General features: G+C 62.0%; 40 protein-coding genes and 8 pseudogenes (2 of these 48 only partly in view). 19 read left to right on the top strand and 29 right to left on the bottom strand.

The window, feature by feature from the left end; genetic code table 11:
* The 4 genes from ACEN42_RS41585 to ACEN42_RS41570 form a co-directional block, all read right to left on the bottom strand.
* Positions 1 to 837, bottom strand: the 5' portion of a protein-coding gene (locus ACEN42_RS41585; RefSeq protein ID WP_371884156.1) for an ABC transporter substrate-binding protein. Its footprint begins 192 nt before the window's first position; 837 of the gene's 1,029 nt are visible here — the first part of the coding sequence; it begins with the start codon at positions 835 to 837; the stop codon falls past the left edge of the window.
* 25 nt (positions 838 to 862) lie between these two features.
* Positions 863 to 1,654 (bottom strand): hypothetical protein, encoded by a 792-nt coding sequence (locus ACEN42_RS41580; protein ID WP_371884155.1) that lies wholly within the window; start codon positions 1,652 to 1,654, stop codon positions 863 to 865.
* Between the two features lie 46 nt (positions 1,655 to 1,700).
* Complete coding sequence (locus ACEN42_RS41575) at positions 1,701 to 4,607, bottom strand: TonB-dependent siderophore receptor (protein ID WP_371884154.1); 2,907 nt, start codon at positions 4,605 to 4,607, stop codon at positions 1,701 to 1,703.
* Positions 4,608 to 4,682: 75 nt separating this feature from the next.
* The gene (locus ACEN42_RS41570; RefSeq protein WP_371884153.1) at positions 4,683 to 6,743 is read right to left on the bottom strand and encodes a PepSY domain-containing protein; all 2,061 of its coding nucleotides are present in this window, start codon (positions 6,741 to 6,743) and stop codon (positions 4,683 to 4,685) included.
* Positions 6,744 to 7,014: 271 nt separating this feature from the next.
* On the opposite strand from ACEN42_RS41570, the gene ACEN42_RS41565 reads away from it, so the two are divergent.
* Positions 7,015 to 7,680 (top strand): response regulator, encoded by a 666-nt coding sequence (locus ACEN42_RS41565; RefSeq protein ID WP_371884690.1) that lies wholly within the window; start codon positions 7,015 to 7,017, stop codon positions 7,678 to 7,680.
* 32 nt (positions 7,681 to 7,712) lie between these two features.
* Complete coding sequence (locus ACEN42_RS41560; protein WP_371884152.1) at positions 7,713 to 9,101, top strand: ATP-binding protein; 1,389 nt, start codon at positions 7,713 to 7,715, stop codon at positions 9,099 to 9,101.
* A gap of 9 nt (positions 9,102 to 9,110) precedes the next feature.
* On the opposite strand, the gene ACEN42_RS41555 is transcribed toward ACEN42_RS41560, so the two are convergent.
* From ACEN42_RS41555 to ACEN42_RS41545, 3 genes and pseudogenes are all read right to left on the bottom strand, one after another.
* Positions 9,111 to 9,920, bottom strand: coding sequence for a transporter (locus ACEN42_RS41555; protein ID WP_371884151.1), 810 nt, complete (start codon positions 9,918 to 9,920; stop codon positions 9,111 to 9,113).
* A 130-nt stretch (positions 9,921 to 10,050) separates the two neighbouring features.
* Positions 10,051 to 10,924 (bottom strand): annotated as a pseudogene (locus tag ACEN42_RS41550) (ABC transporter permease).
* Positions 10,925 to 10,945: 21 nt separating this feature from the next.
* A pseudogene (locus tag ACEN42_RS41545) lies at positions 10,946 to 11,744 on the bottom strand (ABC transporter ATP-binding protein).
* A gap of 493 nt (positions 11,745 to 12,237) precedes the next feature.
* On the opposite strand from ACEN42_RS41545, the gene ACEN42_RS41540 reads away from it, so the two are divergent.
* The 4 genes from ACEN42_RS41540 to ACEN42_RS41525 all read left to right on the top strand — a co-directional run bounded on the left by ACEN42_RS41540 (position 12,238) and on the right by ACEN42_RS41525 (position 16,556).
* Positions 12,238 to 13,431, top strand: a complete 1,194-nt coding sequence (locus tag ACEN42_RS41540) for a PstS family phosphate ABC transporter substrate-binding protein (protein WP_371884150.1) — start codon at positions 12,238 to 12,240, stop codon at positions 13,429 to 13,431.
* 253 nt (positions 13,432 to 13,684) lie between these two features.
* The gene (locus tag ACEN42_RS41535; protein WP_371884149.1) at positions 13,685 to 14,230 is read left to right on the top strand and encodes a hypothetical protein; all 546 of its coding nucleotides are present in this window, start codon (positions 13,685 to 13,687) and stop codon (positions 14,228 to 14,230) included.
* Between the two features lie 861 nt (positions 14,231 to 15,091).
* Positions 15,092 to 15,376, top strand: a complete 285-nt coding sequence (locus ACEN42_RS41530) for a hypothetical protein (protein ID WP_371884148.1) — start codon at positions 15,092 to 15,094, stop codon at positions 15,374 to 15,376.
* A gap of 85 nt (positions 15,377 to 15,461) precedes the next feature.
* Positions 15,462 to 16,556 (top strand): YncE family protein, encoded by a 1,095-nt coding sequence (locus tag ACEN42_RS41525; RefSeq protein ID WP_371884147.1) that lies wholly within the window; start codon positions 15,462 to 15,464, stop codon positions 16,554 to 16,556.
* A gap of 412 nt (positions 16,557 to 16,968) precedes the next feature.
* Here the strand turns inward: ACEN42_RS41525 and ACEN42_RS41520 are convergent, their stop codons facing one another.
* A complete protein-coding gene (locus ACEN42_RS41520; RefSeq protein ID WP_371884146.1) occupies positions 16,969 to 17,100 on the bottom strand; it encodes a hypothetical protein in 132 nt (43 codons plus the stop codon).
* Between the two features lie 752 nt (positions 17,101 to 17,852).
* Between ACEN42_RS41520 and ACEN42_RS41515 the strand changes: the two genes are divergently transcribed.
* The 6 genes from ACEN42_RS41515 (at position 17,853) to ACEN42_RS41490 (ending at position 27,728) form a co-directional block, all read left to right on the top strand.
* Complete coding sequence (locus ACEN42_RS41515) at positions 17,853 to 19,145, top strand: ATP citrate lyase citrate-binding domain-containing protein (protein WP_371884145.1); 1,293 nt, start codon at positions 17,853 to 17,855, stop codon at positions 19,143 to 19,145.
* Between the two features lie 44 nt (positions 19,146 to 19,189).
* The gene (locus tag ACEN42_RS41510; RefSeq protein WP_371884689.1) at positions 19,190 to 21,892 is read left to right on the top strand and encodes a CoA-binding protein; all 2,703 of its coding nucleotides are present in this window, start codon (positions 19,190 to 19,192) and stop codon (positions 21,890 to 21,892) included.
* A 124-nt stretch (positions 21,893 to 22,016) separates the two neighbouring features.
* A complete protein-coding gene (locus tag ACEN42_RS41505; RefSeq protein WP_371884688.1) occupies positions 22,017 to 23,348 on the top strand; it encodes a 2-hydroxycarboxylate transporter family protein in 1,332 nt (443 codons plus the stop codon).
* Positions 23,349 to 24,134: 786 nt separating this feature from the next.
* Positions 24,135 to 24,485, top strand: a complete 351-nt coding sequence (locus ACEN42_RS41500) for a 2-hydroxycarboxylate transporter family protein (RefSeq protein WP_371884687.1) — start codon at positions 24,135 to 24,137, stop codon at positions 24,483 to 24,485.
* A 95-nt stretch (positions 24,486 to 24,580) separates the two neighbouring features.
* Positions 24,581 to 26,395: an ATP-binding protein gene (locus tag ACEN42_RS41495; RefSeq protein WP_371884686.1), complete on the top strand. Its 1,815-nt coding sequence runs from the start codon at positions 24,581 to 24,583 to the stop codon at positions 26,393 to 26,395.
* Entirely contained in the window at positions 26,373 to 27,728 is a 1,356-nt protein-coding gene (locus ACEN42_RS41490; RefSeq protein ID WP_371884144.1) for a sigma-54-dependent transcriptional regulator, read from the top strand. The genes ACEN42_RS41495 and ACEN42_RS41490 overlap by 23 nt, the downstream gene beginning before the upstream one ends.
* A 159-nt stretch (positions 27,729 to 27,887) precedes the next feature.
* On the opposite strand, the gene ACEN42_RS41485 is transcribed toward ACEN42_RS41490, so the two are convergent.
* Complete coding sequence (locus ACEN42_RS41485) at positions 27,888 to 28,748, bottom strand: SDR family NAD(P)-dependent oxidoreductase (RefSeq protein ID WP_371884143.1); 861 nt, start codon at positions 28,746 to 28,748, stop codon at positions 27,888 to 27,890.
* A 78-nt stretch (positions 28,749 to 28,826) separates the two neighbouring features.
* Between ACEN42_RS41485 and ACEN42_RS41480 the strand changes: the two genes are divergently transcribed.
* Positions 28,827 to 29,036, top strand: a complete 210-nt coding sequence (locus tag ACEN42_RS41480; RefSeq protein WP_371884142.1) for a hypothetical protein — start codon at positions 28,827 to 28,829, stop codon at positions 29,034 to 29,036.
* Positions 29,037 to 29,248: 212 nt separating this feature from the next.
* Here the strand turns inward: ACEN42_RS41480 and catA are convergent, their stop codons facing one another.
* From catA to andAc, 9 genes and pseudogenes are all read right to left on the bottom strand, one after another.
* On the bottom strand, positions 29,249 to 30,184 hold the full coding sequence (gene catA, locus ACEN42_RS41475; protein WP_371884141.1) for a catechol 1,2-dioxygenase: 936 nt from the start codon (positions 30,182 to 30,184) through the stop codon (positions 29,249 to 29,251).
* Between the two features lie 39 nt (positions 30,185 to 30,223).
* Positions 30,224 to 30,515 (bottom strand): annotated as a pseudogene (catC, locus tag ACEN42_RS41470) (muconolactone Delta-isomerase).
* Positions 30,516 to 30,532: 17 nt separating this feature from the next.
* Positions 30,533 to 31,114: pseudogene (locus ACEN42_RS41465) on the bottom strand (enolase C-terminal domain-like protein); the annotation flags it as partial.
* A gap of 25 nt (positions 31,115 to 31,139) precedes the next feature.
* Positions 31,140 to 32,134 (bottom strand): IS630 family transposase gene (locus tag ACEN42_RS41460; RefSeq protein WP_371880194.1). Its coding sequence is split into 2 segments (ribosomal slippage): positions 31,140 to 31,669 and positions 31,669 to 32,134, totalling 996 coding nucleotides; the frame shifts between segments, so codons are not numbered across the junction.
* An 80-nt stretch (positions 32,135 to 32,214) separates the two neighbouring features.
* Positions 32,215 to 32,769: pseudogene (locus ACEN42_RS41455) on the bottom strand (muconate cycloisomerase); the annotation flags it as partial.
* Positions 32,770 to 32,783: 14 nt separating this feature from the next.
* Positions 32,784 to 34,007: an anthranilate 1,2-dioxygenase system ferredoxin--NAD(+) reductase gene (gene andAa / locus ACEN42_RS41450; RefSeq protein ID WP_371884140.1), complete on the bottom strand. Its 1,224-nt coding sequence runs from the start codon at positions 34,005 to 34,007 to the stop codon at positions 32,784 to 32,786.
* Entirely contained in the window at positions 33,997 to 34,320 is a 324-nt protein-coding gene (gene andAb / locus ACEN42_RS41445; RefSeq protein WP_371884139.1) for an anthranilate 1,2-dioxygenase ferredoxin subunit AndAb, read from the bottom strand. The genes andAa and andAb overlap by 11 nt, the downstream gene beginning before the upstream one ends.
* Positions 34,321 to 34,329: 9 nt before the next feature.
* A pseudogene (gene andAd / locus ACEN42_RS41440) lies at positions 34,330 to 34,803 on the bottom strand (anthranilate 1,2-dioxygenase small subunit AndAd).
* 15 nt (positions 34,804 to 34,818) lie between these two features.
* A pseudogene (gene andAc / locus ACEN42_RS41435) lies at positions 34,819 to 36,089 on the bottom strand (anthranilate 1,2-dioxygenase large subunit AndAc).
* 172 nt (positions 36,090 to 36,261) lie between these two features.
* On the opposite strand from andAc, the gene andR reads away from it, so the two are divergent.
* Positions 36,262 to 37,218 (top strand): anthranilate 1,2-dioxygenase regulatory protein AndR, encoded by a 957-nt coding sequence (gene andR, locus ACEN42_RS41430; RefSeq protein WP_371884138.1) that lies wholly within the window; start codon positions 36,262 to 36,264, stop codon positions 37,216 to 37,218.
* A gap of 446 nt (positions 37,219 to 37,664) precedes the next feature.
* Here the strand turns inward: andR and kynA are convergent.
* The 5 genes and pseudogenes from kynA to ACEN42_RS41405 all read right to left on the bottom strand — a co-directional run bounded on the left by kynA (position 37,665) and on the right by ACEN42_RS41405 (position 45,223).
* Positions 37,665 to 38,535: pseudogene (gene kynA / locus ACEN42_RS41425) on the bottom strand (tryptophan 2,3-dioxygenase).
* Between the two features lie 11 nt (positions 38,536 to 38,546).
* Complete coding sequence (gene kynU / locus ACEN42_RS41420) at positions 38,547 to 39,797, bottom strand: kynureninase (protein WP_371884137.1); 1,251 nt, start codon at positions 39,795 to 39,797, stop codon at positions 38,547 to 38,549.
* 381 nt (positions 39,798 to 40,178) lie between these two features.
* Positions 40,179 to 41,777 (bottom strand): MFS transporter, encoded by a 1,599-nt coding sequence (locus ACEN42_RS41415; protein ID WP_371884136.1) that lies wholly within the window; start codon positions 41,775 to 41,777, stop codon positions 40,179 to 40,181.
* Between the two features lie 719 nt (positions 41,778 to 42,496).
* Positions 42,497 to 43,921, bottom strand: coding sequence for an aldehyde dehydrogenase family protein (locus ACEN42_RS41410; RefSeq protein ID WP_371884135.1), 1,425 nt, complete (start codon positions 43,919 to 43,921; stop codon positions 42,497 to 42,499).
* 150 nt (positions 43,922 to 44,071) lie between these two features.
* Positions 44,072 to 45,223 carry a helix-turn-helix transcriptional regulator gene (locus ACEN42_RS41405; protein WP_371884134.1) on the bottom strand — a complete coding sequence of 384 codons (1,152 nt, stop codon included), beginning with the start codon at positions 45,221 to 45,223 and terminating at the stop codon, positions 44,072 to 44,074.
* Positions 45,224 to 45,499: 276 nt separating this feature from the next.
* Here ACEN42_RS41405 and ACEN42_RS41400 point away from each other — a divergent pair, with 276 nt between their 5' ends.
* Positions 45,500 to 46,843, top strand: a complete 1,344-nt coding sequence (locus ACEN42_RS41400) for a UbiD family decarboxylase (RefSeq protein WP_371884133.1) — start codon at positions 45,500 to 45,502, stop codon at positions 46,841 to 46,843.
* On the top strand, positions 46,840 to 47,427 hold the full coding sequence (locus ACEN42_RS41395; protein WP_371884132.1) for a UbiX family flavin prenyltransferase: 588 nt from the start codon (positions 46,840 to 46,842) through the stop codon (positions 47,425 to 47,427). The genes ACEN42_RS41400 and ACEN42_RS41395 overlap by 4 nt, the downstream gene beginning before the upstream one ends.
* Positions 47,428 to 47,603: 176 nt before the next feature.
* Here the strand turns inward: ACEN42_RS41395 and ACEN42_RS41390 are convergent, their stop codons facing one another.
* From ACEN42_RS41390 to ACEN42_RS41365, 6 genes are all read right to left on the bottom strand, one after another.
* The gene (locus ACEN42_RS41390; RefSeq protein WP_371884131.1) at positions 47,604 to 48,524 is read right to left on the bottom strand and encodes an ABC transporter permease; all 921 of its coding nucleotides are present in this window, start codon (positions 48,522 to 48,524) and stop codon (positions 47,604 to 47,606) included.
* Positions 48,521 to 49,303, bottom strand: coding sequence for an ABC transporter ATP-binding protein (locus ACEN42_RS41385; RefSeq protein ID WP_371884685.1), 783 nt, complete (start codon positions 49,301 to 49,303; stop codon positions 48,521 to 48,523). Before ACEN42_RS41385 ends, ACEN42_RS41390 begins: the two co-directional genes overlap by 4 nt.
* Before the next feature lie 50 nt (positions 49,304 to 49,353).
* Positions 49,354 to 50,370 (bottom strand): ABC transporter substrate-binding protein, encoded by a 1,017-nt coding sequence (locus ACEN42_RS41380; protein WP_371884130.1) that lies wholly within the window; start codon positions 50,368 to 50,370, stop codon positions 49,354 to 49,356.
* A gap of 155 nt (positions 50,371 to 50,525) precedes the next feature.
* Positions 50,526 to 51,905 (bottom strand): NAD(P)/FAD-dependent oxidoreductase, encoded by a 1,380-nt coding sequence (locus ACEN42_RS41375; protein ID WP_371884129.1) that lies wholly within the window; start codon positions 51,903 to 51,905, stop codon positions 50,526 to 50,528.
* 24 nt (positions 51,906 to 51,929) lie between these two features.
* Entirely contained in the window at positions 51,930 to 53,624 is a 1,695-nt protein-coding gene (locus tag ACEN42_RS41370) for a thiamine pyrophosphate-dependent enzyme (RefSeq protein ID WP_371884128.1), read from the bottom strand.
* Between the two features lie 48 nt (positions 53,625 to 53,672).
* A complete protein-coding gene (locus ACEN42_RS41365) occupies positions 53,673 to 54,818 on the bottom strand; it encodes a porin (RefSeq protein WP_371884127.1) in 1,146 nt (381 codons plus the stop codon).
* A gap of 398 nt (positions 54,819 to 55,216) precedes the next feature.
* On the opposite strand from ACEN42_RS41365, the gene ACEN42_RS41360 reads away from it, so the two are divergent.
* The 3 genes in view from ACEN42_RS41360 to ACEN42_RS41350 are tightly spaced (at most 47 nt apart) and all read left to right on the top strand, a layout consistent with a single transcriptional unit that may run on beyond the window.
* Positions 55,217 to 56,239 (top strand): ABC transporter substrate-binding protein, encoded by a 1,023-nt coding sequence (locus tag ACEN42_RS41360; protein WP_371884126.1) that lies wholly within the window; start codon positions 55,217 to 55,219, stop codon positions 56,237 to 56,239.
* Between the two features lie 47 nt (positions 56,240 to 56,286).
* On the top strand, positions 56,287 to 57,006 hold the full coding sequence (locus ACEN42_RS41355; protein WP_371884125.1) for an aspartate/glutamate racemase family protein: 720 nt from the start codon (positions 56,287 to 56,289) through the stop codon (positions 57,004 to 57,006).
* Positions 57,003 to 57,671: the beginning of a hydantoinase/oxoprolinase family protein gene (locus ACEN42_RS41350; RefSeq protein ID WP_371884124.1), read on the top strand. It continues 1,479 nt past the right edge of the window; only the first 669 of its 2,148 coding nucleotides appear in the window; the start codon lies at positions 57,003 to 57,005; its stop codon lies beyond the right edge, outside the window. The genes ACEN42_RS41355 and ACEN42_RS41350 overlap by 4 nt, the downstream gene beginning before the upstream one ends.

Raw genomic sequence — 57,671 nt, 5'->3', positions numbered from 1 at the left:
CTTGCCAACTATTTCCGGCGGAATCACGGCCATGATTTCCTCCGGCGTATGGGTGTTGATGTACTTCAGCGTCCGCACAAACGCGCCCGCGAGATGCCCCGCAATCTCGGGATGGGCGTGTACGCGTGCGCTCGACATATAGACCGTGCTCGACGGAAACAGCGTGCCCAGGCTCTGGCGCGTGCCGTCGACCGTCGTCAGATCCGCGAACACGGTCGCGACGCCCTTTGCCTCGTAGACGTCGCCTTCCGGCGTTGGCGCGACGACGAAATCGGCTGCGCCGCCGCGTAATGCTTCGACATTCTTTTCCTTGCCTTCGGTGCCGAGGCGCGTGTAGTCACCGATCCCGAGTCCGCCCGCAAGCACCAGCGCGTTCGCCACCGTGCTCTTCGACGAACCTGCGCCGCCTGCGATGAAGCGCGCCCCTTTCAGGTCGGCGGGGCGGCGGTACTTGTTCTTCGCCTGGTTCGCTATGAGCACCTTCGCGCCCGGCGTCACACCGAGCGTGACGATCGCTTCAGTGTCGATCCCGTGAGCCTGGTTGACGATGTTGTGATGGTAGTAGGCGACAACGGCGTCGACCCGGCCGTCCTTCAGCATGTCGGCCGTCGATACGTCGTCGCGAATGTTCATCAGCGTAACTGTCGTCTTGCCGTCGTCGAGGTAGCCGAGGTGCTCGGCGAGCACGACCGGAAAATTGCGGATCGCCTTGATCTCGTCTACGAGGACGACGATGCGTTGCGGCGCTGCAGCCGCGTCGGGTGTGGGCGGTTGCGCGGCCGCCGCGTGGCCTGTGGAGATGCACGCCGCGAGCACGGCAAGGGTGAGTCTCTTCATGGATGGGCTCCTTAGGGCAGTTGCATCATTCATTCTCGGCAATGGAATCGGCAATCACGACCTGTTCCTCATTCCGCACGTTTTTCTTGCTGTCGCTGATCGCCTTCCAGTCCGGGTTGTTCTTCAGGCGCTCTCGGACCTTTGCGACCACCGCCTCGCGCGCACTCAGCGCAGCCTCGTCCTTGTACTGAAGCAGCACCATCGCATTCCAAGGCCGTCCCGCCGGGAACTGGCTCGTGTACAGCGAATATCCGGCGAGCACGCCCTCATCCATCCAACCCTTGAACTGCGGAATCACGTACCCGTCCGCGTATTTCTCGTACTCGTTAGCCGACACGAGCGTCTTGTACGGAATGACGACATACACGGCGTTCGGTAACTTCGCTTGGAGCGCGGCGGCACGCTTCGCGTCGACTGGCGCCGTGTGGATCGACGTCGCTACCGCGAGCCCCTTGCCGGACAGCGCGGCCGGCCGCTCACGCTCGACTGCGCGCCAGCGGTAGAGATCTTCCGGCGTCGAGAACGTCAGGACGGTCATCGCGTCCCAGTTGTCAGAGTCGACGTAGCGATTGAACAGGACGTTGTATTGCTGGAGGTGCCCGTCCCGCTTCCAGCGGGCGAGCTCCTGCGCGGTCGACTGCTCGAGCTCGTGGCGCAGCGCCGGCCGATTCCCGGGTGCGGTCTGGTAAGTGATGATCAGCGATAGTGCGTCGCCATCAGTGGGGCCCGCGCTCGCGGTACCAGCCTGCAGCGCGCCGGTCAGCGCGGCGGCCGTCGCGAAGACGCGGCCGAAGGTGCGAATCGAGATAGGTTTCATGAGAACGTTTGTCGAAGACGATTTGAAAAAGGCCCAATGCCGCGCGTCAGAAGTCAATCTTTGCAACCGCTTTTACGCTGCGGTCCATTCCGGTCCCGAGCGTGCCGGTCTGCACGGAATTCCAGTAGCGCTTGTTGAACAGGTTGTCGATCGCGAGCCTGAAATCGACGTGCTTGCCGCTGATGCGCGTCCCGTAGCTCGCGCCGAGCGAGTAGATCGTATAGCCGGGGATGTACCCCTGGTTCTGCGGATTGACCGGGCGCTTCGAGATGAACGACGCGCGCGTCGTCAGCGACAGGCCCGGCAGCCACAACGGGCGGTACGTAACCGCGATGTTGCCGATCCACTTCGGCGTGTTCTCCGGCGTAAGGCCATTAATCGACATATCGGTGACCGGGTTCTGCACCGCATGCATGTACTGAATCGCCTCGGTCACCGACCACTGCCGCGACAGGATCTGGGTGAGCACCGCTTCCGCACCCCGATATTCGATCGTGCCGTCGTTCGCGAAAATCTGCGTCGTCGAATTGGTCACTGCGTTCGCACGCTTGATATCGAACACGGACGCGCTCGCCTGCAGCCATTTGAAAAAGTGATCGCGCACGCCGAATTCATATTGTGTCGACACCGCCGGTGCGAGGATCTGATACGCGTTCCTCGCGGTCACGGGGGCGACGCCGCCGTCCTCGAGGCCCTTCATGTAACTCGCGAACAACGTCGTCGTCGGCAGCACGTCGTAGAGGATGCCGAAGGCGGGCGATCCGACCCAGGTCGACGACGACAGCGCGCCGTCGTTCGCTGACGAGCGGCTCTCGCGGAAGCCAAGCAGCACCTTCCATTTCGGCCCCAACCCGACGACGTCGTATGTATAGAGGCCCGTGTCCGAGTTGATCTGATTCGGCAGCGACGTATCGGGTCGGGTCGGAACCGGCGCGGGCAACGGAATCGGATCGAAGATGTTCACGCGCACGGGCAGCACGATCGAGTTTTGAGCGGGCGTCTCGGCGATCCGCTGGCTATACGACACGCCGAACGTCATGTCGTGCGAAAGCGGCCCCGTCGTGAACTTGCCCAGCAGTTCCGCGCGCTTGTACTTGTTGAAATAGACCTGTGTCACCGTGTTCACGGTCGGGATGCCTCCTGCGCCCGTGACCACGTCGTAGCCGCTGATGCGTGTGGTCAGACGCGAGCGGTCGGAGTCGGACTGGCCGATCTCGGCCAGCGCTTTCCAACCCGGCGCAATATCGTAATCGACGCGCCCCTGGACGTTCATCGTCCTCGCGGAAAAGGTCGCCCACGGGCCCGAGAGCAGGTTCCGCGGATCGGGCACGCGCGGCACCGTCACCTGTCCGTTTACGGCCTTTGGCAAGCTGATGCTGCCCTGCTCGACGACTTCCTTGCCATATGTCTCGAGATCGAATTCGAAGTGCAGCCGGTTCGTTGCCTGCCAGTCGGCGCCGATACTGCCGAACCAGCCGCGCCCCGATGCGCCATGCACGCCGTTCTCAAGATGCGTGTCCGATCCGTTCACGCGAATACCGAACTGCTTCTCGCTGCCGAACCGATGACTGACGTCGGCCGCGATCCCGATCTGCCCGAACGAATTGCCGGCGAGCGCGATCGACGCGACGTCCCTGTCCATGGGCGCGCGCTTCGTCACCATGTTGAGGATGCCGGCTGGGCTCGCAACGCCGAACATGAGCGCGTTCGCACCCTTCAGCGTTTCGACGCGTTCCTTATCCTCCGCCGGCACCGACATCACGTTCGCGGTCGGAAGTCCGCCGTTCAGTCGATAGTTCGCGAACAGATTGACCTTGATCCCGCGAATGCTGGCTGCGTCGGCCGGACTTCCGGACGAGTTCGTCGGCGCGACGCCTGCCTGATTCTTGACCGCGTCGGTCACGCCCTCCTGAGCGGACTGCAGCGACGCCGCGCCCATCACCTCCTTCGTCATCGGCAGCGATTCCTTGTTGCCCAGCGCATCCTCATTGAGCCGTGCTGCGATGACCGATGACGCGGGCTCGAGCCGCATCGGCTCGTACAGCGCGGCCACGTCACGAATTTTTAAACGAAGGCCGTTGCGGATTTTCTCGGCATTCTTTACGAACGCTGCCTGATCGTCGCCTGTCCGGAATGGCATGACGACAGCGAGCGCGCCGATCGTGTGCCCTGCGGCATCCTGCAACGGCATCTCCACTTCGAGACGATCGCCATCGCGGCCGATCTCGATCTGCGGTTCTCCGGTCTCGATCACGCGCCGGTCGCCCGCGTCAGCCGGCTTGCCGATGCGCCCAATATTCGACGCGATGATCGGATAGTCACCGTCGCCGCCAAGCCGCGCCACATGCATCGCCACCACCATCACGTCGCGCCGCGTACGGATAACGTCGTCGACGAGCGTCTGCGCGTAAGGATTCGCGGGGACGCCGGTGTTCTCCAGCACCGGATCGAAGAGTTCGACCCCGTAGCGGATTTGCCGGCTCAGCTCGTCACGGATCAGCGCTCCCGCGTGAATCAACGCTTCCTTGTCAAGTCCGGATCCGGCCGGATAAGGGAACGTCACCTCGATTTCGCCGATCACCTTGCGGGTCACGTCGAGAAGCGGCAAATGCACTTCGACGTTCTGGTCACCGTGCTTGTTGACTTCGACGAACGGCGTGCCAGTCTTCACGACATCGAGATCGTCGCGATCTGTTTTCTTGCCGATTCGGCTCGCTGACTTCGCGGCAACGATGGCGCTGTCCCCGCCGCCCCGCGGACGCATGTGAATGTCGAGCTCGACGAGCTCCAGATGCCGAGCGACTGTTCGATCGACGAGTTGCTGTGCATAGGTCTTCGTTTGCCCGCTCTGCTGCGCACGCGCGGCCGCGTTCGGCCCGTTCTCGGCCTGCGCGTGCAGCGCAGGCGAAAACATGGCCATCATGGCCATTGCCATCATCGTCTTTCTGAACACTGTCTCCTCCGAGTGAATTGCTATTTTGATATCGAATGCCGGTCCGTCCTGTGCACGATGCACCGCCGGTTTAGTTCAGATGTCGAGCACGAGCAATTCGCCCTTGGCACGGGAGCAGCACGGCGTGAAATGTCCATCGCGTTCGCGCTCTGCATCCGTCAACACGCAATCGAGATGCTCCACTTCGCCGGCGATTACGCGCGTGACGCAGGTACCGCAGACGCCCCGTTCGCACGAGGTCGGAATTCTCACCCCCTGCTCGGCCAGCGACGCGGTAACGGTCATGTGCTCTGGGATTCGGTACACCTTGCCCGTGCTTGCAAGCTGCACGTCGAACGCGTGCATGACGGAAGGCGTACGCGCGTTCGACATGAAACGCTCGCAATGCAGTTGATGATCCGGCCAGCCTCGCTGGCGTGCGGTGAACATGACTGCGTCGATAAAGCCGGCGGGGCCGCACACGTACAAATGGGTCTCTGGCGACTGGGTGTCCAGCGTGCGCTCGATGTCGAACCGCTGCATCGCGTGCTCCTCGCTGAAGTGGTAGCGCACGCTGTTCGCAAATGATGCCCGTGTGAGACGCGGCAGGAACGCCGCACGCGAGCGCGACCGCGCACAGTAATGGAGTTCGAAGTCGGCACCGCATCGCGAGAATTGCTCGGCCATCGCGACGATCGGCGTGATGCCAATACCGCCCGCAAGCAGCAGCGACCTTGGCGCAGATTCGTTGAGCGCGAAATGATTGCTCGGCAGACCGATCTCGAGCAGATCGCCTTCGCGCAGCCGATCATGCATCGCCGCTGAGCCGCCGCGCGACCCCTCGACGCGCAGCACGGCGATAAGGTAGCGATGGCGTTCGTATGGAGCGTTGCAAAGCGAGTACTGACGCACGAGACCAGCGCCGATATAGACGTCGATGTGCGCGCCGGCCGTGAACGGCGGAAGCTTGCGGCCCGATGGATCGACCAGCTCGAACGCGCAGACGCCGTCCGCCTCGACCATCTTTCGCGCCACGCGCACCGTGAGCCGCGCGTCGTTCAGCACCGGCCGCTGCTTGCGACGCAGGAAGTTGCGCAGCCCCGTGTAGGCGAGCACAGGCACCGAGAGCGCAGCAAACAGGAGCAACAGTTTTCCGAATACGCCGCCGACTTCACCCGTATGCCATGACAGCGCCCAGAAATAGACCTTGTGCCCGAAGCTGCCCTTCGCGTATGGCACGAAGCGCAGCACCTTGCCCGTATACGCGTCCATGAACAGCATCGTGCGCGCATTCGAATGCGGCGCATCGCGGTCGATCAGGTACATCTCGACGGGGTCACGGCGCTTTTCGGGGATATGCATCAGCGCATCCCGCGGCTCGGGCGACAGCGACAGCGCGGTGCGCCAGAACGTCTCGAGCGGCAGGCGCATCGCGCCGGGCTGCGGCGGCTCCGATTGGGGTGCCTTCGCGGGTTGCGGCGAACCGACGACCGTGTAGATGCCGTGCGCGTACCAGTCATATGCCTGGGGCAGACCGGTCAGCACCATCGACAGCAGAATCATGCTGGCGCAGGGCCCAACCAGCCGATGCAGTCGATACGCGGACACGGTGCCGCGTGGGCCGGAACGCAGCGTGAAAGCATGACGCCAGCCGCGGCGCGTGCGCGGCCACCAAAGCACGATGCCGCCGACGAGGAGCGCCAGGCCAAACGCGATCGCGCTCGAGCCTGTGATCAGGCTACCGTTTTTCATGAAGCGGAATCGATGGATCCGCTCTATCGTGCCCAACAAGCCGCCGTAGCGCGGCCGCTCGCCCAATACCTGGCCCGTGCATGGGTTCACGTAGACAAACACTTGATCGGTAAAGCGGACCATCGCCGACGGGATCCGCAGCGCTCCCGCCTTGCCCGAGACGATTCGCACGTAGTCGAGTTTGGCGGCAGGGCGCAATGCTGCCGCGTTCGCGGTCAACGTATCGAGCGGTACACGTGCGGTGCAGGTCGGCACCGTCAGCAAGGCTGGATTAATCACGGGCTCGAGGTCCGGACGGAAGACGATCGACGCGCCGGTGACTGCCATCAACAGAATCACCCAGCCGACCGTCAAGCCGCACCAGCGATGCATCTGCAGAAACAGCGGACGGGATGCGAGGTTCATGAGTTTCCCAAGCGGTGACTGTTCATGTCTGTCATCATTGCTAGGGAACCTGAATGAAATCTGAATTTGATCTTGAGCAAGGGTAAGTCCGGATTCGCAACGCCAAGCTCAACACGCATTCGAGGTGTGCTTCGTCGGGAACGCGCTCCAGGAGGGGATGGATCCTGTGTCGGCGCCAAGGAAAACCGGAGAAACCCTTGCCTGCCGCTGGCTCCAATTGCCAAGGCAATCGACGTACGCTAGCCTGAGCCACCTCCAATGGCCGTTCATCATGAAGATCCTGATCCTAGAAGACGAGCGGAAGCTTGGTCTCTTCCTCAAGCAAGCGCTGAGCGAGCGCGCGTACACCGTCACGTGGGTCGAGACATGCGCGCGGGCGCGCGAAGCCCTATGCGAATCGAGCTACGATGTGATCGTGCTCGATCTCGGCCTGCCCGACGGCGACGGCCTCGACCTGCTGCGCGAGTGGCGCCGCGCCGGATTCAACGAACCGGTACTGATTCTTAGCGCGCGCGACGCGGTAGAAGATCGCGTGAAAGGTCTGGATGTCGGCGCCGACGACTACCTGCCGAAGCCGTTCAGCCTCGAGGAGCTGCTCGCACGCACGCGCTCCCTGCTGCGGCGCCAATCGTCGGTCAAGGAAACGGTGCTTGAGCACGAAGGGATCAAGCTCGACCTGTTGAGCCGTACAGCCCATCTGCTCGGGAAACCGGTCGATCTGACGGGACGCGAATTCGCGCTACTTGAAATCTTTCTGCAAAACCCCGGACGCATCCTGACGCGCACGCTAATCGCGGAAAAGATCTGGGAATCGCATTTCGACGTCGACACGAATCTGCTCGACGTCTACATGAGCCGGCTGCGCAACAAGTTCGAGGTCCCGCTCGGCAAGCCGCTGTTCAAGACCGTGCGTGGCGTTGGTTATCAGCTGCTATGAAATCGATCGGTGCACGCCTTGCGCTCTGCTATGTGCTGGCGTCAACGGCCACGTTCGCGGCGTTGTTCCTCGCCGGGCGCTATTACATCGAATACCACGCGATCCACGCGCTCGACCTGCTCAACCAGTCGGAGTTCGAGCATATTCGCGGAGGTCTCGCGTCGCTCGGCGCGAATTCGTCCAGTGCCGCAATGAGCCAACGCGTCGATTCGATGATGAGCAACAATCTCGAGATGTTTTTCACCGAGATTTACGGCCCCGACGGTGCAGTCGTATATCGCTCGCCGGAGCTGCAAGGGCAGGACATGACACCGGCGCCCAAGCGGCAGGAGTTCAACGTCAAAATCAGCGGCCTCAGCGAGTTGCGTGCGGGAAAGTTTGCGCTCGGAACTTATACCGCCGTGGTCGCGACATCGAAGCGCCACGTGCGCACCGTCATGATCGGCTACGAGCACACGTTCTACCTGCTGCTGCTCGTCATGGTGGCAGTCAGCAGCGTAATCGGCTATGGGTTCGGCCGGATGGCGCTGCGACCGCTGCGGCTGATTCAGAACACGGCCAATCGCATCCGATCCGACAATCTGAGCGAACGCATCGCGGTATCAACCGCGCGCGACGAGATCTCCGACCTCGCGCGCCTGCTCAATCAAATGTTCGACCGCCTTGAGATCTCTTTCAACCAGATTCGCCGGTTTACCGCCGAGGCGTCGCACGAACTCAAGACGCCGCTGACACTTGTGCGGCTGCAAGCCGAGAAACTTGTCGTCGATGGTCAGCTGACGCCCGCGCAGGAAAATGCGGTGCAGGTCCAGCTCAAGGAGCTCGAGCATTTGAACCGTATCATCGAGGACCTGCTGTTCCTGTCGCGCGCCGATGCGCACGCGGTCACGCTCGATCTGCGCCGCCTGGATCCCGAGCCGTTCCTGCAAAACTTCGCGCAGGACGCGCACGTGCTCGCCGAGTATCGCGAGCAGCGCTTCTTCCTGACCCATCACGGCGACGGGCAGGTCGCAATCGAGCCGAAGTGGCTGCGCCAGGTGCTGTTGAACCTGCTGACCAATGCGCTCGCCGCATCGCCCCCCGGGAGCCGCATCATGCTGCGCTCGTCCCTGCTGAAGGATTGCTGGCAGGTGCGCGTCGAGGACGAGGGAACCGGCGTCGCGGCCGACCAGCGCGAACAGATTTTCGAGCGCTTCGTGCGTGTTGCGCGTCCCGCCGCGGACGACAAGGGCAGCGGCCTCGGGCTCGCGATCTGCCGCAGCATCGTGGAACTGCATGGCGGCCGCATCTTCGCCGAAGCAGGCCCGGGCGGCAAAGGGCTTTCGATGGTGTTCGAAATTCCCGCGACGACAGTCGACCCGGCCGCGTCTGCAGCGCTGCGCGCGTCCGGCCCGTCCACCCGTTCCGCAGATGCCGCCTGAATGCACGCGTCACAGGTCGCGCTGATAGCCGATGTAGTAAGAGAACCGGTTCGTGTCATTCACGTGCGTGATGCCCCGCCCGACTGAAAACAGGATCCGGTCGCTCTCCGTGAGTCCGTAACTGCCGCCGACATTGAAACCGAATGCGGACGGATCGTCCGTGCTCGCGGCGCCCGTGTAGAACACCTCGCCGCCAAGCTCGAGCTTCTCGCCGAACTTGCGCGTCACGGCCCAGCCGGCAGTCCAGTAGCCCTTCTGCCCCGCGTGACGGTTGAGCACGTATCCGCCGCCGCCGAACGTCGTCCACTCGCCGATCGACTTCTGCATCCATATCGGCAGCAGCAGCGTCGCATGCCCGTCGCCGAGACCGAGACGATCGTTACCAGTCGGCAGCGCAATGCCCGGCGAGAAAGCGACCTGCGGACGCCAGCTCTTTTCGTCCTCGGTGATAAAGCGGTACTTCGCGCCGAGCTCGCTATCACCGAAGCCATAGTGCCCGGGCTGACCGACCTCGTGCGCATACGCCATGCCGAGCTTTACGCCGATCTCGACGTTGTCGAAAAGCCCGTAATTGACTTCGACGCCTGGAAGTGTCGCGCCATCACTTCCCTGGCGCACGGTACCCAAGGCGGCGACGTCGATCTGGACATGTCCTTTCTCGACCGGTTCGGGATCGTCGGTCACGAACGGCGGCCCAGCGAAACAGATGTGCGAGAAGAGGCACGCGCCAACGGCAAGCAGCGCGCTAGCGAGTCGGATGTGACGCGGCGCGCGGCACACGACCGGCTCCGATAACGCCGGACGACGGATGAACGGCATGAGGCAGAATCTCCTGATCGACAGTCGGATGGCGCCGCGAACGAGCGCCGAACGAAATGCATGGACCGATCGGCCCATGCGTACACCAAGGGTGGAAATGGAAGTTGCGGCGACGGTCAGCGCGCGCCGCTCAATGGCCCGAATCCGAGCATTGCGACGGAAGCCATTTCAGCAGCTTGTTCTCGAGTTGCGTGAGCACGAATTCCGCGCCGAGCGCAACGACGGCGAGCACGATCATCGCTGCGAACACGCCGGCCTGATTGAATGCGCCCTGAGCGGTCGAAATCAGGAACCCAATACCCTGCTTCGACCCGAGAAACTCGCCAACCACCGCGCCGACGAGCGCGAAGCCGAAACTCACGTGCAGGCTTGCGAGAATCCAACTCATAGCCGCGGGCAGTACGACGGTCATCGTCACGTCGCGCTTGGTCGCGCCAAGGATGTGCGCGTTCGCGATCAGGTTGCGGTCGGCTTCGCGCACACCCTGGAAACCGTTCGCGGATACGACGAAGAACACCATCACGACCGCGAGCGCGACCTTCGATGCCACGCCAAGACCAAGTGCGATAATGAATACCGAGCCGAGCACGACGCGCGGGATCGAGTTCGCGATCTTGATGTCGATGCTGAACACGTCCGCGAGCAGCCTGTTGCGGCCGAGCGCGATTCCCGCCCCGACGCCGCCCGCGCTGCCGACGAGGAAGCCCAGCGCCGTTTCCTCGAGCGTCACCAGCACCTGCACCCAGAGCGGGCCTTGCGATGTGCCCTCGGTGAGCAAGTGCCAGATCTGTTTCAGCGATTAGCGACGGCGTCGAAAAGAAGAACGGATCGATCCAGCCGACGCGTCCGGCAAGCTCCCATCCTCCAAGCGTGACGACCAGCACCGCGACACGCAGCACATGCACGAGTGCCCGGCGGCGATGCATGCTCGCCTGCGCACGCGCCTCGAGCTGCCGCAACTCGGTCTCGGTCGTGGCAACTTTCGTTATGGTATCCATGCTCATCCTCAATACGTCGCTCGGCACTCAGATATAGACTGCGTCCCGCAGATCGTTCCAGATCTGGCGCGACAACTCGATGAAGCGGGGGGAATTGCGCGCCTGGGCGACGTCGCGTGGACGCGGCAGGTCGATGTCGTACGAGGACTTCACGGTCGCCGGACCTGAAGTCAGCACGAACACCTTGTCCGCAAGCGCAATCGCCTCCTCGATATCGTGCGTAACGAACACGACCGACGCGCCGTTCTCGCTCCACAGGTGCAGCAACTCACCCTGCAGCAGCGTGCGCGTCTGCACGTCGAGCGCGGAAAATGGCTCATCCATCAGCAGCATTTCGGGCTCGTTGACGAAGGTCTGCGCGAGCGCGATGCGCTTGCGCATGCCGCCCGAAAGCTGGTGTGGATAGTGACGCTCGAATCGCGCGAGCCCCACGCGCCGGATCCATTCCATTGCCCGCTCGTACGCCCGTGCCTTGACCTCGCCACGATAGAGCGGGCCAGCTGCGACATTGTCGAGTACGTTCTTCCACGGGAAGACTGCGTCGGACTGCAACAAGGCCGATCCGCCGATTGATGTCGTCGACAGGCTTACCCCAGATCCGAAAGGTGCCGGAACTTGGCTTCGCAAGGCCGGTGACGAGACTCAGCGTCGTGGATTTGCCACAACCGGTCGGGCCAACGACGGCGCAGAACTCGCCCTTCGCGACGGTCATGTTGAAGTTCTGCAGCGCCAATATTGCCTTGCCGTCCGGGCTGATGAAGCGCCGGCTGACGCGGTCGAGTTCGATCGCCGGCACGTCATGCGACGCGATGTGGGAATGCTGCATGGTTGCGAGTCGGGCTTCCATGAGATGAATACCTATAGAACCGGATTGATATCGGTGGCCCGCCCGTGACAGCCCGCTGCCGGATATCGCTCGCGACGCGGTTACTGGGTCACGGAACGGTTCCAGTTATACGGAGCAACCTTAAAAGGAGGCTGAACGGAGTATGAATCTCCGTTCAGGGAATCCTCGCCGCTGCCGTTCTTTCTTGCGCTCATCTGCGAGAGGTTGATTGCGCCGAACAACCGTCGCAGATAGCCCAGCAGCCGGCCGGACTAAGCACCGGCCAAGCCTCCCCGGAACGCTTGAACTGATTTTATAGATCGCTCAGATTGCATTTAACCGGCGCTTCTAACGTTGCGATGCATCTGCGTAAGTGCGCTCTGCCGGGCGCGTCTCTGCAATACCGACGAGGCAACCGCGTCTGGTCTTTTGCACCGTCGACGCTCACAATGACGTGCCGTCTCTCGCTCGAAAAAAAAGGAGGAGAAACCCCGTGAGCCCAAACGAATCCCGTTCAGTAGAAGCTCAGCGCCCGACCCGCTTCCCGCATCCACTGACCATCGCGGCAGCCATAGGTGTTGCGGCGTGTGCAATGAGCGGCCCCGTCAACGCCGGTCCGCCGCCGATGATGGAGTGGCTCGTACCCGTCCCCAAGAGCGCGATGCCGCCAACCAAAGAACAGGTTAACGATGCAATGAAGGTCGGTCGCGCACTGCCCGAACCGGAAATCCTGCAACCGCGGCTTGACGATGCATTGCCCGACTACAGCCCACGCACCGATATTGCGCTCAGCGGCTCGTTCGCTGGGGCGACGTCGGACGTGCTGCCCGCGCTCGTCAATCGCTGGATCGACGGCTTCAGGAGGTACTACCCAAACATCGACATTCACATCTCCCCGCCGTACGCAGGCAGCATCGGCGTGAAGGAACTCGTCGACCAGAAGCTCGATTTCGTGTTTGTGTCGCGCGAGCTCAAGCCCGACGATGTCTCTGGCTTCAGGGCTAAGTTCGGCTACGACCCGTTCAGCGTCCCGATCTCCGGCGGGTCGTACCGGCATGCCGGCTTCGTAGACGCAATCGCCTTTTTCGTCAATAAGGAGAACCCGATCGAAAAGCTCAGCTATGCTCAAATCGACATGCTCTACTCACGTACGCATCTGCGCGGCGGCGAGCCGGTCAGGACCTGGGGCGATTTGGGTTTGATGGGCGATTGGGCAGATAAACCCGTGCACGTCTACGCGATCAGGCCGTGGAACGGCTTCGAGGAGTTCGTCCGGCAGCGAGTGCTCAGCGCCGGTGGCCAGCGAGGCGAGTGGCGCAACGACATCCGCTACGATAAGCTCGTATTCCCGCTCGCGACGAACGTTGCGAACGATCGCTACGGCATCGGATACTCGGGCATCGCGTACATCGATGCGCCGATCAAGATGCTGCCGCTCGGCGAGTCGGACAGCGGCCCATACATCGCACCGACCTACGAAAACATTGCGCTCGCTACCTATCCGCTAAGTCGCCTAATCTACTTCAACACCAACAAGGCGCCGGGCAAGTCGCTCGATCCGGTCCTTGTCGAATTTCTGCGCTACGTGTTGAGCAAGCAGGGCCAGCAGGTCGTGCTAGATCACGCGACATATATGCCGCTGCGTGCGAGTCAGTGTGAACGATCGCGCGCGATGCTTGCTCCGTGACCCAGACGGGGCGCGATCCTTCCTGAACCCAGCACCGGTGCCGCGCGCGCGGTCCGATGCACGTTGCAGGGTCGACCAACCGTCCGATTTTGTATTCGTCCAATGCCGCCGCAGCGCGAGCCCTGTAGCGCCGGTCTGGCCGACACAACCTGAATTTTCTTTCAGGCCGCGTTAATGCTCGCTCAAGGTAGCGCCGTCAGACTTTACTCGCAGCCTGCTTCCACGACGTTCGCACCACCCAGAGAGGAGACACATGACGACCCCTATCAAGACGCTGCTTGCCGCTATGCTCTGTGCGATGTCGATGTCCGCGGCGTATGCTGTCAAGGCCACCACGACCGCACCCTTGCCCCATCCGAAGAACTGGACGCCACCGGCCACGAAGATCTATGCGCAGCAAATGGCTGAGCAGATCATGCACCGGCATCCGGATTTGATCAGCGTGACGTTTCACGGCGTTCCGCCGGGCATGACAGATACGTACACGATGTTCGCGGGCTCTTACGTCGATCGGATCGGCAACGCCGACGATCCAGACGACATCGATATTTCCAAGAAAGGCATCACGATTGTCGATCCGCGTTGGCATCGCCCGAACGACTTGGTCAAGAAATTCGCGATGATGCTGCCCCTACGCGACGCGCATGGCAACAACGTCGGCGAAATCGTGCTCGCGTACAAGAACGACGGCGCGAACGCGAAAAGCGAGACCGCGTTCTTCCTTGAGTCGACGAAGCTGCGCGACGCGCTTCAAAAGCAGATTCCCAGCTACGGCGCGTTGTTCGAGCCCGCGAAGTAGGCGCTATCCAATTCTTGCTCGTCAGTTACACAGATCGACAGGAGCGGCGAGCCAGCATACTTAATAATGAAGAGCGTGACCACTCAGTTGCCTCTTACGAGGTACTGCACTACCTGTTGATCGCCGCTCGTTCTCGCGATCGCCGTGCAACGCTCGGTGAGCGCACGGCAATTCGCGACGTTCGACGGATGGACGTTTTGGCTTTTGGCGACAGTTGTCCGGTAAGAGACACCCGCCCGGGTATTTATTTATCCGCGCACCATTTTCCCCGCGAATCTTGCAATCACACACTGCAAGCGGCGCCGCAGCGCGTTAAACGCGTGGCTAAGAAATCAGTCATCGACGCGACCCGATTCTGAAATTCCAGAATCGAAGGCTATACCCTGCCCTGTCTTGTGAAGAAGCATTAATCAAATCAATAGGTTGAACCTTTGCGTTCGCCGTCCCTTGTTGGCGCGGGACTCAATCAGGCTCGCGACGCACTCGCGTGTCCAGAGGTAGAACGGCATCGCCAGTTGGTCCGGCATCCGAAGGGCGGCGGCCCCGTTTGCCAGGCTTCAACGCCCGTGCGCCGCCTTCTCTGGACAGCTTCATTCATTTGGACCGCTCGCAGGCTTACACCGTACGTTGCGACCGCCCCGGTTTGTGTCATCCCGCCACGCACCGCGCTTACTACCAGCTTTTCAGGTGGGCCTGCGTTGGCTCCATCCAACCTTCGGGCATCAGTTTTTGCTTTCATGCCCATATAACGCATTGCGCACTGTTTGGTGCACACGTCAGTATCTGGGCCATCGGACAACTGCTCATTCCGATGCGCGACGTAATCCAAGTCCGAGAATCAGGACATGGCCACGCGGCTTCGTGGTCACGAACGGCTTGAACAAATGCGCGAGCCTCGCGGTTCGATGCCGCGAGCGTCGTCACGACGAAGAGAAGGACGCGAGACTGGTCGTCTATCCGGCAATCTCCGATGCAGATGCGGCGTCCGTCGCACGTGGCGAGCGCATTGAGCCCGTCACCGAACAAATTGGCGATCACCTGCCCCGGTGCGTCCGGGCTTGCTTTTATCACCCCGTCCGGCCCGGCATCGATATCAACATGAGCCGTTTGGTAGCCGGTCAAATCTCAGACTGGACGGCATCCTGAAAAAATGTTCAGGATGCTTTCAGAATCTATTCATTCGAGCATCGTATCGTGGCCACAATATACCGATATCACTGGACGACTCAACATGAAAACCAGACCGGCCAAGCATAGCTTAATGGCTTCAGCTATAGCCCTCACTCTCGCCGCTTCTCCGTCTGCCTTTGCCTTCGACGGCTGGCATCTGCTGAACGCCGCCGTCATCCCCGGCGAGGCATCGGGATGGGACTATGTCTCGGTCGATTCAGCAAGGCACCACGTTTTCCTCGGCCACCGCGAAGAAGGTTTGCAGGTCTTCGACCCTACGCTCCGGAAGGTAATCAAGGTGATCGGCAATACGGCGAACGACAGGTCGGACGGTGCTGTACTCATTCCCGACTTTGACCTTGGTATCTCGAATAACGAAAATGGCACCATTACGCCCTTCAGTCTCTCGACTCTCAAGGCGAGGCCCTCGATCAAGGTCGGCGACGATCTCGATACTAGCCATTACGATCCCGTCAGCAAGCGCCTTGTGCTCAACATGGGTGCCGAGGCAAACGGCACAGAGTTGATCATGCTCGACGTGCCGTCCCTGAAGGAAGCAGGCCGCTTTAAGGTGCCGAGCAAGAAAGCTGAGGGCGGCGACAGCGACGGCAAAGCTTTTTTCTTCTTGGCGGCGCAGGACATCGATAAGGTTTATAAATTAGACACCAGGGCAGGCAAGCTCGTAGACACCTTCGACGTCGCGCCGACGTGCGGTCGTCCCACCGCGGTTACTGTGAACGGTGCCGACGAGCGCGTCTACATCAGTTGCCGAGGGCGCGATACCGTGAAGCCCTCGTTTGTTGTGCTCAACGGCGACAACGGCAAGGTCGTTTACACCGCCCCAATCGGTGAGGGCACCGACAGCATCATCTATGACGCAAGCCTCAAGCGCATCTTGACGGCCAATGGCGTGAGTGCCAACCTTAACGTCTTCGAGGTCGATGGCCCAGACAACTACAAGCCGCTCGATACGCTGGGCACGCGTGCCGGCATGCGCACGATGGCCATGGATACGAAAACCCATGTGATCTACGCTGTCACCGCGGAAAGCAGCGCTGATCCGTCCAAGAAAATCCGGACGGAGGTTTCGCCCTTTTACGGAAACACGTTCTTCCCCAACACTTATACCGTGATGACGTATGGCAAGCACCGTTGACCAACCGAAAAATGCAGTCTATTCGTAGTCCGATGTATATAACGTAGCTTTTTGGGTGATTTGGCGTGAAGACGACTGGTCGCCAGGACCGCTGCCTCAGTTATTACCGCCCACGTCGATCGTGCCGGCCCCGCCGGTCGTCGGCAGTCCGGAGTCGGGATTAATCACCGGTGGCCCGGGAAAATGATTGCTTGCCGAGGCCAGAATAAACCAGTTGCCGACCCGCCCGTGATCCGGTTGGCAACGTCGGAGATGCCAACGACTCCAATATCAGGTCGGTGTCGGGCCGGTTCACGTAAATCTTCCGAGTCAAAGCCGAGTCGGCGGCAACACTATGCTGCTGGATTGCGCAACCCGAACGGACTTTCGTGGCAACCGAACAGCGGGGCCTTGTGGAGGCATTGCGATTCGTTCACGAGCGCCCCGCACGAAGCCGTTTGTCGAGCAGCAAGATCAGCCGCCCTCGCCTCACTTGGCCAACGGCCAGCGTTCGGCTGCGCTTCATCAGCACCACTTCCTCGCGCTCCGATTCACTCAGATTCATTTTCCCCATCCGGGTCCGGAGCGCTACACGTAATATTAATAGATACGGTAACGACTCAACACATTGCGTCACTGCGCGACGGACGACAGGCCTACTCGACATAAAGCGGTCGTCAACAGACATCGCCCCGCTCCCGCGTGCCGCAACTCGACTCGCCGCTACGTGAGCCTCGACGGCTATCCGACCGCATCCCGAAGGCGTCGAGAAGAACTGCGGCACCGCCCTTAGTCGTCGTCATGGGCAGCACTATCGCGGGCTAAGGGGACACAGTCGTGCGGCAAAAAAGTATCAAAGCACGAACCGCACATGAAACGCGTGGCCGACCGATCAGCCGTCAAACGTGGGCCGATTCTGAAGTTAAAGAATAGAACGGCCGTGATCCTCGTTAATTTTTAAAAAAATCACGTTAAATCAATAGGTTAGTTATTTTTGTTCTGCACGTTTTTTTGGCATACGACTTGCCTTATTACCAGCCATAGGCCTGCCGTCGCGACTCCGCAGCGTAAAGGCCAACTAGGCGACCGGGTCCCGGGCGTCAATCCGGAGACAACATCATGACCCTGTCATTGCCCAAGTGCCGCATCGGCAAATCATTAGCAGACCGCTCCCGCTTTCCCTGCCACGCGTCACGAACCATCCGCTAACCCGCGACGCGGGGAGACGCGCTTCGTTCGAACGACACGGTTAGCGCCGCCTCGCAAGCGGGATGTTAGACCACCGCCCATACAGAAACCAAATCCGAAGGAGACGATATGCAAGTCACAGGTATGTTATACGGCTCGCAACTGCTGCAGTTCGGCGGCTTCCCAACTGCCGAGGTGCTCGGCCCGGACGCCAGCGAGGAACAAATCAAGGCGCTGATCGACCGCCACGGCTCGGTGTTCGTGAAGCCGATGTTCAAAGGCGGCGTAGGTAAGAAAGGCAAAGCTGGGCTCATCGGACGTGCGAGCGATCTGCGCACGGCGCTGAAGGAGAAGGAGCGCCTCTACTTCGCGGAGCATCGGCACGGCAACCAGTACTCGAAAGCTAACGGTGTAACGTTCGAAGGCGCTGTGCCCGCCACGCACGAGGTGTATTTCTCGATCACTGATTCCACGCGCTTTCGCGCCCCGACGATGACCCTCACGCATCACGGTGGCATGGACATCGAGGAACTCGACCCGAGTATGATCGCGCAAGTACCATTCGATCCGCTCACGGGCCTGAAGGCGTTCGTTGTCGCCAATGCACTCTCACGGCTGAATGCGCCGAAGGAGATCATCTCCCCGCTCGTGCAGCATCTGCCAAAGCTCTGGGAGCTGTATCACAACTTCGGCATGACCACGCTTGAGCTTAATCCGATTCGCATGCAGCCGGGCCGCGATGGCCGTCTGACGCCGGTGGCCTGTGACTTCAAATGCGGGTTCGACCGGGACGACGCGCGCTGGCAACGCCTGGACCTTCCCGCACATCTCTTCTCGGTGGACTACTCCGACTTCGAATCGGAGATCAACCAACTCCGCACCTACCAGGGCCAGAGCGACGTGTACGTCATCAACGAGCGCGGCACGATTCTCGCGCCCACTTTCGGCGGCGGCGCGAACTCGCTTGTCTCGGAGATGCTCGGCGACGACGCCATTATCTCCTCCGACTTCGGCGGCAACCCGCCCTACGAGAAAATGAAAGAGGTTGCGCGCATCTGTTTCAAGCACTGGTTGAAGCAGACCAATGTGCTCTTCATCATCGGCGGCAAGTCGAACAACACCGACATCTTCGAGACCCTTCGCGCCATGGCCGACGCCCTGCGCGAGCACTTCAGCCAGCACGGCCCGACGCCGCTCTACCTCGTGATCGGCCGCGGCGGTCCAAATCTCGTGCGCGGGCTCGGCGCGATTCGCGACACGTGCGATGCGTTGGGTCTGCCTTATAGCATCTTCGGCTTCGATTCGGACATCAGTGAGGTCATCCGCTATGCGAAGGCGACTGACGCATGGATGAAGGCGGGGGGCCGCGAGCAGATCGCGGCAAAGCTCAACATCCCCACATCCAAGGCAGCGCACGCTTAAGCGAGACCTCGCGATCGCATCGAATAATATCCTGGAGGAAGACTATGTTTCAGAAGGGTGTAGGTGAATTCAAGTACCACGTCGGCATCAGTTCGCTCGCACAGGCGGCGAGCCGTGAGGACCGCGTGTGTGTGCTCAACATTCTCGGCGGCGAGTCGCGACAGGTCACGCCCGTTGGCCATGTCTATTCGGGCGGCAACGTCGTGTTCGGCACGTCGCCGGGACGGCGCGGGCAGTTTCTGGAAACCCAACTCGGCAACATTCCCGTCTACAACAATGTGCTCGAAGGCCTACAGGACGGACATCGCTTCAATTGCGGTGTAGTGTACCTGCCGCCTTCGGCCGCGCGCGACGGCGTCGCCGAGCTAATCCGCGTCAACCCCGAACTGAAGAAGATCTTCATCGTGACGGAGAAGCTCTCCGTGCACGACTCGCGCGAAATCCGCGCGATGGGTCAGCAAAACGGCATCGACATCTTCGGAGGTAACTCGCTTGGCGTGGCCGATGCGTGGAACCGCGTGCGTATCGGCGGTGCGCTCGGCGGCGATAACCCCGACGAGGCCCTGCGCAAGGGGTCGATTGCGCTCTTTTCCAACTCGGGAAACTTCACAACCACGATCGCTACGTACCTGCGCATGGCGGGCTGGGGAACAACCACACTTCTGTCAAGTGGCAAGGACGTGTACATCCACTTTGCGGCGCCCGAATTCGCCTTCGCACTCGCCAATGACGCGCGCAGTAAGGCCGCCGTGCTTTATTCCGAACCGGGCGGATATTACGAGCTCGACGCCGAGTTCACGAAGCCGGTGGTCGCGTGCGTGGTTGGCCGCTGGAAACAGAAGCTTACGCGTGCGGTGGGACATGCCGGCGCGCTCGCGGGCGGCAACGACGACGCCGCCTCGAAGGAGCGCTGGTTCATGGAGAAGTTCGGCGTCGATCGCGAGTTCACGCCAGACGATCCTGTTTGTAGTGCTAAAGGTGCGCTTGTCACCAATATCGCCTATATTCCTGCGGCGCTTACTGCTGTGATGCGCGAGAACGGATCGCGGCCGGATTTTGAGCCAGAAGGCAGCCTCGCGTTGAAGCCCTGGTTCCGCTCGTCGCAGGGGCTTACGTTGCCTACGGAGCTCGATCTGCCGGCCGTTACTGCGCTCGCCCCTTACGATGCGCAGATCGCCACGCTGAACCAACAAGTCGGTGTCGTGCTGCCACGCGAGAACATGAAGGATGCATCGGGCGCCTCGCAGATGGACCTGCAGACGCAGGTGGCGAGCTTGCATGGCGTGTCGGTACTGCAGGCGTCGCAGCACTCACTCGAAGCGAACCTGTGTCTCGCGCTGTTGCACGAAACTGGCGGCGAGAACGACGCAAAGCTCGTCAGCACCGCGATTGGCGCGTCGGTTAACCTTTGCGGGGACGTCACGCTCGCCGCCGCCCAGGCCGCACGCGAGGCAGGCAACGCGCCTAATAGCGTGCTCGCGGCGGCGGTGAGCATCGTCGGTCCGCGCCGCGCCGAAGGTGCGCGGCAGGCCGTGCGGGCTCTGGTCGACCTCGGCGTCGCGGCGGATCTTGCGGATGCGCTCGACGACGCGTTCGACACGTCAACGCTACATGCAGATGACGCGACCCGCGCGCAGTTCACCGCGCCCGAGCCTGACGAGTTGGCCGAAGCGATGCTCGTGGGCCTCGATCGCCGTGGGGCAAAGTCGGTGTTCATCCGTTATCTGCGCTCGCTGGGCGTGCCACTCACCGCTGACGCCGTCCTCGCGGCCATTACCACGACGATCGCATGGGGCCCGCTCGCGCGTAAGCGCGTATCGCGCGTGACGGTGGAAAGCCTGCCATGGTGGGTTCGCATCATCGGCACGATGATCGGTGCATCCGCTGACGCGCGGCAGCACGAAGCGGGACGCTTCTGCGGTATGGCAATGAGCGATGTGATCGGCGCCCGCTCGGTGACGACGGTGGCCTGCGCTGCGTTGCTCGGCAGCGAGCCGGGAGCGGCGGATCTGTCCGGATTCCAGACGCTTGTCGGCTTGCTGCTCACGAACGGGCCGGGTGCGATCTCGGCGCAGGGCGCGAAGGGCGCGGTCTCCGCCGACGGACCAGAGACACCCGAGCGTGTGCAGCTCAACAAGGCGATGACCGGCTTTCTTACCCACGCCGGCTATGCGCACGGCGGCAATGGCTTCGAAGGCGTCGCTTTTCTGCTCGAGCGCTTCAGGGACGCGAAGCTGACCGATCCTGGCGACGCTACCCACGGGCTCGACCTTACGGCAATGGCCGCACAGTTCGCGCGGACCTATGGCGAGGAGCGTGCGCAGCGCAAGGAGCTCGGTGCGCAGGCGGGCGCGCTGCCCTGCATCAACCATCCTGTGTTCAAAGGGAAGCCCGTGAACGTTGATCCGCGCGAGGCGTTCGTGCGCGAGCGCTTCAAGGCGCGCGGGGAATACAACGTCTTCCACGAGTACTACCGCGCGTTGGTGCAGGCGTTGTACGACGAGGGCGTCACGCGCAACGTGTTCGCCGTCAATGTCGACGCGGTGATCGCATCGGTCCTGCTCAAGATGCTGTGGACGCGCCACCAGGAGGGCGGCTTCAGCGAGAAGGCGCTGGAGACGGCCGCGTTCACGGTGTTCCTGTACGGTCGCATGATTGGCTGTGCGGGCGAAATCGACGACCACCTCAACCGCGGACGAAATATGGATACACGCACGCCGCAATCAAAGGTGCGGTTCGTCGCCTGAGGGCGCGTGACCCGTCACACAACGATGAGCCGGCGCGATGCGTCGCCGGCCCTAACAGAGCAAGGAGACATTCGTGCATATCACATCCCATACCAGTCAGCATGCCGATGCAACGCCGCCAGGCGTGAGGACCGAGGCGACGGAATCAACCAATAAAGAACGCTTCTGGCCGGAGGGCTGGTGGAAGCTGATGGAGATTCGCATCGGCATCATTCCGTTGCCGGTGTACGTGTTGCTGCTCGTGCTGATTAGCGGCTTCGCGGTGACGGGCAAGGTGCCGGGCGAGATCTCGATGGCGATCGCGGTGCTCGCATTCTTCGGCTTTACTTGCGCTGAGATTGGCAAGCGCATGCCGCTCGTGCGCAACATCGGCGCAGCGGCGATCTTTGCGACCTTCATTCCGTCGGCGCTCACTTACTATCATTTGCTGCCGAAGCCGATCCTGAATCTGACAACCGAGTTCACGAAGCAGACGAACTTTCTCTACCTATTCATTGCCTCGATCATCGTCGGCAGCATCTTAAGCATGGATCGGCGTATGCTGATACAGGGCTTCGTGAAAATCTTTATTCCTCTTGCACTCGGCTCGCTGGCTGCGGCGATTGTGGGCACGCTTACAGGCATGGCGTTCGGCCTAGGCGCACGCCATACGTTGCTCTACATCGTGGTGCCAATCATGGCGGGCGGCGTCGGCGAGGGCGCGATCCCGTTGTCGGTGGGTTATTCGGAGATCATGCACTTGCCGCATGGAGAGGTTTTCGCGCAGGTCCTGCCTCCAGTGATGCTGGGAAGTCTGACGGCGATCGTGTTGTCCGGGGTGCTTGACTTGGTAGGCCGACGCTTTCCGCACCTAACGGGCCAGGGCCGCCTGCTGGTCGGAGAGCACGATGAGATGGATCCAGTGCAGGAGGAGATTCGCGGACATATGGACGTGACACATATCGCCGCGGCCGGCATTACGGCGATCACGCTGTATCTGATGGGCCTGATGTGCCACAAACTGTTTGGTCTGCCGGCGCCGGTGGCAATGCTGTTCCTGGCGGTGGTGGTGAAGTTAGCGCGAGCGGTGTCACCTCAGCTTCAGGAAGGGGCGTTCGTCGTGTACAAGTTCTTTTCGACTGCGGTAACGTACCCGCTGCTATTTGCGATTGGCGTAGCGATGACGCCGTGGGACAAGCTGATGGCGGCTTTCACGGTGGCGAATATCGTGACGATCGTGGTCACCGTTGCGACCTTGATGGGAACGGGCTTCGTGGTAGGGCGGCTGATGAAGATGTACCCGATCGACACGGCGATTGTCAACGCATGCCACAGCGGCCAGGGCGGCACGGGCGACGTGGCGATTTTGACCGCCGCCAACCGAATGACATTGATGCCTTTTGCTCAGATTGCGACGCGTATCGGCGGTGCAATCGTAGTTACGCTGACATTAATCGTACTGGCGCATTTCGGCTGAGTAGGACGACACGCTCTCGGAAAGGCGCCAAGTCCGGCGCCGATTCTGACAAGCCGTTCGACCCACGAGACGGACCAAGCCAACCCGGTCGGTGCGACGCCTCGGGCATTGCAGAGGTCTTAACTCGCGCGATTCAACCGGAAGAATCTTGTGAAAAGCTTCTCAGCGCTGGCCCATACATCCCGACTGTCGGCGTAAAACAGATCAGCTATGGCCGGCAATTGCGACATTCGGAATTGCGTGAATCTATGAACGCGCAAACGGCTGCGTTTAATCAAGGTAAGGCCCGCATACATCTACCTTCTAAAGCGTAAAATCCTCACCACAACTTGGTTCAAAACATGAAATCTAACATTTCTCAAATCTCGATCGGAGTGATCGTGCCATCCACTGCTTGCTCGGAAATGGTCGCAAGACAGTCTACTCAAACTCGCCCGGCAAGCACCTATGCGACGTTGCTTGAGAACCCCGTTGCGTCGCTGGTCAGCAATGTAGCGGATCGGCCCGACGTTCAATCCGTCGCTATTCTTGGCTATAACTGACTGAGCCCCGTCAGTCAGGGCAGCCAACAGATGTACCGGGGAGTCACTCTGCGCAAATTTCGTGGGCCGCGCAGTCCAGTGCCGTCGACGAGTGTGCTCGCGAAACCCTTGCAAGAGCGCGAGTTCATCGAGTGCAAGTTTTTTTTATGAAGTAACGGTCTGGCTGTTGGTTGCGATGTGCGTGGCTATGATGCCTTGAGACGAACTGACGGCGGGGTTCGCGTTCGCGAACGTCGTGACGATCATGGTGATCGTGACGACATTAATGGAAACCGGCTTCTTGGTCGGGTGCCTCATGAAGATGTACCCTATCGACACGGCGATCGTGAAGGCGTGCCATGGCAGGCAGGCCCGCACCGGAGATGTGGAGATCCTGACGGCGGCGAGCCACATGACGCTGATGTCGTCTGCGCCGATCGCGACGCGCATCGCAGGAGCGATGATGGCGACCGTTACGATGATCGTGCTGGCGTATTTCCGTAAGACGGAAGGCGCGTGTGGGGAGAAGGCCGCGGACTGTACGACGACCACGACCCATCCGCGCACCAACCCGATCGACCTCGCCCTGCGCGCAACCCTCATTGAAATCCAGTGAAACAGACCCGGAAAACAGGCATCGCGATAAAGAGCATTCCGTTGTGGGCGTGGGCTGCGACGGCGGCGCTCTACTTCGCCGCGGCGGCCGCTTCGATGGAGATAGTCTGGCAACGCGCGCTGGATGGGCTCACCGAGGTGGGCGCACACCGCCTGGACCTGTACGCGGCAAGTCTGAAGAGCGAACTGGGCCGCTACGAGATCCTTCCGGCGATCGCTTCGCGCCAGAACAGCATTGAGGTGCTTCTGGAAGCGCCGCCCGACGAGAGAAAGGCACTGCTTCCTTCCGTGAACGACTATCTCCAAGCTGTGAACACGGACGCAGGCAGCGTCGCCGTGGACGTCATCGACCTGAACGGCACCGTCATTGCCGCGAGCAACTGGAAGCAGCCGGTAAGCTTCGTCGGAACGAACGTCGCATATCGCCCCTACTTCAGGGACGCGCTGTCGAGCGGCAGAGGCCGCTTCTTCGGCATCGGCACGAATACGGGCGAGCCGGGCCTGTACTTTGCGAGCGTGGTTCGCGGCGAACAGAAGGTGCTCGGCGCAACGGCCGTCAAGATCAGCGTCGAATCGTTGGAATTCGCCTGGCGCACGCCGAATGAAGCCGCCATGGTCGTCGATAGCAACGGCGTCGTCGTCATATCAACGGTGCCAGCATGGAAGTTCACTGCACTCGCGCCCATCGATGCACAAAAGCAGCAGCAGATCCAGGCGTCGCGCCAGTACGCGGGCCGCGAAGTCGAAACCCTGGCTTACGAAAAACTCGACAGCTGGCGCGACGGTGCTCGGTTCGCGCGCCTGCCCGACTGGTCGCATCCCGGGCGTGAGCGCCGGTATCTGACGATGTCGCGAAGCGCGCCGCAGGCGGGCGATTCGATCATGGTGGTCCTCGATCTCTCGGTCGCGCGGCGTCAGCAGCAGGTCGCGCTGGCGTTCGTGACGGGCGCGTTCCTGATCGCGGGCCTCTATGGCCTCTATGCCGCGCAGCGTCGGCGCGTGATCGCAGAGCGGCTCAAAGCGCAGGACGCCCTGCAACGCGCGAACGACCGCCTGGAAGCCACCGTCCAGCAGCGTACTGCCGCCCTCGTGCTCGCGAACGAACGCATGCAGGAGGAGATTGATGAACGCGCCCGGACCGAGCAGCGGCTGCGCGATTCGCAGCAGGAGCTCGTGCACGCGGGCAAGCTCGCCGTGCTCGGGCAGATGGCGGCCGGCCTCGCCCACGAGTTCAATCAGCCGCTCGTCGCCATCCGCACGCTCTGCGACAACGCGCGGACATTTTTCGAGCGCAATCAGCCCGCGCAGGCTGTCGCCAATCTCGAGCGCGTCGCGAAGCTGATCGACAGCACGGCGGTTTTGACAGCCGAGTTGAAGGCGTTTGCGAGAAAGCCCGACGTGCAGACGATGCCCGTCTCGCTCGGAGATGCGGTTTCGCGTGCGCTGCTCATCCATGAGGCGCGCATCCAGGACGAAGGGGTCCAACTCGCCATCGATATCGCGCCGGACGCGGTCGTGGCGGCCGAACCGGGAGCTCTGCAGCAGGTGATCGTCAATCTGCTCGGCAATGCACTCGATGCGCTCGCCGGCCGCGAAGGACGCCGTATCTGCATCGAGGCGCGTCGGGTGCCGAACGCGGCCCGGGTGGTCTTCTCGATTGCCGACAACGGCCCCGGCATCGACCCGCAAGTGCTTACTCATCTGTTCGAGCCTTTCGTGACGACCAAGCCGCGCGGCCAGGGCCTCGGCCTCGGGCTCGCAATCACCTCCCGCATTGTTGACGGTTTTGGGGGCAGAATCTCGGCCGCCAATCCCACGGGCGGGGGCGCGCAATTCACAATCGATCTCGCAGCGGCGAACGGCGGGGTTGCCACCGATGGAGACACAGATGAACGCGCAGTCGGAGGTTGAAATCCGCGTAGTGGTCGTCGAGGACGACGAGAACGTGCGCCTCGGCGTCGAGCAGGCGTTGGCGCTCGCGGGTTTTGCCGTGGAAGCGCATGCGTCGGCGGCGAGCGCGCTCGGCACGGCCGCACCCGGTGCGCCGGTGGTGTTCGTCTCCGACCTGCGTATGCCTGGCATGGACGGCATGCAACTGCTCGAACGTGTGCTCGCGGTGGATCCGCAGATTCCTGTCGTCCTCATCAGCGGCCACGCGGACATCTCGACCGCGGTCGGGGCGATGCGCGTGGGTGCGTACGACTTCATCGAAAAGCCGTTTTCCTCGGAGCACATCGTGGGACGCGTCGCGCGGGCAGTCGAGAAACGCCGTCTCACGCTGGAGGTTCAGGGCCTGCGCGCCGCGCTTCACAACTGGCGAGGCATTGAGGCACTCGTGCTCGGCAACTCCCCGACCATCGCCGAGGTGCGCAAAAAGATCATGCGGCTCGCGGACACTGCGGTTTCGGTGCTCATTACGGGCGAGACCGGCACCGGTAAGGAACTGATCGCGCGGGCACTGCACGACTATGGCGGCCGGCGTGAGCATCACTTCGTCGCGCTCAATTGCGGCGGTCTGCCAGAGCAGCTATTTGAGAGTGAACTTTTCGGGCACGAGGCGGGCGCATTCACCGGAGCGACCAAGAATCGTATCGGCAAAATTGAGTGGGCCGATCGTGGCACCCTTTTTCTTGACGAGATCGAGACCATGCCCATCGCGTTGCAGATCAAGCTTCTGCGCGTGCTGCAGGAGCGGCGCGTAGAGCGCCTGGGCACAAACGAGTTAATCGCCGTCGATTGCCGGATAATCGCGGCCTCGAAGGCGGATCTCGCCGCGCTTTCCGCTGAGGGGCGTTTTCGTGCTGACCTGTTTTACCGGCTCAACGTCGCGTTGATTGACCTGCCGCCCCTGCGCGAGCGTCGCGAAGACGTGCCGCTGCTGTTTGAGCATTTCGTGCTTGCGGCCGCGCTCCGCTTCGGACAGCCTGCGCCCATCGTCACGGCCGCGCAGGTATCAGAGTTGATGACGCATCAATGGCCCGGTAACGTACGGGAACTCCAAAACGTGGCGGACCGCTTCGTGCTCGGGCTCTCAGGCGATCAACTGATTCCGTCTGGCGATCGGCCACGTGCCAATGGCTCGCTCAACGATCAACTTGCCCAGTTCGAGCGCATGCTGATAGAGGACATGTTGCGCCGCCATCAGGGCAACGTGAATACGGCGAGCGAGGAGCTGGGCATGCCTCGCAAAACGCTTTACCACAAACTGCGGCTACTGAAGCTCCCTGTGAGAGACGCGGGCTGAGCTCGATTCTATTAATGGGATGGGCGCTAGGTCTTCCACCGGGGCATAGCAAACCTGACTGCGTTCCTTCGCTCATAGTGTGGTGCACGCCGCGCTTGATGCAAGCGTGAAACGCGCGATTAGATGTTCTCGCGCAAATCCGACAAGTAGTTGTTCAACTCAGGCAGTGTTATTGGCGCTGTCGCCTCCCGTCACGTCATAGGTGGCGCCGGAGACGAGATAGGCATCGTCGCTGGCGAGGAAGACGACCGCGGGGGCAACGGATTCAGGCGGAAGCCAGGGCACGCCGAGCGGGGATTTCGCAGTGAGCTTTTGCTTTGCCGCGGCTTCGAGTTTGTGGAGCGGTTCGGTGTTGTTCAAGTCATCGATAGCCTGCGCGTACCGCTGCCTGTGGCGGGTGAGCGGCGTGTCGATCAAGCCAGGGATGACCGCGTTGACCGTGATGCCGTATTGCCCAAGCTCCAGGGCGGCCGATTTCATCAGGCCGATGATTCCCCACTTGGAGGCCGAATAGGCCGCACCGTACTTGGTGCCGTGCTGTCCTTGCGTCGAGGACGTGACGATGATGCGGCCGCCGCCGTTCTTCACTAGGTGAGGCGCGACGGCGCGAATGGCATTGCAGGTGCCGTTCAGGTTGACGTCGATCTGATCGTGCCAGTCCGCATCTTCCATCTCCAGGAGCGGCTTGAAAGCTTGGATGCCGGCATTCGCAAAGAGGATGTCGATCTTGCCAAAGGCCTCGGCCGTCCATGCGGCAGCCTCGCGCAAGGCCCCAATGTCACGTTGGTCGAGCTGGCGCGAACCCCATTGCGCCCCTGCGGCTGTAACCAGCCGGCCGGTTTCCTCCAGTTCCTCGACGGAAGCCGGCACCACCTCCAAGGTCTTGCTGACGGCTCCTGCGATGTCGATGCCGACGACGGTGGCACCTTCGCGTGCGAACGCGAGAGCAGTGGCGCGTCCGATGCCGCGTGCGGCCCCCGTGACGATGGCAACCTTCCCCTCTAGACACTTCGATGACATTGGTTTGCTCCTTCAAGATAGAGTCATTGCCTTTACAGACAAGCCTCTGGGCAGCACCCTGAGCTTTTCCGACACTGCATGATCAGTACTATAGTTGGTTCCGATGCGGCGCTCCAGTATCGACCGGGCGCGGGCTGTCACGCCATCGACGATGCGGCCTTCTTCCTGCTCAAGCACATGCGTGACAGCCTCTTCGATGTCTTCACGAACCGAACAGCAGATGCAGCCGCCGGAGCCACGACAGCCATCCTCGCAGCGTTAAGTAAAGTCGATCGACAATCTGCTTAATCCATCGCTTTGGTTTTTTTCACATTTTTGCCCAACAGCCCAACTCCACCGGTAGCTGGTTGGCTAACGGACACGTAAATCCGAGCGGATCGCACAACAACCTGCACAACAACCGACGCGCTCGGAGGGGAGCTCGCCGGACGCCAGCTTGGCACCCAAGAGCCGAACCAGGGACCGCGCATAGACGGTGCCGGTCTCGCAACCTTGCTCGCTTAAACTGCAACCGTTGCGCGCAGGCGATTGACGAGTTGGTTGTCCTTGCCCTGAACCATCGGTGTCAAAGCAAAGTTGAACTCGATCTCCTTGTACGTGTCAACCTTCAGGCCGAGCGCCGTGCCGCCAGTCTTCTCGGTCACAGGCGGGATCAGGCCTTCACGCGTGGCGTACGCGAAGTCGTCCCAGATAAGCGGATCGCCTTCGATGTTGATCTGCGTGGTTAGCTTGCGAAGACCATTGCTCGTCACGAAGAAATGCAGGTGCGCCGAGCGGTTGCCATGCCGTGCCAGCAGGTTCAGCAATTGTTGAGTCGAACCTTGCGGAGGGCAGCCGTAACCCACGGGCATGAGGGTGCGGAACTCATAGGTTCCGTCTTGGCCGGTGCGGACTGCGCCGCGTAGATTGAACGCGCTTTGCGCGTCGGTCGGATCGAAGTGCGAATAGAAGCCCTTCGAATTGGCGTGCCAGCATTCGACGACCGCGCCCGCCAACGGCTTGCCGTCGGGTCCCGTCACCGCACCGCGAATGACGAGCGGACCGGCGTTCGGATCGGCATCGAGATCGATTTTCGACATGCCATCGCGGACCGGAGCGCCTTCCACATACAGCGGGCCTTCGATGGTGCGCGGCGTGCCGCCATCGATTTCGGCTTGCCTGTCTGCAGCATCCATGCGAATGTCGAGATACTTTTCCAGTCCCAGTCCCGCGGCAAGCAATGCGGCCTCGCCATCCTGACCGAGCCTGTTGGTGAAATTCACCCCGGCCCAGATTTCATCGGGCGTCATGTCGAGATCGTCGATGGCCTTAAACAGATCGCTCAACAAGCGATGCGTGATCTGCTTCGCCCGCGCATTGCCGCTATTGCTGCCGAGATTGGTCGCAGCCTCGAGCAAGTCCTGCACTTCCTGATTCGCAAACACTTTGACGCTCATGATTTCTGTCTCCATCGATATTGAGGTTGTTCAACACACTCACACGTCGCCGTCGCGGATGGACGACGGGTGACAGCACAACGGCGTCACCGAAATCTTCATGTAAGTAAAAAGCGGCAAGGCGATGAGCATGTCGTGCAGTTCGGCATTGCTCTCGACATCGAAGACGCTGTAATTCGCGTACTCGCCCGCGACGCCGCCAGATATGACGCCATTTACCGCTCTTTTGGAGCGCCTGCGAATAGGCCTTCTCCCGCGACTTGATTTCATCGGCGACATGGGCTGGCATGTCGGGCGGAAGGTTCACATCCATGCGTACATGGAAAAGCATCGTCGGCCTCCGGGGATTTACTTGATGACTTTCTTCAGACCATCGCGCGTAAAGCGCTTGACCGTGGCTTCGTCGAGTTCGATGCCAAGACCGGGGCCATCCGGCACCGTCAGTTCGAAGTCGCTGTAATCGAGGGGCTTCGTCAGAATTTCTTCGGTAATCAGCAATGGCCCGAACAGCTCTGTGCCCCATTTAAGATTCGCAAAGGTAGAAAAGAGATGCGCCGATGCCACCGTGCTGAACGCGCCTTCGAGCATCGTGCCGCCATAAAGCTCGATGCCAGCGGCATCCGCGATTGCAGCAACACGCTGTGAGGCGAAGAGACCGCCGCTCTGCTCGATCTTGATTGCGAATACGTCCGCGCCGGCGTGCTTCGCAATCTCGAATGCGCTGTCCGGTCCCTGGAGAAGTTCGTCGGCCATCAATGCAACGGGAAAGCGCCGCGTGAGGCGTGCCGTGGCTGCGGGCGATGCGACCGGTTGCTCCACCAGTTCACAGCCCGCATCGGCCAGCGCGGGGATCGCCCACGATGCCTGCGTCTCGCTCCATGCCATGTTCACATCGACGCGCACGGCGGCGCGATCGCCGAGTGCGCGCTTATTGACGTTTTCATAAATCATGACATCACCACAACGTTGCCTGAATCCAGCACGCGGCGATGATCGAAGGTCGGTGCTGAGCGCTTTTGAGTTTGTTGCGAGCAACGGTGTGCAACTCGTTGAGATTGTCGGGGCAGAAGTTCGCAATCGCATGACGCTTGAGCCATGCCCACAGGTACTCGACGGGATTGAGTTCCGGGCAATACGGTGGCAGAAAGGTGATCTGAATAAGGCCGTCGAGCGAATCCAGGTATTGGCGGACAATCGCGGCATGGTGAGGCCTGGCACCATCCCAGATGATAAGCAGCGGCTGCTTCAGATGGGCTTTGAGCGCCTTGAGAAACTCGACCACCTGTTCCTTCTTTACGCTACCTTCGTACAACCGAAACAGGTAGTTCGTGCGACTGAGGCCCGCGATCGCCGACACGTGGTGCCAGTTGAAATGAAACTGGATAACTGGCGTTTGCCCCTTCGGCGCCCAGGTGCGCACCCGTGTGGGGCGCTCGCTGATGCCGGTCTCGTCGATAAAGACAATCAATCGGCCTTCGCGCTTGGCTTTTTTTTAAGCGCGGGCCAGGTGTGCCGCTTCCAGTGGCGCACCGCTTCTTCATCGCGCTCGATTGCGCGCCGCTCAGGCTTCTGTGCGCTGAAACCAAGCGTCCCGAGAATGCGCCAGATTTGCGTGTGTCCGAACTCGACCCCATACATGCGCTTGATGAGCACGCCCACGCGCTTGAGCGTCCATAGCTCGGTGCCAAAGCCGTGTTCGGTCGGCTTCTGTAGCAATACCTGCCGTAGCTGCGCCAATTGCTGCGCATCAAGCCGCGCTGGACGACCTCGACCCGGCACCGCACGCAGCGCATCGATTCCGCCTTCATCGAGTAACCGCTTCCATGTGTACACCGTCTGTCGGGCTACCCCCACGGCAAGTGCCACCTCTGCCGGACCTTTGCCCGCCAAAAGCATCCGGGCGGCCCGCAAACGCTTCTTCGTTGCCTCGTCCAACGGCTTCGTTGCCATGGCGCGCATCTCCGATCAATCCGTCAGAGATATAACGCGCCAGCATCGAATCGGTTGTCATGTTTTACGGAAAACTCAATAATCGTCGCGACATGCTCGATGTCGGTCTTGATGGACTTTGCGCCGATCTTCAGCTTGAAGATGTTGTGACGTCTCGCTTCGAGCATCGTGTGTGCTTCAGTGATGTCACGGTCGCTATCGCCCGAAGCAAGCGTCCATGCCACCGGCAGCCGATCGCGGCGGCGTCCGCCGAGCAGTTCGCTGACCGGCACGCCGAGACGCTTGCCTTGCGCATCGAGCAATGCGGTTTCAAGCGCGCTCTTCGCGAAGTGATTGACTTTGACGAGCTTTCCGAGGTGCGCCATCAATGCCTGCACGCGCGTCGCGTTCTTGCCGATGGACGCAGGCGCGAGATAAGCATCGACCGCGAGCTTCACCGATTCGGGGCTTTCGGGCCCATAAGCCATGCCCGCAAAGGTCGTGCCCTCGCCGATGCCCATGATGCCGTCGCTGCAAAACACCTTGACGAGCATGAGCGTCTGTCCGTGCATCGTCGCGACGGAGAGCTTGTGCGGGCGTATCGTCGGTAAATCGACGAGAGGGGTTTCGATACGTTCGATGATCGCTGCGCTCATTTTTCCGCCCATTTTTATGCCGCAAGCAGGGTTCGCAGGGCCACAGTGGTATCGCGAAGCGCGTCGATATCGAGCGGTTTGCCCGCTGCGAGCAGTCGCTTGCATGCGCCCATGTCGCGACCCGCGTTGACGGCGGCCACGGCGGCCAGCGCACCGGCGCCGTTCAGCGCCAACACGCAGAACGAACCCGACGACGGATCACCGCGCAGCACCGTCTCATGCGCCGGTTCGAAGAGGCCGAGCGTTTGCACGTTGCATTCGTATTGATCCGACCATAGCCACGGCATCTCCGCATAATGCTCTTCTGCGCCGAGCATGTTCGCCGCCGCAATGACGGGCTGGTTCTCGGCGACCTGCCACGACTCAACGCGTACATGTCGCTTCAAAAGCGGGTTGAAATGCATCGTGACCTCGCCCGCCGCGAAGATCGAACAGTCGTCGGTCCTGCATCGCTCGTCCACGACGATGCCGTTGTTTACCTCAAGCTCCGCTGCCTGCGCGAGTTCCACATTCGGCATCACACCAATGCCGACGACGACGATGTCCGCCGCGATATCGCCGCGATCCGTCTCCACGATCGCATGACTTGCCCCACGTCTCACGGCGAGCGGCTTCGTATCGAGCCGCATGCCCACGCCTTTCGTGCGATGCAGCGTGTACATGAAGTCCGCCATTTCCCGCGGCATCGAACGCATGAGCAGTCGTTGCGCTGGCTCGATCAGCACGACCGCGCAATCCGCCTTGATCGCGGACGCCGCTACTTCGAGCCCGATGAAGCCGCCGCCCAGCACCGCGACGCGCTTGCCCGGCGACAGCGCCGCGCGCAGCGCGCGTGCATCGTCGACAGTGCGGACGTAATGCAGCTTCACGCCGTCATCGACATGGCCTGGAAACGGCCGCACGCGCGATCCCGTTGCAAGCAGCAAGCACTCATATTCGATGCGCGTACCATCATTCAACACGACGCTTTGCGACGCGCGATCGATGGCTTCTACGCGCATGCCGAGCCGCATATCGATACGTTGTGCGTCGTACCACGTGGCATCGCGAACGAAGATGCGGCGCTCGTCTTCTTCGGACAGCAACGCGCCTTTCGACAGTTCCGGGCGGTCATAAGGCAACGCGCGTTCATCGCCGATCATGACGATGTGTGCATCGGCATCGCGCGCACGCAGCGTTTCGGCTGCGCGACGCGCGGCGTGTCCCGCGCCGGCGATCACATAAGGCTTACTCGACATGGATCTCGACCTGTCCATCGACGATGCGGATGGAATAGCTGCGCACTGCTTCGGTCACCGGCGCGCAACGCGGCGCGCCGCTGCGAATGTCGAAAAGCCCTTGATGCAGGGGACATTCTACGCAGCCGTCCTCGACGTAGCCTTCCGACAGCCGCGCGTGTCCATGCGTGCAAAGATCGTGCAACGCGAAGACTTCATCGCCGATACGGAAGACCGCAACCGGCTTGTCGCCCGCGACGACCGCTGACGGCTCGCCTTCTGTGAAATCGTCGAGCATGCCGATGGCTTGCCACGTATTCGCCACTTGTTCCATGTCGGATCCCTAGATCGCCGTCGCGAGCAGCGTCTGCACGCGCGATGTGTCGTAGATCACGGGCTTGGCCCGATAACGCAGACCGTCTGCGGTGCGCACGACCTTGTCGAAATACTTGCCCGCCTGATACACGTTCGACTCACCGTTGGTGCGCGTCTGAATCACGACATAGTTGCTTTCGGTTTCGATCACGCCGTCTTGCTCGCGCGTCACAGTCAGCCCCGACGTCATGTGCCGATAGCTGTGCTCCTCGAAGATATTCGCGTGCCGCAACGACACGACGCGATCGCGCAACATCTTCTGATTCGTGCAATGGATGATGCCGACGGGCAAGCCCATGTCCGCGTTTTCCTTCGGCACGATCTCGTACAGGCAGTCTTCCGTGAAGAGCGTGGGTCATGCCTCGAGCTTGCCGTTATCGAGCGCGTTGATGTATTGGTCCTGCAGCACGTGCAGTTCGAACCACAACTTCATCTGTTCCATGCGTCGCCTCGCTGCTCAATAGCCCATCAGGTTTTGGTAGCCGACCCAGAACTTGCGGATCAGGCTTTCGGTGATGACCGTATCCTGCTGATCAGGATTGGCGCGTGACATTTCGATGACCGAAGTCGCATCCGCATCGCGCACGGTTCCGCGCTGCACGAGTTCGGTCGCTTCGGTGTCTTCCATCGAGATATAGCCGGCGGGACCGACTAGATTGGCCTGCTTGATGCGCAGCGCGCGCAAGTCGGGCGTATCGTCCACATAGCCGAAGAAGTGGAAGACCAGCTCGAAGTTGTTCGGCCCTTTCGGCAGCAACTGGCGCGCAACGAGCGTATTGTGGATCTGCTGGACGACGAGCTGCGGAAAGATTGGCTGAATGTGATTCGTCGTGTCTTCTTCGTATTCGGAGACCAGGCCGAGAATGGAATCGTCTTCGAGCGCGAATCCTTCATCGAACGAGCGGATGTTTTGCTGCTTGTACGCGGACGACGTGTCTTCGCCCGTCTTCGTCACGGTGATGATGCTGTGCAGGCCATGCGTCGCGTCCGGAATGGAACGCGCCTTCATGCCGACGCGAAAGATATTGAACGTAGTATGGAACAGATGCAGCATGCTCGCGTGATACGGGTCCTTCACGTTCTCGAAGTACAGTTTCCAGTTGGATTTGGAGCACTGGCGCGTGCAGCCGAGATACTCGATCGGCTTGTGGAAGATGCGGTCGATCCACGGACGCATCTGTACGCCGAGATAGTCAGGCAGCGGCGCCACTTCGTCGCCGAAGCTCGCGAACACGAGGCCCTTGTAGCTATCTACGCGCAGCTTGCGCAGGCTGTGATTCTTCGGGTCGAAATCGGCGGGCATGCCGGTCATGCCTTTTTGTCCGCGCCTGAACGGTACACCGAGCAGATTGCCGCTGTTATCGAAGCTCCATTGGTGATACACGCATGTATGCGAGGTCGCATTGCCGCGCGACTTACGGCACACGGATGCGCCGCGATGCGCGCAGCGGTTCACCCACTTGCGAGGCCGCCGTCCTCGAGCCTCGTTACGACGACCGGCGTATCGCCCACGAACGTGCTCTTGTAATCGCCGGCTTTTGGAATTTCCGCTTCGAGCGCCACGAAATTCCAGGTCGGGCCGCGAAAGATGCGCTCCTGCTCGCGGTCGTACACGGCTTGCGAACTAAAGACCTTGCAGGGCACGCGCGAGCCGTCGTCGTGCGGAAAGTGAACGTGATCCGAATCGGTCGGACCTTGAGGGCGAAAAACCAGTTCAGCCGTTTCCACGGATGTTCTCCTGTTGCGGGGTGCCGTAATCGGTGCGTCACGGTGTCATCGCATTCTTCGGGAAAGAGAATGTCAGGTCTATCCGCCAAAAACGGCACCGTTTCGCGTACTATCCAAAAACAGCGGTACATGAAATTGTCTTCACGCCGTCGAACGCTTCATACAGCCGACCATGTCTCCCAACGTCTTCGCGCCTAACGCATTACGCAGCTATCGGCTCTTCGAGTCGAACGATTTAGACGAAACGCGTGATCGGATCTCGGGCGTCATGCAGCCGCATATGCTGGTGCCCTCCGGGACAGGTCGCGGCCAGTCGTACATGGACTTCGTGAAGTTGGGCCGGCTTGGCTTGGGCGCAATTTCGTTCGGCAGCTCTATGCACGTCGACGTCGAGTCAGTCGATGGTTATTTTCTTCTGATGTTTTGCTTGTCCGGTCAAGCGCGTGTCCGCACGCTTCATGCAGCCGTCGACGTGGATTGCAACAACGCGGTGCTGTGCGCACCGGGTCAACCGTTTGACGCGTGGCTGTCGTCGGATTGCGAACAGTTCGTGCTTCGCATCGATGCTGACGCGTTCCAGGCAGCAAGATGCGGAGCGGGCGCAGGTTTCGCGCCGCGCATATCGATCGACAGCCCGCCTATGCAGGGATGGATGCATCAATTGCGCACGCTGACCGGGTCCTCAGCGCTACTCGATTGCGCGCGGGCAAATGCCGATGTCGCTCGGCACATGGAGGAGCTGTTAATTGAGCTGTTGGCTTGCGCATTGCCAAGAGCGCCTCTGCCCGAAGCGGCGGTAGTGCCGGCGTTCGTCAGGCGGGCCGAGGAATTCATCCGCGCACATGCGGGCGAGCCTTTGCAATTGGACGACATCTCGCGCGCGGCCGGAGTGTCACCACGCACCCTCCGGGAGCGCTTCGGTATGGCTCGTGGCATCAGCCCCATGCAGTTCCTTCGCGATATGCGGATGAAGCTCGCACGGGAAGCGCTGCTGACCGCGGGGCGACATGCACGTATCGCCGACATTGCGCTGGCGTGCGGCTTCTTTCATATCGGGCGATTTTCAGTGGCGTATGCTAAGGAATTCGGTGAACATCCATCGGCGACCTTGCGCAAGCGAGCGAATTAATTGGCTGCCACAAGCGGCAAACGCTGGGTAACCCGACGGGGTCGTAGTTTGACTCGTTATTCTAAGGGCGGTGGCGGGCCAGCCGCTCTGCCTTCACTAGGCCGCTAGTTCGCGCATGACTCGCATACTTCGCATATCTACGAAAGTGCCATATATCGAGTGAACCAAGTGAGACGCGCGTCACTCAACGCGCCTCATTTGTCGAGCCTCCGGCAGCGGGCGAACTGCGTCACCTCACCAGTGTTTCCTACAATGCTGCTGGTCCAGAACACAACGCTGAACTTTTGCGGCATGCGCGATCGGCCTCGCCCCACTTCTTCCGCGGCGAGGTCCTGGTCCGATGCGTTGACGGGTGTCGACGCATCGCATATCGATCTGCCATGCCTGTGTCACCGATCTCGAGATGGCGGTGCGAACCCGCATCTGCCTTGGTTAGACGAAGTCAGTCAAAGCATGGTCCGCACGTGCCAAAGTTCGGGAAACAGCACGACATCGAGCATCTTGCGCAGATAAGACGCGCCCGCCGTCCCGCCCGTGCCGCCCTTGAAGCCGATGATGCGCTCGACCGTCGTCACATGCCGGAAGCGCCATTGCCGGAACGCGTCTTCGAGATCGACGAGTTCCTCCGCCCATTTCGTACAGCTCCCAGTGATGCGACGGATCGCGATACACCGCGAGCCACGCCGCCTCGACGGACGGATCGTGCGTGGTCGGCTGCGTCCAGTCGCGGTTCAGCCGCGCCGGATCGATCTCGAAGCCGCGCCGTGCGAGCAGGCGGATCACTTCGTCGTAGAAGGAGGGCGCCTCCAGCGTCTCGCGCACCTGCGCGAAAATCTCCGGCCGATGCTCGTGGGGCTTGAGCATCTGCGTATTCTTGTTGCCGAGCATGAACTCGATCTGCCGGTACTGATGCGACTGAAACCCCGACGACTGGCCGAGATACGGCCGCATCGCGGTGTATTCGGAGGGCGTCATCGTCGCGAGGACGTTCCACGCCTGCACCAGCTGCTCGAAGATGCGCGACACGCGCGCGAGCATCTTGAAGGCGGGCGGAAGCTCGTCGCGATGCACCGCCGCGAGCGCCGCGCGCAGTTCGTAGAGCGCGAGCTTCATCCATAGCTCGCTCGTCTGATGCTGCACGATGAACAGCATCTCGTTGTGATCGGGCGAGAGCGGATGCTGCGCGTTGAGGATCGAATCGAGGCCGAGATAGTCGCCGTAGCTCATCGAGTCGGAGAAATCGAGCTTGGCGTCGTGCCAGCCTTTTTCCTGCGCCGGTGCGCCGTGGCCGAAGGGACAACCTTTCGCTTCGTTCATGACGTCAATCCTCAGGTCACCGATGCGCGCTCGGCGAACTCGGGCGCGCGCCAGCTCTCGGTCGCGAGCACGTCGCGCAGGGTTTCGACGGCGTCCCACACATCGACGAAGCGCGTGTACAGCGGCGTGAAGCCGAAGCGCAGAATGCGCGGCTCGCGATAATCGCCGATCACGCCGCGCGCGATCAGCGCCTGCATCACCTCATAGCCGTTCGGATGCTCGAAGCTCACCTGCGAGCCGCGTTGCGCGTGCTCGCGCGGCGTCGCGAGCGAGAGCGGGAAGTCGCCGCAGCGCTCTTCGACCAGTTTGATGAACAGATCGCTCAACGCGAGCGACTTGCGGCGCAGCGTCTGCATGTCGGTTTGCAGAAACACGTCGAGCCCGCATTCGACGAGCGACACCGAGACGATCGGCTGGGTGCCGCAGAGAAAGCGGCCGATGCCGTCGTCCGGGCGATACACCGGATTCATCTCGAACGGCTTCTTGTGCCCCCACCAGCCGGAGAGCGGCTGCGAGAACGCGTTCTGATGGCGCTTCGGCACCCACACGAACGCGGGCGAGCCCGGTCCGCCGTTCAGATACTTGTAGGTGCAACCGACCGCATAGTCCGCGTCGACGCCGTTCAGATCGACCGGCACCGCGCCCGCCGAATGCGCGAGATCCCAGACCGCGAGCGCGCCCGCGCGATGAATCGTCTGCGTGAGCGCGGCCATGTCGTGCATGTAGCCGGTGCGGTAGTTGACGTGCGTGATCATCGCGACCGCGGTGTTTTCGTCGATCGCGGCGGGCAGTTCCGCGGGATCATCGACGAGGCGCAGTTCGTAACCGCGATCGAGCTGCTCGATCAAACCCTGCGCGATGTACAGATCCGTCGGAAAGTTCGAACGTTCGGAGACGATCACGCGCCGCTTCGGATCGCGCTCGTTCGCGAGCTTGAGCGCGGCCGACAGAATCTTGAAGAGATTCGCGGAAATCGTGTCCGTCACGACGACCTCGTCCTCGCCCGCGCCGATCAGCGGTGCGAGTTTGTTGCCGAGGCGCTTGGGCAGCGCGAACCAGCCGGCCGTGTTCCAGCTACGGATCAGGCCTTCGCCCCATTCGGCAGCAATTAGGTCGGCGGCGCGCGCGGCGGACGCCCTGGGCGGCACGCCGAGCGAATTGCCGTCGAGATAGATCACGCCATCGACCAAGGCGAACTGGTCGCGCAGAGCGGCGAGCGGATCGTCGCGGTCGAGCGCCGCTGCTTCGTCACGATGTTTCATCGAAAAGTCCATATATTTGAAGATCATCAGGAAAGCGGACGCAGGACGGCCCGGACCGGACTCGCATCGAGCGTCGAGAATTTAAGCGGCAGGGCAACTGAAGGTTGTAAGACTGCTTGCCCGCTGACGGCCGGTCAACTTGACCGGCCCGTCGAATTTAGTCAGGTCTCCTACACCCTAGACACAGAATTACATTTGCCCGCTGCCGTTAATCCGCGACTTAGCCGTCGATCCCGCGCTAGAAAGCCCGTCCATGGGTGCGAACCCGCACCCAAAGCGCTAATTATGCGACCTCGCGGCATGCACATCAGCAACCGGGCCTGTAAGCAGTCGTGGTTCGCACCGTCGATGAGTGATGTGATTCGCTTTCTGCCTTTGGACTCAGTTAGCGGCTGGAGCATCGCGCATGTAACATAGCCCAACGACAAGTCCCACAGCCAGCATGATTAGTGGATAGACTATGCCGGCAATCATATTTCCTGTAATCGCCGCGAATGCGCTCATCACCAAAGGCAGGAAACCGCCGAACCAACCGTTGCCGATGTGGAAGGGAAAAGAAACTGCGGTGTAGCGAATGCGGGGTGGAAAGAGTTCGCTCAGGTACGCGGCCATCGGACCGCTGATCATCGCGGTGCAACTCAGCAACAGCATCAGCAGCAGAATCACGGCTACCCTGTTGACGCGCGCTGGATCTGCCGACGAGGGCCAGCCCTCGTCCATCAACGCAGCTCGAAAGTGTGCTTGGTCAAAACCGGTGAGCGTGGTTGCACCGATGCGCGTGACCACGTTGTCGGCACCTTCGGCCGGCATGGTCGTGTTGTAGTTCACTCCAGCGCCTGACAGGAATTGTCTAACCTCGTCGCAGGTCGACAGACGACTATTGGCTGTCGTAATAAGTCGCATGTGGCAGTCCCTCGCCGCGACGGTGACGGGCACCCGCTGTTGAAATTCCATCAATGCTGGATTTGCGTAATGACCCAATGAAGAGAATACCGGGTAGCAAGTCAGCAATGCCAGAAAGCAACCGGTGAGCATAACCTTGCGCCGCCCAATTCGGTCGGACAAACTGCCGAAGACGATGTAAAGGGGGAGCGTAAGGATCAGGGCCACGGCCATCATCCCATATACCTGCAGCGCATCGACACGAAGCGGACCCGACAAAAGAATCAGCGGTGCAAGCGATGCCGCGATAGAAATCACACCAAGCGGCATGGTAGCGCCCAGCAGTGCGATTAACATATCCTTGAGGTGGCGCGGTTCTCCGAACGTCTCCGTAAGCGGTGCCTTCGACACCTGTCCGGCCGCCTTCATTTTTAGATAGACCGGCGACTCGTCGAGTTTGAAGCGGATCCATATGGACACGGCCAGGAGGATCAGAGAGAACTCGAACGGTACGCGCCAGCCCCATTTCGCAAATGCGTCCGGACCGATTAGCGCGCGCGCGGCAAGAATGACTATTGTGGCCAGCAGGAAACCTGCGGATCCCGTAATCTGAATCCAACTCGTCTTGTAGCCCCGATCACGGCGTGAACAATGCTCGGCTATGTAGACCGTCGCGCCTCCAAATTCGCCTCCCACTGCCAGTCCCTGAAGCAAGCGGAGGATGACCAGTAGCACAGGCGCAGTCCAACCGATTTGAGCGAAAGTTGGCAGAAAACCCACTGCGGCTGTCGACACCCCCATGATGATGATCGTCAACAGGAAGGTGTTCTTGCGACCGGCTATGTCGCCCAGTCTACCGAAAACAAGCGAACCCAGTGGGCGCACCGCAAACCCTGCTCCGAACGTCGCCAGACTCGCAAGCAGGCCAGCCATTTGATTCTCAGGCGGGAAAAACCAGATTCCGAAATAAGTAGCGAGGCTTCCATAGAGAAAGAAATCGTACCACTCGAACACAGTACCGAGTGACGCTCCTAACACCACCATTCGCGACGTGCGGCGCTCCTCTGCGGTGTGCCACTCGCTCGTGGTCGAGTTCATGCTGTTGTGTCCTGTCTCCATATCTTTCATCCCAGCTGTATGATTTGAACGTATCAGACTATGCTCGTCGACCGCCAACAGCACGCACAACACTCGGATCGGCCTTACATCCGAATCCGTAGTTTTCGCGTTTGTTTCGGCTGCAAATAGGTGTCAGCCGAAGCCTCCTCGCGAGGCGCCACATTGATGCGGAGGCCGACCATGAGAGCGAATTACCAGCTTCAGTAGCGAGCATGATCGGACGGCACAGAGAGCACGCATGGCCTGGTCTGCAGCTAACTTCGAACTTGTGTGACCGGATGCCTCTCGCGCGCCCGTTGGCCATTGCATGCGACCTGGAGAAGCAAAAAACGCGACGACGGTATACCACGGTATACCCCCGACGGTCCTCCGCTTTTAGTACGGTGAGGAAATTGCCGCGCGACCGTAGCCTTCGTCTTCACCGTCAATGATGCGGCAGTGCGACGCTTCTTCCTGGGTAAGGATCCGGCGGAAGGACGCAGCGATCCACAAGCTCGCCGCGGCGGCCGCGGCCGGTATAAATTCGGGCAATGCGAGGCGCAGCCTCCGACGTCCAGATGTGCCGCTGGCGGTGCAGAAATAAATCGCTGCGATGTTTACCAGTGGCCGTTGCAACGTGCACGGGCTCGACGATCGCAGATCAAGCCCGCCGGACGGCTGCTTTGTTTTTTTACGTTGCCAAGGAGACAAACGTTGCGTCAAACCTCCGCGAGTTTATCGAGCGGCGGCACGTCGCCTTCGTTGGCAAGAAGCGCGCGCTTTCTCACATATCGCATGATGCTCGTAGAACCGTAGCGCGAGCCGCCCATACCGGATTTCTTGAAAGCAGTCTTCTCGCCCGCGAACATCATCACGCGCGGGAGTTCCGTGTCGTTGATGCTCACGCCGCCCGCTTCCATCTTTGTCGCGAAATCGCCGGCCGTGTGCGTGTCGGGGCCGAACACCGCGCCGCTCAGGCCGAACATCGAGTCATTCATCAGCCGCTCGGCTTCGTCGACGTCCGTGAAGCGCATCACCGGCACGATGGGTCCGAAGGTCTCCTCGGTCATCAGCGACATGTCGTGCGTCACGCCGGTCACGATCGTCGGGTCGATCCACACAGCACCGTCCACCGTTTCGCTCTTACCGCCGAGTACGATCTTCGCCCCCTTCGCCACGGCGTCATCGAGTTGCGCGTCGATGATCTTGGCCTGCTGCGCGAAGATCATCGGACCATAGTGGCCGCCATCGCCCGCGGCGTGGCTGCGCCTGAGCGTCTTCGCCTGCGCGACGAGTTCCGCGACTAGCGCGTCATGCAGCGATTCATGCGCATACACGCGCTCGATCGCATAACAGACTTGTCCCGAGTTATAGAGCGCGCTGCGCAAGATGCTGGTCGCCGCGCGCGCGACATCCGATCCCTCGAGCACGACCGCCGCGTCCTTGCCGCCCAGTTCGAGGAACGCGGGGACGAACGCCTGCGCGGCCGCGGCCGCAATCTTCTGCCCGGTCGGTATGCTGCCGGTGAACACGATGGCATCGGCCTGCGCGACGATCGCCGCGCCGGTCTCCGCCCCGCCCCGTACGAGATTGACGATGCCCTTCAGCGCAGGCACCGCATCGATCGAACGGATCAACGGTTCCACGAAGCGCGGTGTCACTTCGCTCGGCTTGATGACGACAGCCGCGCCTGCGACCAGCGCGGGAATCGCATCGATGAACGACAGCACGAGGGGAAAGTTCCAGGGGCTGATGACGCCCACTACCGGATACGGCGCATACGTCACCTTGAAGACGATGTCGGGATGCGCATCGAGTTTGCGGAACGGCGTGGCCAGCACCTCGGGTGCAGCCTCGCAGAAGCCGTGAATGAAATGGATGACGGCGCCGAGTTCTTCTTCCGAAATGCGATGACGCGCGGTATCGACAGCGAGCGCCGCGACGATATCGCCGCCATGCGCTTCGAGCTGACGGGCCCAGTCAGCAAGCGCCTTGATGCGATGCTCGAGTCCGAGCGCCGCCCAAGCGCGCTGTGCGTGGCGTGCTTCGCCCGTCACGGCTGAGACGTCCTGCGCGGTTGCCGATGCGAACTCGTAATCGTGCTCGCCCGTGCGAGGATTGCGTACTTGGATTGACTTCATCATATTTCCGGTCTGTTGATCGGTGGCCTCGAAGGCCGGGTGGCATAGGGTGAGACGATGCTATCAACAGACGTCGCGGCATGGCAGCCAGTCAGGGGCGATGCGGCCGATTTCCTAAATTTGAATGCCTTGATCCAATGTGACGCGTGCGCCTCACGGTTTGCCCGCGTTCTCGATCCTGGCAGATTGCCCCCTCGCGGGCGCGCTGGCATCGGTCATGCCCTCGGGCGCGAGAGAGGCTTTGCCTGCCGGCGCTTCGTGTCGCTGAATCGCGGGGCTCGCAAGCCGGCGCGCGTCTTTCGGCGCGAACCCGAAGTAGTCACGAAACGCGGCGGTGAAGCTGGTTTGATGCTGGTAGCTGGTCGCAAGCGCGACCTGTCCTACCGGTAACCGTTCGTCGACGAGCAGCCGCAACGCATGATTCATGCGGCAACGATGCCCGTATTCGAAGATGGTCATGCCGTACAGGAACTTGAAGCCGCGCTTCAGCTTCGACGAGTTGGTGCCGACTGCGCGCGCTAGTTCCGGGATGGTCGGCGAAACACGCAAGTCTGACACGATGATCTTTTGCGCCCGCTCGATGAGCCGCAGATCGCGCGCGGAAAGCGTCTCCCCGGGCTTGTCCTCGTTGAGATGGGCAAGCCACATCTCGATGCAGGCACAGAGGATCTCGGTGCATTTGCCTTCAAGATAGAGCAACTGCCGCGCGCCGCGATAGGGCGACGCGAGCAGTTGCTCCGCAATCTGCAAGGCCTCGACGCTGAATGGCATCTGACGGTTGTAGATCTGATCGTGACCGATCGTGGCGAGCTCGGAGCGGATCTTGTCGGCCTCGCCGCCGAGCGCATGTGCGAGGCGATCGAAATAGCGTCTCGCCACGTACATGCCAACCGATTGCCACGGCCCGGGCCCGCAGGTCACCTGATATTGCACGTCGGTGCCCTGGACGCACACGAGCAGGTTGGGCGCGTTGACGTGCAACTGACCCGCGTCCGAGAAATCCACGCTCGCGGGACCCGAGAGCGAAAAGTGGAATTCGATGAATCCCTCTGGCAGGACGTTCTCAGAACGACTGTGCGCGTAGTTGCAGTCCGACACGACAAGAAAGATATCGTCGCGGATGCTTGCCATCTTCCAGGCGCCCTCCTCCGCTTCGCCCGGTACCGAGACGATCGCACCGTACAGGCCGAACTCGGGCACGCTCACGCAGTCGGGACGCACCCGCAATTGATAGAACGCTTCCGTTAGGCGTGCCTGCGGCCCCGCCAGCGCGTTTCTGAAGAGTCCCGTATGGTCGTTCGTCATTGCGTCTCCCTATAATAGCCGCGCGGCGGCGCTTCCCTCTTCCTCTTCGCCGCGCGCGCTTCATTATCTGCCATCAAACGGACCATCCGTCGCCGGAAGCATGGTGTCGCGTGCTCCTCGACGCTGCGGGCACGGCAAAAAGAACCCAATTCCTAATTTTTGTGCGTTTTTGCGAATCATCGGCCCTTATTCGTCGGCTATAAGGGAAGCACCGGCGCGTGCTGCCGCTTCATGCGGCATGGGCGCTTTCATTCACGATTCGCGAATTTGCTCACGATGAGACACTACCTCTCCCGCCTGCGCGCGCGCGGCGACCTTTTGACCGTCACACGAGAAGTCAATCCGCGCTTCGAAGTGGCTGCGGTCGCGCGACGGCTTCAGCGCGAAAACACCCAGCCCGTCCTGTTCGAGAACGTGCGCGGAAGCAAGCTGCCTGTATTGCTCAATCTGTACAGCGATCATGACCGCTTGCGCGAGATCATCCGCTGCGCACCCGATGAAACGTTCTGTGCCCGTCTCGATCGCGAAATCTCGCTCGCCTCGACTATGGACAACACGTTCGAACACGTTGCGATGCCCTCCGACTGGGTGACCGGTACGTTGTCCGATCTGCCCATTCTGACCTATCACGAGCGCGACGGGGCACCCTACATCACGTCCGGCATCTTTCTGGCGAAAGACCCCGACAGCGGCGTGCCGAATCTGTCGTTTCACCGCTCCATGGTCGTCTCCGACTCCGAGCTGCGCATTCGTCTGGGCAGCAGCCACGATCTCGCGCAGTACCAGTTGCGCGCCGAGGCACGCGGCGAGCCGCTGGATGCTGCGATCCTGATCGGCGCGGCACCCGAACTCTTCATGAGCGCGTGTGTCTCCCTGCCACCCGACGCCGACGAGTTGGCGCTCGCGGCCGCGATGCGCGGCGGCCCCCTCGCGATGCGCCGCGCGCTCACGCTCGACCTGGACATTCCGGTGGCCGCCGAGATCGTGATCGAAGGCCGCATCCTGCCGAACGAGCGGCGTCCCGAAGGGCCGTTCGGCGAATTCATGGGCTATTACGTCGAAGTCGGCGACAACCACGTCTTCGAAGTAACGCATGTCGGCTGGCGCGAAGGCGCCGTCTTTCACGGCCTCGTTTGCGGCTCCGACGAAGACCTGCGTCCGCTCGAAGCGGCGACTGCGGCCCGCATCTACAAGGCGGTATCGGCGCAGGTGCGCGGCGTGCTCGACGTCACCTGCAAGCCGACGGTCATGAACACGATCATCAAGATCGACAAGCAATACGACGGCCACGCGCAGCATGCATTGCTCGCCGCGCTCGGCTCGCATCTCGACTACAACAAACTGTGCATCGTCGTCGACAAGGACGTCGACATTTACGACATGAACGAAGTCATCTGGGCCTTTCTTACGCGCGGCCGCGCGGACACGCGCACGATGGTGATCCCGGACGTGCCCGGCTTTTATCGCGATCCGCACAAGGACCACTGGGGCCGCCTTGCAATCGACGCCACCAAGCCGTGGGGCCGCGAAGCAGAGTTCGAGCGCAAGTCCATCCCGGGCGCCGACACGCTCGCGCTCGACGATTACCTGCCGCACTTCAATCCGCGAGCGTCCCGATGAACCCGCGCCAGCCCCGCATCGTCGTCGCGATCACGGGCGCGACGGGCGCAATCTACGGCGTGCGTCTGCTCGCAGCGCTGCGCGAGCGCGCGGTCGAAACCCATCTGATCGTGTCGCGCGCGGGCTGGCTCACGCTGCACGACGAGATGACGCTCGAACGCACGGCCGTACGCGCACTCGCGAGCGAATGGCACGAGCCCGGTGAAATCGGTGCGACGCTCGCGAGCGGATCGTTCCAGCATGACGGCATGGTGGTCGCGCCGTGCTCCATGAAGACCCTCGCGGCGATCGCGCACGGCCTCGACGACAATCTCGTCACGCGCGCCGCCGACGTCACGCTCAAGGAGCGGCGCAAGCTCGTGCTGCTCGCGCGTGAAACGCCGCTCACGCTCGCGCATCTGAACAACATGACGCTCGTCACGCAGATGGGCGGCATCATCATGCCACCGCTGCCGTCTTTCTATGCCAAGCCTGACAGTATCGAGGCACTGGTCGATTACACGGTCCAGCGCGTGCTCGATCAGCTCGGCATCAATGACCCGGACGCGTACGCACGATGGGCGGGGCTGACTAAAGCGAGCTGATCGCATTGCACGATCGATCGGGGTGCTGGTACGCAGCGACAAACATACCCAAAGCACAGCCGCCACTCCCCGCATGCTGATTCAATAGCCGTGCGGGCCGCGGGCGCGACTTTAAAGCGAAATGTGCCGCACGATAATCGTGCGGCACATTTCTTTGCTTGGTGTGAGGCATCGCCTCAACTACTGGCCGAACCCACCGGCTCCAGCTTCTTGCGCGCGGCGCCACGCTTCTTGCGCTTCGCCATGGACAGCAACGTGCCGAGCACGAAGAGCGCCGTGACGAGCTTGAGATCCGACGGCTGGAAGCCGAGCGCGAGCACCGCCGATATCAACTGGAAGTAGATGATCGAGCCGAGCACGGGCGCGATCACTTGGCGCGTCATCGAACGATTGCCGATGACGGCCTCGCCGAGCAGCAACGCGGCCAGCCCGTTCACGAGGACGCCGAAGCCCATGTTCACGTCTGAGAAGCCCTGGTTCTGCGCAAGCATGGCGCCGCCCAGCGCGGCGAATAGATTCGCGAGGCCGAGGCCGATCAGCGTGTACACCTTCACGTTGATGCCCTGCGCCTTTGCCATCGACGCGCTCGATCCGATCGCGCGCATCGCGAGGCCGTGCTCGGTGCCTAGGAACCAGAGCACGCACGCGGCGATCGCCACGTCGATCACCCCCAGCATCACGATGCGCGGCAGGTAGCCGCCGGCGTCGCCGGGCAGCCACGAGAACACGCTCGGGAACGCGAAGAGCGCGGCGTTCGGCTGTCCCATTACGCGAATATCGATGGAATAGAGCATCGACAGCACTAGAATGCCGCACAGGAGCGTGTTGATTCTCGCCTTCTCGTGAATGTAGCCCGTGGCGAGTCCCGCGATGAAGCCGGCGAGCGCACCGCCGAGTAGCGCCATGACCGGATTGAGTCCGAGCATCAGGAGCTTCGCGCAAACGCATGCGCCGAAGGGAAACGCACCCTCTCCGGTCATGTCCGCAAAACTGAGGATGCGAAAGGGGATCATGATCGCGATGGCGATCAGCGCATAGGTCAGGCCCTGCATCAGTCCCACAGGCACCAGATCGAGGAAGCCGCTCAAAAAGTTCATGAGTTCACCGTGAGTGCCGTTGCCGGCTCGTCGTTGAAGGTTGCCACCAGTTTCTCGATCGTCATCGCGCGTTTTGCGTCGCCCGATAAGTCGCCAACGATGCGACCGTCGCGCATCATGATGAGCCGGTTGCCGTAATCGATGGCGTGCTGCATGTTGTGCGTGACCATCAGCGTGGTGAGGCTCGCCTCACGCACGACATGCTCGGTCACCCGCATGACGATGGCGGCCGTTCGAGGATCGAGTGCGGCCGTGTGCTCGTCGAGAAGCAGCAGCTCGGGACGCTGCAGCACGGCCATCAGCAGCGAGAGCGCCTGGCGCTGGCCGCCCGAGAGCAGCGACGCCTTGGTCTTCATGCGCTTCTCCAGCCCAAGATCGAACGACGCGATGCGCGCCCGTAACTCTTCGGATAACGACTGCGTGAGCCCGAGGCTGAACGAGCGCTTGTGCCCGCGCCGATTCGCCACCGCAAGGTTTTCTTCGAGACTCAGCGCCGCAGCGGTGCCGACCGATGGGTCCTGAAACACACGTGCGATGTGCCGCGCGCGCCGGTGCGTGGGCAGCGCCGTCACGTCACTGCCACCGACGGTGATGGTGCCGCTGTCCGCCGTCACCTCACCTGCCAGCAAATTGAGGAACGTCGATTTACCCGCGCCGTTGCCGCCCACGACGACGGCGAAGTCCCCGGCGTGCAGTTTTAACGAAACATCCGATAGAGCGATACGCTCGTCGACGGTGCCCGGGTGAAACGTCTTGCAGATCTTCTCTGCCAACAGCATGAGTATGGGGCGCTCGCGCATCGTGGTGACCTTCGCCGCACGGCGGCCGCTTAGTTGATGAAGCACTTGCAATCCTCGAATTCGGCAGGCACCTTGAGGCCCAAAGCCTGAAATTGGCTTTTGCTGATCGACGTCACGTAGTCCGTGGCCATGGGCATCGCGGGCGGCAGCGCCGATGTCTTCTCGCCCTTCAGCACACGTCCCGCGAGCTTCGCGGCGTTCGCACCCACCGACTCCAGCGACACCGCGTAGGACGCCGTGGCCATGCCTTTCTTGATCGCTTCGGTCTCTGAACTGAGCACGGGAATCTTAAGGCGCTGCATGCTTGCGGCCACGGCGGGAATTGCGGACTGCACGAGATTCGAGCCGGTGATATAGACGAAGCCCACGCCCTTGAGCAATTGCACGCGCTGAGTGATGTCGTTGACCGTGTCGACGCTGACGGGTCGGAAGGCCAGGCCCGCCCGCTGGGCGGCGGCTTCCAGCGCCTTTGTCGTGACGACGTCGTTCGCTTCGCCGGCGTTGTAGAGCGTGCCGAACGACTTCACTCCCGGAAACGCCTTCTTGGCAAACGCGAGCACCGCATCGAAATCCTGCAGGTCCGACGAGCCGGTGAAGCGCTCGCCGCCCTGCTTCCAGTTCGGCACGAGGCCGGCCGCGACCGGGTCGGTGACTTCGGTGAAAATGAGCGGGGTTTTCGGATCGACGACGGCCGAACGCGCAACCTGGGAGACCGACGTCGTCACCGTCAGGATAAGCGCCGGATGCTGCGCGACGATCTGGGAGAACATTTGCGGCATCAGCGCCTGCGTGAAATTGGCGTCGCTGTAGACATAGCTCGTGTTCTTGCCTTCTACATAGCCTTCCTTCGCCATCTGCTGCTTGAAGCCTTCGATGGTTTTCGCGAGCGATGGATGCGGTCCGAGGCTCGCGATGCCGATGACCGTCGTGGGGGGCGTTTGCGCTGCCACTGGCCCCCCGGCCGATGCAAGCGCGACTACCATGGCCGCCCCGAGCACCGACGACAGCTTGCGGCAGGCCGTGCTGACGCGCCCGTTTCTGTTCATGCTCATCTCCATGTTGACTCCCGAAAGTTCGATCGAAATTCCATTGCAGGCACGGCGGCAGCTTTGCAATGTTTTTATCACCGATAGTTCGCACGGCATTAAAGCGCGTCGAGCAATTGCCGTTTCGCTACAACTCACTGCGGTTTGCCTAAGTTTCAGGCGCTCGCGCACGTAAGGGCCGCCTGCATACGTGCAACGAGCGTCTTCGCGGCACGCTCGCCGCTCGCGCACGCGCCTGTCAGGAGGGCCTGCGAGAGCCAGTCGCCGCAGTACACGATCGGGCTCCCACCACCTTGCCGGCGGTCTTCCTGCCAGGCCCAGAAATTCGCCACGCGCGCGCCATATCCCGGCGAGAACACTGGCAGCTTGCGCGGAATCCACTGGTTCGCGACCGCGACGACATGCCGGTCGAAATCAGGGATGCGCGTGCGTAGTTCTTCGCGCACCAGCACGTCCAGCTCGTTTTCGAGGCCGCGTCGCACAGCTTCGTCGGCGGCTTCTGGCGTGAGCTGGCAATAGATCTGGTTAAGCGGGCGGCCGCCGCCGGGCGTGACGGGCAACTGTTGGTACGTCGCAATCCTCCCGGGCTGGCCGCGCATCGCGAAGTTCATTTTCGGTGGCAGCGGCAGCGCGAAGCCGTAGTGCACGACGCCGAGCACGTTGTAGCGCACGGCATCGAGCATGGTGCGCTCGGCGCTCGTCGGCGCTTGGACGAGGGACTTCGCAAGCGAGCCTTCCACCGCACACACGGCGTAGTCGGCATGCACGTGTTCGCCGTTGGCGAGCGTCAGGTCGACGCCGTCGCCCGTGGCGCCGCGCTGGATGGTGCGCACGGGCGTTGCGGTGCGTACGGTCAGTTGCGCGGCGAGCACTTGACACACCCGGCCCATGCCGCCCTTCAAGGTATGCACGGCGCTCTCGCCGATCATGTGCGGCACCGTCGATGCATAGAAGAGCGCCGAGAGCGTCTCGGGGTTAAAGCTGCGCGTCGCGCGAAACACCGGTTCGACCATTCGCGCAAGCACGTTAGGTCCGAGGGTCTCGCGGATGTACTCGGCCAGCGTGATGCGATCGAGCCGGGGATCGGCGTCGAGCGCGCTCGTCGCCCAGTCGGGGTCGACGCGCGGCTTCAGGCGGCGCATCGAAAGCGCGTGCGTGATGAGCCGCAGGCGTTCGCCGGCGGCGAGACCCGGCGTGGCGAGCGAGCGTGGCGAGGGCATCAGTTCGATGGTGTGCTCGCCGCCGGGGGCGATGCATTGCGCGCTCAGCCGGTGCAATGGCACCAGCGCATCATTGAGCGACAGCTCCGCGACGATCCGATTGAACGCCTGGCCGAACGGATACACGAGTCGCGCGCCGCTGTTGAACACGAGATCGCCTTCGCGGCGATCGCCCATGCGCCCGCCGACGACCGGCTGCGCATCGAAGACGGTCACGCGCACACCGGCCCGCTGCAGGCGGTAGGCCGCCGTCAAGCCGGCGATGCCCGCGCCGACGACCGCGACATGTCGATCGGAAAGAGAGTGGCTCATCATTTAAATTCGGAAACTTGAATACGGTTAGCCGACCGGCTTGGTCACGTCGGAGGACACGCGCAGTTCGATCAGCGACACGCCGCCTGCGGCCAGCGCGCGATGAAGCGTGGGCGCGAACCCGTCGGTCGTCTCGACGGTCTCGCCGCGTGCGCCCAGCGCCCGCGCGAACGCAGCGAAATCGATCGCGCCGAGCGCCGTGCCCGTCGTGCGGCCGAACTGGCGGCGCTGCGCGCTCTCGATCGCGCCATACGAGCGGTTGTTCACCACGATCACGAGTAGATCGATCCCGAGCCGCACGGCGGTTTCCAGCTCCTCGGCGTGCATCATGAAGCAGCCGTCGCCCGCCACGGCAACCACCCGCCGAGCAGGCGCGAGGAGCGCCGCGCCGATCGCCGCAGACAACCCGTAGCCCATCGCTCCGCTCTTCGGCCCCAATTGCGTGCCCGGCCGGCGATGCCGCAAATAGCGCTGGGGCCACATTGCATAGGCACCCGCGCCCGAGGCGACGAGGACATCGTCGGGCAGCGCGGCGTCGAGCGTGGCGTAGACCACGCGCAGATCGAGCGGACCGGGGCAACTCCCTGTGTTGGCGAAAGCAAGTCGCTCCGCGTGCGCCGCGGTGAGCCACGCAGCGCGCTCGGCATGGGGCGCGTCGGACTCCGGATTCCGGGCGGCAGCATCGGCCCAGGCCTCGACGAACGCGTTCGGATCGGCAGGGATCGCGAGGTCCGCGCAATAGACGCCATTGAGTTCCGCAGGCTCCGCGTGGATGTGCACCAGCACGTTCGACTGGCGCGGCGGCGTCCAGAGCGTGAAGCCGCTGAAGGCGCCCGCCCCGACGGTGTTCAGTTCGCCGAGGCGCCCGTTCAGTACGATCACGAGATCGGCCTGGGCGATGCGTGCAGCGAGTGCGCGGTCGATGCCCAGCCCGATTTCGCCGACGAAGTTCGGATGCTCATGATCGATCAGGTCGCGACGGCGGTAGCTCGTCGCGAGCGGCACGCCGTGCGTGTCGGCGAGCTGGGTCAGGGTGAGCAGCGAGTCGTTCTGCCAGCCGGTGCCGCCGACGATCATGAGCGGCCTCTGTGCCGCCGTAATCAGGGCTCTGAAGCGCGCGAGGTCGGGCGCGGCGGGGCCGGCGGCCGACGGCGACGGACGAGGCAGATCGGCGACCTCGGCGAGCTCGCGCGAGACGTCTTCGGGCAAAACTAGTACGACTGGTCCGCGACGCCCTGACATCGCGATGTGCCAGGCTCGCGAGAGCATTTCAGGAATACGCGCCGCCGATTCGATCAGTCCGACCCACTTGGCGAGCGGCCCGAATACCTGATGGAAATGGCTGACGCCGAGCATCGCCTCGCGCTCCGCGGCGCCCATGGCGGCCTGCCCGACGATCATCACCAGCGGCGCGCTGTCAGTATGCGCGGTATGCACCGCGAGCGTCGTGTTGAGCGCACCAGGCGCGCGCGCCGCCAGACAGACGCCTGGCTGGCCGCTTAATTGCCCGATGGCCTGCGCCGCGAATGTCATACCGGCTTCGTGACGAAAGCTCGCCAGGCGAATCGACGGCGCGCGCACCGCGAGTTCGTCGACGAGCTCCAGAATGCCCTCGCCCGGAATGAAGGTGACGACGGGCACTTCGAACTGGCGCAGCGTATCGGCCAGGATCGCCGCGCCGCTGCGGCTTTCGCGCGGCGTCGGCAACATGTTATTCAGCACTTGACCATCCTCGTGAATGGGCGGCACGGCCGCCCGCAATGCGTTCGCTCAGAAGCGATGGAAGATGCCCGCGGTCACCGCGACCTGACGCTTGCTCGTGGACGCGCCGCCGCTGCTTGCATATTCGATGTTCGCGTGCTGCGCGTCGCCCGCGGCGAGCTGGAAGATCGCGTCGACGTAGAGCGCCGTGCGCTTGGACAGGAAGTAGTTGTTGACCAGCACAAACTGATGATACTTCGGCGAGAAATCGGTCGGTTGCACCTTGCCGAGCGTGTACACGTAATCGAACGCCGACTGGAAGGCCGGCGTGAAATAGTGGCTCACGTTCGCTTCGATGTTCGTGTAGCCCGCGCGGCCGTGCGTCAGGCCGAGTTGGGCGACGCCCAGGTCGTCGTAGCGGCTGTGGGTGACGACCAGGCTGAGCGTGGTCTGTCCGAGCACATACGAGCCGCCGCCGCCGTAGATTTCCATGCTCGACGGCGCGAGCGCGTAGGAGAAGGTGGGCGACTGCGCCGAGATCGACGGGAAGAGCGCGGTGTTCCAGATCCCTTCGCTCGCCGCCACGGAAGGATGGTTCATCCGCATATACGCCGCCGAAAGCGAGAGCGGGCCGCTCGCATAGTTCAGGCCAAAGCTCGTTGCGCTCTGATTGCCGAAGCTGCCTGCGACGCCGCCGAAGCTGTACATCGCGCCAGCCTGCAGTCCGCGATAGTTCGGCGAGACGTACTTCACGGCGTTGTTGGTGCGGAACTGGAAGTTGAAGTTGTTGTTGTCGCCGACCGTCGCCGCGTAGCCGTTCCAGCGATATGGCGCCGAGTATTGCGCAAGCCAGTCCTGTGTGAAGTCGTACTGGCGTCCGAAGGTGAGCGTGCCCAACGTGTCCGACTGCAAGCCGACGAACGCCTGACGGCCGAACTCGCGGCCGCCTTGCGACATCGTGCCGGTGTTCGGATTGAAGCCGCCTTCGAGCGTGAAGATCGTGCGCAGCCCGCCTCCCAGATCTTCCACGCCTTTGAAACCCCAGCGGCTCGGTCCGTTGGCCGTTGAAACCGACGGGCCCTTCAGTGAGTTGTTCGTGTAGATGAGGCCTTCCATCACGACGCCGTACAGCGTAACGCTGCTCGACGATGATGTCTGGGCGTGTGCGGCGGTGGCCAATGTAAGCAGCAGCATCGCAGGGCAAATTCGTTTCATGCTTTTATCCCGTGTAGGCGGTGATGATCTGGAGTCGAACCTGGTCTCGAGTGCGGTGAAGCGGCGCATGAATGCGAGCGCCAGATCCGGAGATTAAAAACCGGCACGCCGGCCGACAATCGGGTCAAAAAAGTTAGAACCGAAATCCTCCAATTGAGGATCGGATGACTAGCGGGCGCCGCGAGCGCATGCGGGCAAACCCGCATGTTCCGCCGCGCTGAGTCCTTACATCGCGCGGTTCATGTGCGGCTGCCCGGCAGCATGGGCAGCGAATCGAGGTTAGTCGCCCAAATAAATAGGCAATCGGACTTGTTTGGGTCATCGGCCTGCCCGCGCGCGGCGCTTCTTTACACAATGGGAGTCAACCGAGCGCTCCCGTCCACTTCAGGTTCCACTCCATGCGTCCACTCGTTCCTCAAGCCGGCATCGCCTCATCTTTCTCGTCGCTCTTGCGCAAGCTGCCTGCGCTCGCCGCCGCTGCGGCGCTCATTCATGCGAACGGCGCGGCCGCCCAGGCCACGACGGTAATCGGCATCGCGAACTTCGGGCCGCATCCCGCGCTCTCCCGCACGATCGCGGGTTTCAAGGAGGAGATGACCAAGCAGGGCTACGTCGACGGCAAGAACGCCGAGTACGTCTACAGCGACGCGAACTTCACGCCGGGCCTGATACCGCAGACGCTCGCGCAGATCGTCGCGAGGCATCCCGCCGTGATTCTCACCGTGACGACGCCCGTCGCGCAGGCCTCGGTGCGCAACGTGTCGGACCGCTCGGTGCCGCTCGTCTTCACGCAGGTGACCAATCCGGTCGCCGCCGGACTCGTGCCCGACTGGGCGCACGGCAGCGACCGCATCACCGGCACGGCGAGCGTCACGGACTACGACGCGGTGCTCGCGTTCGCCAGGAAGGTGTTCCCGAAGGCGAGCTCGTTCGGCGTGCTGTATAACGCGGGCGAAGTCAACGACGTCGCCGCGATCGCGAGCCTCAGGACAGCCGCGAGCAAAGCCGGGCTCGAGATGCTCGCGACTTCCGTGGATTCGACCGTCGACGTGCCGCAGCGCACGGCCACCATGAAGGGCGTCGGCTTCTTCTATGCGATCGGCTCGAATCTCGTGCAGTCGTCGCTGCCGGCGGTCGCGTCGGTGACGGATCGCATGAAGGTGCCGATCATCAGCGCCGAGCACGAGATGATCAAGAAGGGCGACATCGTCGCGGTCGCCTATGCGCCGTCCTACGAGTCGCAGGGCGCGCACGCCGCCGACCTCGCCGTGAAGATGCTGCATGGCACGAAGCCTTCTGAGCTTGCGATCTATCGGCCGCAGCAGGACGACTACGTGGCGATCATCAATCGCGCGAAGATGAAGGCGCTGAACCTTCCGATCGCACCGTCGCTCAATGATTGCAACTGCTTCATCAACTGACCATGCGCGCGAACTCTCCCGCACGGCGGGCACGTACGATCCATGGCGTGAGCATCGGCATCCTGATGCTTGATACGGGATTCATGCGTTTGCCCGGCGACATCGGGCATGGCGCGACGTGGCCCTTCCCCGTGCAGTACGCGCTGGTTGAGGGCGTGAGCGGACCGCAGGTGATGGCCGCTGCGGCCGGTGACAGCGAGGCCGCCACGCCGCTGCTCGAGCGCTTCGTCGACGCGGCGAACGGACTCGCACGGCTTGGCGTGGACGCCATCACGACGAGCTGCGGCTTTCTCGTCCTGTTCCAGCACCAGCTTGCCGCGCGCTGCGCCGTTCCGGTGGCGACGTCGAGCCTGCTGCAGGTTCCGCTGGCCGCGAGCCTTCTGCGCCGTGGCCAGCGAGTGGGCGTGCTGACGGCGAAGCGCTCGGCGCTCACCGCCGCGCATCTGCTCGCGGCGCACGCGCCGCACGATCTCCCGGTCGCGGGCCTACCTGAAGCATCGCGCTTCTTCCAGAACAACCTCACGAACGCGGCGCAGGTGAGCTTCGATGAGCAGGCCGAGGACATCCTCGACTGTGCCGGGCGGCTCATCGACGAGCATCGGGACGTCGGCGCGATCGTCAGCGAATGCGCGAATTTCGCGCCGTATTCGGCGCTCATCGCCGCGCGCTTCGGTGTCCCGGTATATGACATCGTGAGCCTCGTCGAGTGGTTCCACGCGGGTCTTCGTCCGCGTATCCATCACCAGCCTATGGAGTTGAAGATTTGACGAACGCATTCCGCGACCCTGCTGCTCACAGGCGCACGCGCTGCCGCGTCGGCATCGACATCGGCGGCACCTTCACCGATCTCGTGCTCGAAACCGGTGAGCGCCGAATCACCCATAAGCTACTCACGACACCGCTGGCGCCCGAACGAGGCGTGCTCGACGGCCTCGCGGCGCTGCTCGCGAAGGCGGACGCGGCGCCCGGCTCGCTCGACGCGGTGATGCACGGCACGACCCTCGCCACCAACGCGCTGCTCGAACGACAGGGCGCAAGGACCGCGCTCCTCACGACGGAGGGCTTTCGCGATGTCATCGAAATGGGCACGGAAAGCCGCTGCGACCAGTACGACCTGATGTTGCGCAAGGCCGACCCGCTCGTGCCGCGCGCGCTGCGTTTCGCGGTCACGGAGCGCATGAGCGCGCGTGGCGACGTACTGCTGCCGCTCGATCACGCGATGGTGGAGGCTCGGGCGCGGCAGATCGGCGAAAGCGGCGCCCGAAGCCTCGCGATCGGCTTCCTGCACAGCTACGTGAACCCCGCGCACGAACAACAGGCGGCGGAGATCGTCGCGCGCATCCTGCCCTCGCTCGACATCAGCCTCTCGTCCGATGTCTCGCCCGAAATGCGCGAGTTCGAACGCTTCTCGACGACCTGCGTGAATGCCTAC

Origin of the sequence: Caballeronia sp. S22, from assembly GCF_964261745.1 — a bacterium.
Classification (GTDB): Bacteria; Pseudomonadota; Gammaproteobacteria; order Burkholderiales; family Burkholderiaceae; genus Caballeronia; species Caballeronia jiangsuensis.
The sequence above is the reverse complement of the archived record's forward strand: the minus strand, read 5'-3'. Positions and strand labels throughout refer to the sequence as shown.

Excerpts from the sequence above, each read along its gene's own strand:
- ACEN42_RS41390 (WP_371884131.1), bottom strand. The coding sequence starts at position 48,524 with ATGAACTTTTTGAGCGGCTTCCTCGATCTGGTGCCTGTGGGACTGATG.
- ACEN42_RS41380 (WP_371884130.1), bottom strand. The coding sequence starts at position 50,370 with ATGAACAGAAACGGGCGCGTCAGCACGGCCTGCCGCAAGCTGTCGTCG.
- ACEN42_RS41520 (WP_371884146.1), bottom strand. The coding sequence starts at position 17,100 with ATGAATCTGAGTGAATCGGAGCGCGAGGAAGTGGTGCTGATGAAGCGC.
- ACEN42_RS41555 (WP_371884151.1), bottom strand. The coding sequence starts at position 9,920 with ATGCCGTTCATCCGTCGTCCGGCGTTATCGGAGCCGGTCGTGTGCCGC.
- ACEN42_RS41485 (WP_371884143.1), bottom strand. The coding sequence starts at position 28,748 with ATGTCATCGAAGTGTCTAGAGGGGAAGGTTGCCATCGTCACGGGGGCC.
- ACEN42_RS41500 (WP_371884687.1), top strand. The coding sequence starts at position 24,135 with ATGGTGATCGTGACGACATTAATGGAAACCGGCTTCTTGGTCGGGTGC.
- andAa (WP_371884140.1), bottom strand. The coding sequence starts at position 34,007 with ATGTCGAGTAAGCCTTATGTGATCGCCGGCGCGGGACACGCCGCGCGT.
- ACEN42_RS41510 (WP_371884689.1), top strand. The coding sequence starts at position 19,190 with ATGTTTCAGAAGGGTGTAGGTGAATTCAAGTACCACGTCGGCATCAGT.
- ACEN42_RS41405 (WP_371884134.1), bottom strand. The coding sequence starts at position 45,223 with ATGACGAACGACCATACGGGACTCTTCAGAAACGCGCTGGCGGGGCCG.
- ACEN42_RS41395 (WP_371884132.1), top strand. The coding sequence starts at position 46,840 with ATGAACCCGCGCCAGCCCCGCATCGTCGTCGCGATCACGGGCGCGACG.
- ACEN42_RS41570 (WP_371884153.1), bottom strand. The coding sequence starts at position 6,743 with ATGAACCTCGCATCCCGTCCGCTGTTTCTGCAGATGCATCGCTGGTGC.
- ACEN42_RS41495 (WP_371884686.1), top strand. The coding sequence starts at position 24,581 with ATGGAGATAGTCTGGCAACGCGCGCTGGATGGGCTCACCGAGGTGGGC.
- ACEN42_RS41535 (WP_371884149.1), top strand. The coding sequence starts at position 13,685 with ATGACGACCCCTATCAAGACGCTGCTTGCCGCTATGCTCTGTGCGATG.
- ACEN42_RS41385 (WP_371884685.1), bottom strand. The coding sequence starts at position 49,303 with ATGCTGTTGGCAGAGAAGATCTGCAAGACGTTTCACCCGGGCACCGTC.
- ACEN42_RS41365 (WP_371884127.1), bottom strand. The coding sequence starts at position 54,818 with ATGAAACGAATTTGCCCTGCGATGCTGCTGCTTACATTGGCCACCGCC.
- ACEN42_RS41480 (WP_371884142.1), top strand. The coding sequence starts at position 28,827 with ATGATCAGTACTATAGTTGGTTCCGATGCGGCGCTCCAGTATCGACCG.
- ACEN42_RS41490 (WP_371884144.1), top strand. The coding sequence starts at position 26,373 with ATGAACGCGCAGTCGGAGGTTGAAATCCGCGTAGTGGTCGTCGAGGAC.
- catA (WP_371884141.1), bottom strand. The coding sequence starts at position 30,184 with ATGAGCGTCAAAGTGTTTGCGAATCAGGAAGTGCAGGACTTGCTCGAG.
- andAb (WP_371884139.1), bottom strand. The coding sequence starts at position 34,320 with ATGGAACAAGTGGCGAATACGTGGCAAGCCATCGGCATGCTCGACGAT.
- kynU (WP_371884137.1), bottom strand. The coding sequence starts at position 39,797 with ATGAAACATCGTGACGAAGCAGCGGCGCTCGACCGCGACGATCCGCTC.
- ACEN42_RS41360 (WP_371884126.1), top strand. The coding sequence starts at position 55,217 with ATGCGTCCACTCGTTCCTCAAGCCGGCATCGCCTCATCTTTCTCGTCG.
- ACEN42_RS41400 (WP_371884133.1), top strand. The coding sequence starts at position 45,500 with ATGAGACACTACCTCTCCCGCCTGCGCGCGCGCGGCGACCTTTTGACC.
- andR (WP_371884138.1), top strand. The coding sequence starts at position 36,262 with ATGTCTCCCAACGTCTTCGCGCCTAACGCATTACGCAGCTATCGGCTC.
- ACEN42_RS41565 (WP_371884690.1), top strand. The coding sequence starts at position 7,015 with ATGAAGATCCTGATCCTAGAAGACGAGCGGAAGCTTGGTCTCTTCCTC.
- ACEN42_RS41580 (WP_371884155.1), bottom strand. The coding sequence starts at position 1,654 with ATGAAACCTATCTCGATTCGCACCTTCGGCCGCGTCTTCGCGACGGCC.
- ACEN42_RS41415 (WP_371884136.1), bottom strand. The coding sequence starts at position 41,777 with ATGAACTCGACCACGAGCGAGTGGCACACCGCAGAGGAGCGCCGCACG.
- ACEN42_RS41525 (WP_371884147.1), top strand. The coding sequence starts at position 15,462 with ATGAAAACCAGACCGGCCAAGCATAGCTTAATGGCTTCAGCTATAGCC.
- ACEN42_RS41375 (WP_371884129.1), bottom strand. The coding sequence starts at position 51,905 with ATGATGAGCCACTCTCTTTCCGATCGACATGTCGCGGTCGTCGGCGCG.
- ACEN42_RS41515 (WP_371884145.1), top strand. The coding sequence starts at position 17,853 with ATGCAAGTCACAGGTATGTTATACGGCTCGCAACTGCTGCAGTTCGGC.
- ACEN42_RS41410 (WP_371884135.1), bottom strand. The coding sequence starts at position 43,921 with ATGATGAAGTCAATCCAAGTACGCAATCCTCGCACGGGCGAGCACGAT.